Below are 44,721 nucleotides of genomic sequence, written 5' to 3' on the forward strand. Positions count from 1 at the left end.
ACGCCGCGGCGAACGCGCTGGGACTCGGCGCCGACGTGACGATCATCGACATCTCGCTGCAGAAGCTGCGACAGCTGGAGGCGCGCTTCCAGGGCGCGGTGCAGACGCGGGCCTCGACGCGCTACGAGATCGCCGACCAGCTGCTGGGCGCGGACCTGGTCATCGGCTCGGTGCTGATCCCGGGCGCCGCGGCCCCCAAACTCGTCACCGACGACATGGTCGCCGCCATGAAGCCCGGGTCGGTGCTCGTCGACATCGCGATCGACCAGGGCGGCTGCTTCGAAGGGTCGCGTCCGACCACGCACGACGCGCCGACGTTCGCGGTGCACGACTCGCTCTACTACTGCGTCGCGAACATGCCCGGTGCGGTTCCGAGCACCTCGACGCGCGCCCTCGGCAACGCGACGCTGCCCTACGTGGGTGCGATCGCGAACCGGGGATGGGATGCGGCCGCAGAGGCGGACCCCGCGCTCGCCCGGGGGCTGAACGTGCGCGCCGGCGTCATCGAGAACGACGGCGTGAGCGCCGCGTTCGCCGACCGCGGCTGAGCGCGCCCCAAACCAGCACCGACTGCGGGGCCGGCCGCGCCCGCCACGCCCCGTCGACGAAGCGAACACCGGTGTAGTCGAGATGGTGAAGCTCGAGTTGCTCCTTCCGTGCGAGCCGCTCGCACGCGGCGCACGAGAGCGGACCACCGAGCCGCCGCTGCCTGCGGAACCACCGGTCTCGGCGTGCGAACCACGCCGTCGAGCGGAGGAAATCCGATCTGTAGGAGTTCCGGAGTGCGGACTTTCGACGGTTCGTCACTCGTCGCTCACAGCCTCGGCGTCGATTGCATCGGCGGGCGCCGGTGCGGGATCCGTGACGACATGGGACGTGCCATCGATGACCTCCCGCTGCTCGGTCTCGATGTCGCGTTTGCCCGTCTTGATAGCGCGAGCATCACGACGCTCATCCCAGCCGGACAAATCGAGGAGCACGCCGCGGCGCTGGCGTGGTTGATCTGCCCTCCCGAAGGTGGAGGCGATGTCTGGGCCATCCACATCCACCGGCTGGGGCAGCTCACGCGCCGGAACACTACGCGGTGTAGAGGTCGCCAACGAAATGGGCCTGTCATCCTTCGTGGTCGCACACCGCAATGATGGCGAAGGTCCCACAGTGGTTACCGGTCGTTCGACGCTGGCAACGCTTGAGGCGGATGACGTGCGTGAAGCGGTGAGGCATGCGCTCCAGCGCGGCGCGCGTCGCGTAGTGCTGTTCGGCTGGTCGATGGGGGCCGCGATCTCACTACAGCTCGCAGCAGATGCCGAATCAACAGGGTGGTCGACGCGCTCGTGCTCGACTGGTCAGCGACAATCGGGGTCAACCGTGCCCGCGCGGGCTTGCCATCTTGGTTCGGGAGTCTCACAGCCCCATGGCTGAGTAGTCGCCTCCTTGTGGCCTGACGGGTGTGAACGCCCGTGTCCCGCTCAATCGCTTTAACTGGGTCGACGGCGCCGCAGGACTATCGACTCCGACGATGATCCTCCACGGAATGCTGGACACGTCTGCCACGTCCGAAGTGTTTCGCCGACTCGCGGAGCTCAGGCCGGACATCGTCCGGCTCGACGCGTTCCAGGCGGGTCACACGATGAAACTGGAACGCGAACCCGAAGAGGTGACAATCCGTCGATCTCGAATGGCTGGAAGGCCGCATCGCACCCCGCGACTGACACCAATGGCTTCCCGGCGGTCTCAAGCGGCGCACCCGCTCGCTCTATCCGGCCGATGCGTGAGTATGGCCCCGCAGGAGCCGTCGATCCCCGACAGTCACTGCGACGTTCGTTGTCACATCGGTCCATCGGCCGCTCTCCGCCCCGGGCCGCGCTGCCCCCGTCGCGCCCGGATACGTCGTCCCGGATTTGAACGAGGCGCTGCTCGCCGATCAGGAGCGCAACCCGCAGATCTCGGCCCGTATCCCCGCGCACCGGTAGGGCACACCCGACGAAATTGCGGCCGCTCTCGCGTTCCTGGTGTCTCCGGACTCCGGATACATGCACGGGACGGTGGTCGGCGTGGACGGAGGTTGGCTCGGCAGATGGGACCGTTCGCCGCCGTTGCCCCGCCAATGCGCGTCACGCGCCCAGCGGCTTGGGCTGAAGGCCGCGATCTGTGGATCGCAGCAATAAAGGGCGGGTTCCCTGCAGAGATATCCGTCACCCCTGGCTTCACCCGCACGTATGATCTTGGGTCAAGGCCAGGTCGCTCTCCTCGCTTAGAGTAGGCGACGGTGCCATCCATTTTGGAACCGATCAGTGATGATAGGTCAATGTCGGAGGGAACGTCCATGGGCGCTAGGCAGATCCCGACTACGTCGACGCTGGTGGCGTTCGAGGCTGCGGCACGACACGGGGGTTTTTCGCTTGCTGCTCAGGAGTTAGTCGTCACGGAAGGTGCGATCAGTCGGCAGGTTGCGCGTTTGGAAGCGTTCCTGCGAGTGTCGCTGTTTGTTCGGGGCGGGAATCGTGTGGCGCTGACGGAGCATGGGAAGCGGTACGCCGAGGACGTGGGGCGGCTGCTCGCATCGCTGGAGCAGTCGACGCTTCAGGTAATGACAACGCCGTCGCAGCAACGCGTCCTGGAACTGGCGGCGGTCGGCACGTTCGCGACCCGATGGCTCATCCCGCGACTTCCGGCCTTCGCTCGGCGGCATTCGGATGTCGTGGTGAACATCAGCGTGCGAAACGATCCGTTCGTGCTGAGCGGAAGCGGTTTTGATGCGGCGATCGCCTTCGCGCACCCGGCCTGGGCGGGCGCCGAGTGGCGACACCTGTTCCGGAGTTCCCTGATCCCGGTGTGCTTGCCTGACATCGCGCCTTCACGCGATAGGGCAGATGTCGAGGTGCTCGCGGGGCTGCCGTTGCTGCACAAGACGACGACCCCGGAGAGCTGGCGCGACTACTCGCGCGAGTCCGGGATAGAGCTTCGGGATGCCACGGCGGGGAGTCGTTTCGAGCAGTTCTCGATGCTGATCGAGGCGGCACTTGCCGGTCTCGGTGTTGCGCTCGTGCCGTACCTGTACGTGGCAGAAGACCTCCGCGCCGCGGCGCTCGTTGCTGTCGGGCCTCCTGGGCAACAAGTAGGCAAGGACTTCATCCTGGTCCTCAACTCGCGGAGCCCTCGCGCCGACCTGCTAAACGAGTTCGCTGATTGGCTGGTCGATGAGGCAAAGTCGGACACGGACCCTCCCACATCCGAGGCGCGACCTCAGCTCTTGGCCGCGATCGAGTAGCTGCCATTCCGTCGCACAACCCGTGCGAATCCTCGTTCGTTGAGGTGCGCGCCGGCGACAAGCAGATGCTCCGAGCTGACCATCTTGAACACCCGCGTGCGTGCCTCGGCAGCGCTGATCGGGTCGTTGTCCAACGTGACTGACGCATCGGGTCGTTTCACCTGGATCGATGGGAAGTGGACGGTGTCGCCCCAGAACAGCAGACCGGTGCCGGCAGAGCCGATGAGGTACCCGGTGTGTCCTTCCGTGTGCCCGCGCAGCGGCACGGTCGAGATGCCGGGCAAGGCATCGCCTCCGGTGATCCTGCGAAGCCGGTCGGCGTATGCCCCGAGCGCGGCGCGGGCGATCTGGAAGTTCCCGCGGGCACGTTCATTCGCGCGAGCAAGGTTGGCATCGTCCTGCCAGAAGCCGACCTCGCGCTCGTGTACGACAACCTCAGCGTTGGGGAAGAGCGCCCGCCCCGTCGCATCGACGAGGCCGCCGATGTGGTCGGGATGGGCATGCGTGAGGAGGATCGTGTCGACGTCCGAAGGTTGTATTCCTACCAGTGGCAGGCTCGCCTTCAAATTTCCGCCCCACTGCCTGACTCCACCCGCCCCGGAGTCCACGAGCGCGACGTGGCCATTCCCGCGCACCAGGAAGCTGTTGATGTGCATAGGCGAGTGATCGTCCAGGCCACTTCGCTGCTGTATCCCAGATGCCTCGTCGCGCTCGATATTCAGCAACAGGCCCAGGCTTGCCGTGAGGTATCCGTCACTTATGGCGGTGACCGTATAGTCGCCGACCTTCTGACCCGGGAATGAATGGTCTGGCATTCTTGCCTTCTCTGAACGTGCTAGTTGCGGGCTTGGATGTGTTGCTTCGAGAAACTGAAGCAGCGGATACGGGCAGTCAGACCCGTGTGGTCCGCGATCGCATCATCGAGCTGCTTCATGAAACGGTGCATGACTGCTGGCGCGTGGAATGATTCCTCGCGGAGCAGGATTTCTGCGAAGACTGGGTGTCCTCTGCCTCGGAGGACTGGGAGGTAGACGATGTGCACGTTCTCGAGCGCGGCGCGCAGCGTACCTCTGCAGAGCTCGGTGCATTGTTCGGTAAGCCCGTCCAGCGCCTGGGTTGACGGCATGTCCTCCGACGAAATGTAGATCGTGAGGTTCGGCATGTCGGGCTATCTTCCGCGCGCGGGCCCCGACATGGGGGCCGTTTGGAGCTGAGGAGTCATCGGCACATAGACGTGAACACCCTTCGGAAGCGCCGAAAGACGGGGAACATCCGTGCTAGCAGCGCTCGATAGCCAGCGTCGCTCTGGGTTCCTCTCCAATGCAACAGCATGAATGGCACGAGGTGCGAGCCCTAACTGGACGAGTCCTTCGGGACCGGTCGAGCTCAGGACCAGGACCTCGCCGGCCGTAACGTCAGGCGCCCGGTCGATACCGTGATAGAGGTTGCGGTGCCAGTCGGTGATGTCAGGCTGCCAGCGAGCGAAGTTTCCGCCGCCCTTCTCCCGGTACTCGTCGCCCTTCAGTACCTCACCGCCATCGACGGTGTGGACGGCCAGGTAGACGGGGCAACCGGTGCTGATCGCCTTGAAGCGCTGCGACGTATGGAAGCCAGGGACAGAGATCAGGGCAGGCAGCTTGAGATCGCTGTAGAACTCGTTCCATTCGTCCTCACGGGCCGGTTCCGCGAAGCTGCACTCGACGGTATAGATCATCATCTAACTCCTCCTCCATGTGACGTACAGTCACATCGTAGGTGGGAGCTGTGCCTATGGTGAGCGGTCCAATCGGACAGAGCTGCACTCTACGTTTACCAAAGATCATTCTTCAGACGCTGACCAGCCGTCTCTCGTCGCTGGTCCCACACTGACTCGACGTCGGATACCTACCATCGATGCCTGCAGGCAGGTTGCCGCTGTCAAGTTCGAGGCAATCCTGACCACTTGGGCCGCATCGGCGGCCAACGAGACGCGCGACGATGACCCTCTAGAAGTCCGGTTCACTTCACGGCGATGAGGATTGATGGTAGCTTTGACGCGTTAATGCGCAAAGCATCAAATGCCGATCTACTCAAGGGAGAATGGTGCGGCCTGAAGCCATAGGCGGATACGCGGTCGATGATTTCGCTTTCGATCTGCGTCGCAGCGTCGCGCCGGCGAACCATCTCTGGGTGGGGAGCGGCTACGCAACGGTCGCTCCGCGCGACCGGACGGTGATGGGGGTCAGGGGACTCCACTCTCCTCCGTTCACCGCTCCGGATCTCGAGCTCGAAATCGAGATCGAGGCGGACGGCCACCGCATCCTTGATCAGGGCTCGCTGGGCAAGGGCGATGTCGGGGTGCTCCTCTCGGGCAGCACGTGGTTCCCCGATCGGATCGAACGAACGGGCACCTATCACCACATCCACGACGAGGAGCTCCTGTCGTTGACGGTGACGACTCGGCTCGCGCCGCTCACCGGACACCACGGCTTCGTGCTCGCGGTGGTCGTGACCAACAGGTCTGGGCGGGCGATGTCGATCACGATGTCGGCATCGGCGACTCCTGGAGCGCCCGGTCGCGTCGATCTGTCGGAATGGGACTACGGATGGCCCCGGTACGTGGGTGCTCCCGCCACCGAGCTGGGCTCGGGCGGCGCCTGGGAAAACGAGCACGCACGTGTCACGCTCCTCGCGCCAACGGGCGGGCACGCCGCGCTTGAAGCCGGGGGGGAGATCGTCCGTCACTTCGGGGTCGTGCTGACGCCATCCGGCTCTGCCACAGCGATGAAGCACCGCGACCTGCCGGGTGAGATCCTGCGCACGGCGCGGGGCTGGGAGCATCGCGTCTCGGATGCGACGAGGCGCCTTCCGGTGCTCTCTAGCGATGTGCCAGGGCTGGAGGAGTACTATCGGCGCTCGTTGGTCAGCGGTCTCATCTGCCTCTGGGAGAACGCGGAATTCGCGGTCCAGCCGTTTCCGACTGTCTCCGGTATCGAGGGGGCAGGGGTCTGCTGCTATCCATGGGACATCGGCGGCTACGCCGCACGCACAGTGGCGCTCATGCTCGGCGCGGACGTCACCATGGATCTCCTCAGGGTGATGGTCGAGTCCGGTATCGAGCAACACTCCCGGTTCTCGCCGAACGGCACTGGCAATGATGTTCCGTACGCCTACAGTGTGTGGTCCTTCGTCAACTTGGCCTGGGCTGCGGGGGCGGTCCACCGGCCGCACTCGAATCTGCTAGCGGCATCCGCCTCTCTTCTCGACGCTGAGAGCCGCCGCGTCTCGGATTGGCAGGGTCTGATCGACTACGGGCCGCAGCACGAACTGCTGGAGATGCGCGGCGCAGGCTACGAGCACGTGGTCGCGAGCCCGAACGCCGAGCGCGCGTGGGTTATGGATCGGCTGGCCGAACTCGCGACCCTCCTGGACGAGACCGACCGGTATCCGGTTGATTCTTGGCGCCGGGAGGCGCAGCTGATCCGCGAGCGCATCAAGACCTTGCTGTGGGATGAGGACGCCGGCTGGTTCAAAGCCGTCTATCCCAACGGACACGAAGAGATCATCTTCTCCATCCAGTACTTCGACGCCCTGCGATTCGGCGCTTGCACACCGGCGATGACGGAGGCCCTCGTCTCCCACGTGCGAGACGGCGCGTTCCTCGGCGAGTACGGCGTGAGCAGTGTCTCGGCCGAAGATGTCGCGCACTATGAACTCAACGATCCCGACTGGTCGGGTTCCGGCGCCTACACCGGCGACGGGCCGATGCTGGCGCTCACGCTGTGGGAGCAGGGGCGCGCGGAGTCGGCGTGGGACGTGCTCCGCCGGCACCTGTGGATGGGGCATCTGCTCCCGTACTTCCCGCAGGAGCACTACGCCGACCGGCCGGTGATCCCCGAGCACAAGCGAGCGAATGTCATCGCTGGGCTGAGTGGGGTTGAAGCGATCCTCTTCGGAATGCTCGGAATCGACGCACGTCCGGATGGGTCACTGGTGATTGCTCCCCACCCAGCCCCCGGAGAGGTTCTCATCAGAGGGCTGGAAATACGGGGACACGTGATCGATGTGCGGCTACGACCGGACTCGCTCGTGATCTGGCTCGATGGCGACATCTGTCACGACGGTGAGATCCGCGCGGTCACCGTGCTGGCCCCCTGACGACGCGACGTCGCCGAAGTTCGGAAACCTCGTGCGACCACGACCACGACCACGACCACGACTACGACTACGACTACGACTACGACTACGACAGACGATCTCAACGATGAGGAGTTTCCATGAAACGCGCCACCCACACGATCGCTTCGCGGCTGGCGGCGGCAGTCGCCGTCACGGCCCTGCTCCTGGCCGGTGCCCAGCCGGCGTCGGCAGCGAGCGGGAGCTGGACGGAGGGGAAGGGCTCGTTCGGCACAGAGAACTACCTCCCCGCGTTCCGAGCGCCGAGTGGACTGTCGATAGACGGCGACCTGTCGGAGTGGGGAGACACGGCGTCGATCGCCGTCCCGCAGCGAGACGATCAGGTGCAGCTCCCGGGCTGGTCCGGGGCATCCGACCTGTCCGTCGTCGCCCACACGGCCTATGACGACGACACCCTCTACCTGTCGTTCGAGATCACCGACGACGTGCACTCCACCCAGACTGGGAGCTCCATGTGGCGGGGGGACTCGATCCAGCTCGCCTTCTCGCCCGGCGGCGCGTACGGGCCGGAGTACACCGTCGCGGTGATCGATGGCACCGCCGAGGTGATTCGCGGAGCGGCCGGCTCCGCCACTGCCGACGCCGATCTCGTGACGGCCGTCGGCAGTACCGTGGGAACTACGACGACGCTCGAGATCGCGATGCCGTGGGCGACGGTCGCCGCCGCGATCCCATCCGACGGTGCGGTTCCCTTCACCTTCCTCGTGAACGACAACGACGGCAGCGGGCGGCGCGGCTGGGTCGAGTGGACCGCGGGTATCGGCAAGGCGAAGACACCGGCACTCCACGGCGAGATCGAACTCCTGCCGGAGTCGAGGGACTGGAGCGGATGGCTGACCGGGCCGACCGAGGCGACGACTGGCTCGGCGGAGACCTACAGTCTGTCGACCTTCAATGCCGGAAGCGTCGACCAGGAGCTTGTCGTGCACTCCGACGCGCTCGGAATCGACGAGTCGATTGTCGTCCCCGCGGGATCCATCGTCACGTCAGAGGCGCCGGTCACCTTCGGCACACCGGGCAGCGCGGTTGTCGACGTCACGTGGAGTTCGTCCGGTGGAGGCGTGCGGCGCGACACTGTCACCGTGCAGGTGGCCGACTCGGCCGCCGATATCACCGATGCCCTCCAGAGCGTCGAGAGTCGTCTCCCTTCGATCGAATCCCTCCTCGAGCAGGCCGAGACGCAGCAGATCGCGACCGACTACGCCCGGGTACAGTACTCGGTTCTGAAACGCTTCGTGCAGTATGGCCGCGACGACCTGGAGAACGGCCGGGTAGCGCGGGCGTCGTATGTGGCGACCGAGTTGACCTCGATGGCCGATCAGGTGACATCCGATCTCGAGTCGTACCTGGCGGGCGAGGCCGAACCGCTGGCCGTACCGCGCTACTCGACGGGTAGCCTGACCGTCGACGGCCGGTCGATCATCGGCGATACCGTCACCCGGAGCACAGGCGAGGAGGCGACCGGACCGGTATTCCTCACCGGCTACGGGCATTTCGACCAGGTGCGGAAGGACGTGCCGGGCTTCCAGGATCTCGGTGCGAACATCATCCAGATCGAGATCGGTCCGAAAGACGTCGTCGTCCCGGCATCGGCCGCGGTCGAGCAATTCAACGTGAACCGGTCGGGAAACGTCGACGCGACCGTCGAACAGGTCACCGGCACGGCGCACGGCGGGACGACCTCATTGAAGATCGACAACCGCTCCGCCTACGCATCCAATGTCTTCGTCAACGTCGTACAGAACATCGCCGTGCAGCCGAACACGACCTACACCTTCGACGCTTGGGTGAAGGGGACCGAGGTCAAGAACGCATGGTTCCCAGGCGGTACTGGCTGGACTCAGCGGATTCGATTCCCGAACGGCACCTACGACTGGACGAAGGTCACCGCCACCTACACGACCGGCGCCAGCGAGACGACCTTTCCGCTGACCATCTTCTCCGAGAACACCGGCACCACGTGGATCGACGACGTCTCTGTCACCGCCGCCGGCAGCACGACGAACCTCGTGAAGAACGGCGACTTCGAGGTGGCCTCGGCGCCGGGCAGCAACCCGGAGTGGCGCCTTTCCAGCAGCAAGCTGCAGTCGAGCGTGGTGGACGTGCTGAACAACGCCGCCGCGTCCGACGTGGCGGTCAACCTGTTGCTGTCGCCGCACTACTTCCCTGCCTGGGCTCTGGCAAAATGGCCCGATCTCGCGACGACCAACACCGGCTCGATCAAGTACTCGATCGATGCGCCGATCGCCCGGCAGATCGTCGAGGACTACGTGCGCACCGTCGTGCGTGCGGTGAAGGATTCGCCGGCTCTGCAGAGCATCACTCTCACGAACGAACCGGTCTATCAAGCCAACCAGGACCCGGATGCGGTGCCCGATTGGCACGCGTATCTTGCGGCGCAATATGCGAACGTCGCCACGCTCAACAGCGCCTACGGCACCGGCTACGCAGCTTTCGACGAGGTGCCGATGCCCACCGCCGTGCGCGGCGACGTGCCGTCGTACGACTACGTGCTCTTCAACAACGATCGATTCGCCGCGTGGCACGAATGGCTCGCCGACATCGTGGACGAGGAGGCCCCGGGGTTGCTTGTCCACGCCAAGATGATGGCCGACGCCATCGGAAGCCTGTCCTGGGGCGTCGATGTCGAGCGGATGTCGCGGCTGAGCGACCTCATCGGCGACGACAACTGGAATTACATCGACGAGGGGGCGAAGGGGTTCTACGAGGAACTCGCGTTCTACGACCTGCAGCAGTCGTTCGGATCGGGACCGGTGTTCAACTCCGAACAGCACGTCATCGCCGATGGCGACCAGTACTACGGCCCGGAGCAAGCGGATCACGTCCGCTCGGTGCTCTGGCAGTCGGCGGTGCACGGACGGTCGGCGTCGACGATGTGGATCTGGGAGCGCACCTATGACGCGAACTCCTCCCGAGAGGGCAGTATCCTCCATCGGCCCGATGTCGTCGAGGCGATCGGGGAGACGAATCTGGATCTGAACCGACTGGCGAACGAGGTCACCGCATTCCAGGAGGCCGCGCCTCGCGTGGCGATCCTCTCCTCGCTGTCGTCGTCGCTGCTGTCGAGCGAATCTGTGGGCGTCTCACAGCGCGCGTACGAGGCCATCTCCACGGCCGGAGTCGAGGTGGGCTTCATCTCCGAGGCCCAAGTGCAGCAGGGAGGTCTCGACGGCTACGACCTCGTCGTGGTGCCCGCATCCGGCCGTGTCGCCGCGACGACGCTGAGTGGGCTCAACAGCTACACGGCTGCCGGCGGCGAGGCAGTCGTCATCGGCACGCACGCCCTTGAGAAGTCTCCGCTCGGAACCGTGCTCTCGCCGGTCGAGCGTCAGGCGGTCATCGACCGTTCCACCTACATCCCCGCCGCGGCGACGGTGGCGGCGGACTTGCGTACGGCCATCGCTCCGATCCTCGATCAACTGATGCCGGACCGGGTCGTGATGACGGATTCGGTGGGTGATCCGCTCGAGAGCGTCGAATGGCGCAGCGTACAGGTCGACGGCAAGACGTTCGTGAACGTGGTGAACTACGGGGCAGATCCGGTTCAGGTACGGATGTCGCAGGGCGGCAGCCCCCTCGAACCGGCGCGTGAAATGATCTCCGACCAGGACGGCCCTGGTCTCGTCTCGGAACTCATCCCCCTCACGCCGTATCTCTTCGAAGTGCAGCCTGTCACGCCGCCAGGCGCCCCGGAAGCGGTCGGCGTCGTGACCGGGAACGGTGTCGCCAAAGTCAGCTGGACGGCACCAGGCGACGACGGCGGCGCGCCGGTCACAGGGTACGCGGTGACGGAAAAGTCCTCGAGCTCCGGTTGCCTCACCACCACGGAGACCTCGTGCCGGATCACCGGGCTGGTCGCGGGAAGGAGCTACACCTTCTCGGTCGTGGCCGTGAGTGAAGGGGGAACGTCGCAGCCGACCACGGCGCAGCCCGTGACACCGTCGCCGCCTCCCGGCACGACGGGGAACATCTCCTTGTCGGTATCGGCCGCGATTCAATGCCAGGTCTCCGGCCCCGCCGTGGCCGTGCACGTTTTGAACAAGGAGGGTTTCGCCGTGCGCGTCCTCGTGCACGGCGGGGACTCTGACATCGATGTGGGCGACGTCGGCGCCGGGCAGACGGTCTACCAGGTGATCGGCGCGCTCGATGTGGAAGCCGGCACCGCGCAGATCACCGGATCCGGCAACGGCAACTCCACCACGTACGACGTCGGCTGGGCCGCGCGCTCGTGCGCGTAAGGACAAGCGTTTGTTTTGTCGACTGTCTACGCCTCTGGTTCCCGCTTCATATGCGCGTAGGCCTGGCGATGTACATCCAAAGGTGTTCGGAGCGCCCTGATGGTTTGCTAAAGTCATTCACATTAGAACAAGCGCTTGTCCTCGATGGAGATATACATGCACGATGATCGTCGAACTGTCGAAGGCAGGCTCACCCGATTCGTCCGAACCTGGCTGGAACCCGCAACGTATCGAGCCTTCCAGCCGCTCGAAATCACTCGCTGGGTGGCGCCCGGGGAACCTGTCCCGTTCGCTACGGCGACGGCGCAGGAGTTTTCGCCCGTGGAGCAGGGCGCGTTCTGGGGCGCGGCGTGGGGCACCACGTGGTTCCGAGTGCAGGGCAGCGTGCCCGTCGATTGGGCGGCGGACGACGACGTCGCGGTGGAGCTCCTGCTCGATCTCGGTTTCACCGCCGACCGGCCAGGATTTCAGTGCGAGGGACTCGTCTATCACCCCGACGGCACGATACTGAAAGGCCTGAATCCGCTCAGCGCCTACGTGCCGTGGGACCCGGCGCGGCGAGGGGCCGGCATCGACATCTTCATCGAAGGCGCGTCGAATCCGGATGTCGCAGGAAGCTACGACTTCCACCCGACGGACCTCGGATTGAAGGACACAGCCGGCGACGTGGAGCTCTATTCGCTGGGCCGGATGGGTGTCGCGCTTCGCGACGTAACCATCTGGGAGCTGCGTCAGGACATCGGAGTGCTCGCCGGGCTGATGGAGCAGCTCCCTCTGGACTCACCGCGGCGGCACCGCATTCTGCGGGGCATCGAGCGCATGCTCGACACCCTCGATCCAGATGCGGTCTCCAGCACCGCAGGCGAGGCCAGGGCTATCCTCGCTCCGTTGCTCGCGGATCGCGCCGTAGCGTCCAGCCACAGGGTGACGGCGACCGGGCACGCTCACATTGACTCCGCCTGGCTGTGGCCAGCGCGGGAGACCGAGCGTAAGTGCGCTCGGACGTTCTCGAATGCGATCGCCCTGCTCGACGAGAATCCGGACTTCGTCTTCGCCGCATCGTCGGCGCAGCAGTATGCCTGGGTGAAGCGCTCCCAGCCGGAACTGTTCGAGCGCATCAAAGAGCGGGTGACCTCCGGTCGATTCGTTCCGGTGGGCGGAATGTGGGTCGAATCCGACACCATGATGCCGAGCGGCGAGTCCCTTGTGCGGCAGTTCGTGTTCGGCAAGCGGTTCTTCCTGCAGGAATTCGGCGTGGAGACCGAAGAGGTGTGGCTGCCCGATTCCTTCGGCTACTCGGCCGCACTGCCGCAGATCGCAAAAGCGGCAGGCAACAGGTGGCTGCTCACCCAAAAGCTGTCGTGGAATCGCACGAACCCGATGCCTCATCACACCTTCCAGTGGGAGGGCATCGATGGCAGCCGCATCTTCACCCACTTCCCGCCGGTCGACACCTACATCTCAGAGCTGTCTCCGGCCGAACTTCTGCATGCCGAGCGCAATTTCCGTGAGTCGGGTGTGGCGGACAGGTCGCTCGTGCCTTTCGGCTGGGGTGACGGCGGGGGTGGCCCGACCCGCGAGATCCTCGCCGCGGGGGAGCGGGCCCGTGATCTCGACGGCCTGCCTCGCGTGAGTTTCGGATCGCCCCGCGAGTTCTTCGAGGCGGCAGAGGCGGACTATCCCGACGCGCCATCCTGGCACGGCGAGATGTACTTGGAACTGCACCGGGGCATCTTCACCTCGCAGCTGCGCGCCAAACAGGGCAACCGGCGGAGCGAAGGACTGCTCCGCGAGGCCGAGCTCTGGGCGGCTACCGCTGCGGTGCGCGTCAACGCCGACTATCCGGCCGACGCCCTTCGTGATGCCTGGGAGCAGGTTCTTCTTCTCCAATTCCACGACATCCTTCCCGGAAGCTCGATTGCGTGGGTCTACAGCGACGCCGCGGAGTCGTATGCGCGCGTCAGGGAAAGTCTCGAAGGGATCATCCGGGACAGCCTGCGTGCGCTTGCGGGCGAAGGGAGCACTCCGCTCGTCGCGAATGCGTCCCCGAGCGCAGTCGGCGATGTCGCGGCGCTCAGCGTCGCCGAGCGGCCGGAGGTACTGGCGCCCGTCGGCCTCGTCGAGGATGGCGCCGGTGGGATCACGATGGATAACGGGCTGATCAAGGCTAGACTTGACCCGGACGGAAGTCTCACGTCGCTGATCGGAGACGGGGGTGGCCGCAATGCGATAACCCCAGGCGGCTCCGGAAACCGCCTCGTGCTACATCGCGACACGCCCAACGAGTGGGACGCCTGGGACATCGACGAGCACTACCGGCGAAACGCGGAAGTTCTCCGGCCGGCGCCCGGGTCGGTGTCGTGGGGCGTGAGGGAGGATGGCGTCGCCTTCGTCGGAACTCGAATCGCCTTCGGCGGGTCGACCATCGTGCAGACTCACGAGCTGGCTCCAGGCGCGGTCCGCTTGGATATCGTCTACGACATCGAGTGGCGTGAGCGCCAGAAGCTCCTGAAGCTCTACATGGATCTGGACGTGCACGCCGAGAGGTTCGCCGCGGAATCGCAGTTTGGCCATGTCTATCGGCCAACGTTCGTGAACACCTCGTGGGAGGCGGCGCGCTTCGAGGTTTGCGCGCATCGCTGGGTTCATGTGCAGGAGCCCGGCTACGGAGTGGCCGTGGTCAATGACTCGACCTACGGCCACAGCGTCGTGACGGAGGAGCGGGCAGGAGGGGGCCGCGCCACGGTCATCGGCCTGTCGCTCGTGCGTGCACCGCTGTTCCCGGACCCCGAAGCGGATCAGGGACGGCACCGGTTGCGCGTCGCCATCGTGCCAGATGCCACCATCGACGACGCGGTGGATCAGGCCTACGAGGTGACTTTGCCTCCTCGGCCGCTGCTCGGCGATCACGGGGTCGAGCCGCTGATCGACGTCGGGCGAGGCGCGGTGATCGACGCCGTGAAGCTGGCGGAGGACGGCTCGGGTGATGTCGTGGTGCGCATCCACGAGCATCGTGGCAGCCGGGCGACAGTGGAACTCCGCCCGCGCTTCGCGTCGACGCCTGCAGTGGCTGTCGACCTCCTCGAACGGCCGCTCTCCGAAGGGGAGTGCATGATCGAGGACGGCCGCATCGAATTGCGGCCGTTCCAGCTCGTCACGCTCCGGTTTCGGCGGACCGGGGCAGACCACGCCACGCGCCCCTCGCTTTAGAGGAGCATCTCCAGCAGGTCGTAAGCACGGCGTGCCTGAGCGTCGGAATTCGGCGTGGTCGTGAGCCCTACAACAAGCGTCGGCGCAACCATCTGCAGGCCCTGCGGAAGGGCTCCGCCGGTCATCGCGCGCACCAGGGTCGTCGCCGCGCGTGCTCCGAGTTCTGAGCGGTTCGGGTCGATAGTGCTGAGCACCTTCGATTCCTCGCTCGGACGCTCGCGCACGAAGTGGTCGTGGCCCAGCACCGCGACGTCAGCGGGAATGCGCAAACCTGCTTCCCGCAGTCGCGCGAAGGCGCCGAGAGCGATGAGGTCGTTGCCACAGAATATCGCGTCGAACGGAGTGTCCTGGTCGATGAGCTGACCCACGGCCGTCGCTCCCCAGCGGGCGCTCCAGTCGCCCAGTAGCGGCCTCCCGGCGAGGGCCCGTCCGGCGGCCTCCAGTACGCTCATGAGTCCTGCGGCGCGATTCTGTGCGCCCGTGTCCTCGGCCGCCGTGATATGGGCGACGTGCCGCGAGCCGAGACCGAGCAGATGCTCGCCAGCCATCCGCCCGACGGCAAAGTCGTCGGGCACGAACGATGTGTCCAGCGCGCTGCTAGAGACGCCGAAGGCATACACGACGGGAACCTGGAAGCGGTCACTGATCGAAGTGTAGGGTGCGGCCGAACCCCGTCCGATGACGAGCACGCCGTCCACTCTCCGCGCCTGGAGTTTGCGGATCAGCTCGGCGCGTCGTCCGGGGCTCTCCTGAGCGTCGTACACGAGTGTGGCGAGGTCGGATGCCGCAAATACGCTCTCCGCCCCGCGCAGAACGAGTGCGCTGAAGATGTCGCTGACGTCCTCGACCAGTACGCCGATCACCTTGCTCTCGCCGCGGGCCAGTGACTGCGCGAGCGCGTTGGGCCGGAAATCAAGTCGTTCGGCTGCTTCGACGATGCGTGTGCGCGTCTCGTCCGACACCTTGCCGCCCCCGCGGAGCACCCGGGAGACAGTGGATTCGTCGACGCCCGCTATCGCGGCCACGTCCTTCAGCGTCACCGCCTTTGCTGACAACGTTCTCTCCCATCGTGTGGATGTGCGAAGAGAGAGTATCAAACGCTAGACCCGTCGATGCGGGAGTCCTAGAGCATGCGCTTGCCCAACCATAGAAGCATCCGCATCACAGATGGATAACAACCCAGACGTCATAGATATAGGCCATTTGACATTGCAGGGCTCGACCCTTCAGTATCGTGAGAGCAAGCGCATGTCCAACACTGAGACGCGCACGAGTCTACGAGGAAGTACGACATGACCCACCAGAAGTTGGGCCGGGGCGCGGCGATCGCTGCAATTGGCCTGAGTACCGTGTTCGTCGCGGCGGGATGCTCCGCTAGTACGCCCAGTGACGATGTCGCACCGTCCGTGAACCCGACGGCCGCCGTGACGATTACCGTCGGCAACATGCCGACAGCAGACCAGGCAGAGAACCTGAAAGCGTTCAAAGACCAGGTCGCCGCGTTCGAGGAGCTCCACCCGAACATCACCGTCGAGGGCGACGAGACGCGTTTCGACGTGTCGACGTTCAACTCGCTGCTCGTCGGCGACACTCTCCCCACCACTATGATCGTGCCGCGCACGAACATCCAGCAGCTCGTCCAGAATGAGCAGGTCAAGGACATCACGCCCTTCATCCAGGACGACGAGCTGCTCTCGCAGCAGAACCCGGTCCTCACCGAGGCGACGACGGGCACGGATGGCGACGTCTACGGCGTGACGACCAGCGCCTACACGATGGGCCTGGTCTACAACCGGGCCATCTATGAGGCGGCGGGCCTCGACCCCGACAACCCGCCCACGACGTGGGAAGAGGTGCGGCAAAACGCCGTCACAATCGCTCAGGCGACTGGCGACACCGGATTCATCATCCCCACGAGCAACAACGGTGGTGGATGGGTGACGACGGCGATCAGCAACGCCTTCGGCGGCACAGTGGAGACCGTCGACGGCGACGACGTGACGGTGACGGCCGACAACGATGGCACGCAGAGCGCATTGGGCTTCCTGAACGACATCCGCTGGACCGACAACGCTGCGGGCTCGACGTTCCTCCTCAAGTACGGCGACGTGCTCCAGGCGATGGGCGCCGGCACTATCGGGCAGACGGTCGTCGGTGCCGACCAGTACTACAACCTGGTCGTCGTCACCGGAATGGACCCCGATGACGTGGGTATCGCTCCGATGCCCCAGTCCGACGACGGACTCGGCGCACTCGGTGGTGGAAACATCAACATCGTGAACCCGAACGCGACAGCAGATGAGACGGCCGCCGCTCTCGAGTGGATCAAGTTCTACTACCTGAACCGCTACATCGACGAGGACTCCGCAGTTGCCTTCGCGAAGGCGAATGCCGCGGACGACCTTCCGGTCGGCGTTCCCGAGGTTCCCCTGTTCGACGATAAGACCTACGACCAGTACCTGTCCTGGATCGATCCCTACATCAACGTGCCGCGCGACCACTTCACGGCGTATCTCGACAGCCTCGGCAAGCTTCCCATCGTCAACGAGCCCCAGATAGGCGCGCAGTCGATCTACGGAGCACTCGACGCAGTGGTCCAGCAGGTCCTCACGGAAGAGGGCACCGACATTGATGCCGCACTGAAGACCGCGTCGTCGAACGCTCAGGCGACGATCGACGCCAGCTGAGAACGACGAACTAGACCGCTGCGCCTGCTGCGGCCGCCATGACGACTCTGTCGGGGCGGCCGCAACAGCGTGGCTCCGATGAGCGAGGGTGCGGCAGGACACGACATATGGCCATCGAGCAAGTTAGCGCTGAGAGCAGTTCCGGAAGCAGGGTCGGCCGCTGGTGGCGCAACGGAGGGTTGACGACGCTGCTGTTCGCTCTTCCCACCATCGTCATATTCGGATACTTCAGCTGGTGGCCGATCGTCAGCAGCCTGGCGCTGAGCCTGCAGAAGACCAACCTCATCACGCCCGGGACGTTCGTCGGGCTTCAGAACTTCGAGCGTGTTCTGGCCGATCCTCTTCTGTCAACGGCGGTCGGGAACACCATCGCGTTCACGCTCATATCGGTGCTCATTGGCTTTCCCGTGCCGCTGCTGCTCGCCGTCTTCATAAATGAGCTCCGCACACTGCGGGGCCTCGGGAGCGCGCTGGCGTACCTGCCAGTCATCGTTCCGCCGGTGGTGGCGGTGCTGCTCTGGAAGATCATGTACGACCCCTCTCCCCATGGTCTGCTGAACACGATTCTGGGGTGGGTCGGGCTCGGGCCCCTTCCGTGGCTGCAGAGCGCGACTCTGGCATTGCCAAGCATCGTCATCCAGGCGACCTGGGCTGGCTTTGGGACGACGACGATCATCTATCTCGCGGCGCTCCGCTCGGTTCCCGGTGAACTCTACGAGGCCGCCGAATGCGACGGAGCCGGCGCCGGGCGTCGCTTCTGGCACATCACCCTGCCCCAACTGCGCGGGATCATGCTCCTCATGCTGCTTCTGCAGATCATCGGAGTGTTTCAAATCTTCACGGAGCCGTTCGTCATGACGGGCGGGGGCCCCAACAACAGCACCCTCACCGTGCTGATGCTGATCTATAACTACGCGTTCGTCATCGGCGACTACGGAAAGGCCACCGCATTGAGCGTGCTCCTCGCGATGGGCCTGTCCGTCGTGTCGGTCGTCTACCTCTGGGCGACGCGGAAGTGGAGCCGGTAATGGCGCGTCGACAGGCCGAAGCAGTGAACGAGCGAGGAGTGCTCTCGGATCTCGATCGCGGTCGCTGGCGCGTGCGTCTTCCTTTCGGCTTCGTGACGATCGTCGTTGTCGGGGGTCTCTTCTTCGCGGCCGTGGGCCCGCTGCTGTGGCTGGCGAAGTCGGCGGTATCGACGAGTCAGGACATCCTCGCGCACCCTCTGGAATGGTGGCCGAGTGGAATTCAGTTGGAGAACCTGGCCACCGCCTGGAACGACCTGCAGGTCGGCCAGTACCTGCTCAACACCGTGTGGGTGGCCGCCGGAGCGTGGTTCTTCGGTCTCCTGGTAGCGCTCACCGGTGGGTACGTCATCTCCATCCTGAGACCGAAGTACGCAAAGCTGCTGAGTGGGGCGGTGCTTGCGACCCTTTTCATCCCCGCAGTGATCTCGTTGATCTCGCTCTACGTGACGATCCTCGACGTGCCGCTCATCCGGGTGAACCTCCTGAACACCTACTGGGCGGTGTGGCTCCCCGCGGCCGCCCATGCATTCAACGTGCTCGTCGTCACCAGATTCTTCGACACGCTTCCCCGCGACATTTTCGAAGCGGCCCGCATCGACGGTGCAGGACAGTTCACGATCTTCTGGAGGATCGTTCTGCCGATGTCGCGCCCTGTGATCGGGGTCGTCTCCCTCCTCACGATCATCGCCTCCTGGAAGGACTTCCTCTGGCCGCTGCTGGTCTTGCGCAATCCGGCCCTGCAACCGCTGTCGGTGGGTCTCTACAAGCTCGAACAGAGCGCCGACACCGCACTTCTGCTGGCGGCCATGTTCATCTCAGTGATCATTCCCGTGGTGCTCTTCCTGCTCTTCAAGAAGCAGTTCCTGGAAGGGGCGGGGCAGGCCGGTGCGATCAAGGGTTAGCCGCGGCCCGGGTGGCTACGAGAACGGACGGCGAGGTAGGCATCAGCATGATCGTGGCTCTCGATCACAGCAGGAACGACGATCTGCGCAGGGATCGATTTCGGCGCCCGGGCGCGTGTCAGCGCCGCGGTGACGGCGTGAACGCCAATCGCCGCGGCGTCGACGCGGGCCGAGAAGCGCGCCAGTGGAAGAACGTCGTACGGCCCCATCGAATCCATCGACGCGAGATCGACGTCGTCGGGAACGCCAATGCCGAGTTCGGCGAGGTCGGCGGCGGCCTGCGCGGCTACGTACGCGTTCGAGCACAAGAATGCGGTGACCGGGTCGGTCCGCTCCAGGAAGCCCTTGAGGATGCGTATCCGCTCGGGCTTCGGGAGTGTGAAGTAGGGCCGGAGGACGAACAGGTCGGGATGCTGCCCTCGACCGTAATCGGCGAGCGCGTCGCGATGACCCGCCTGCCGATCGCGAACGCTCGTGCAGTCGACCTCCTGCCAAAGGCAGGCGATGTTCTCGTGCCCCGCCGACAACAGCAGCGTGGTGAGACTCCGGCCGATGCCGAAGTTGTCGGCAACGACCGCGTCGGTGGGAATCGTCGGGAAGAAGCGGTCGACCACCACGAGCGGCGCGTCGCCATGGCGCAGGAGAGTGCGCGCCAAGGTCTCGTCCGGCGGCCCGTCCACGGGGTAGAGGATAATGCCGGCGGCACCGCTCTCGGCGGCCTCGGCGAGGACCTGCGCCTGCTCGGCCGCGGTCTGCCCCGCGCGCGCCAGTTCGAGCGTCATAGAGCGGGCGGTGGCCGCCGACCGGATGCCGTCGAGCAGGGCGGCATGGAAGGTGCCCTGAGCGTGGCCGACGTAGATGACGGTCTGCCGTGTCGTGCCGGCCGGTCTCCGCGCATCCTCCGGCGTGCGCACGAAACTGCCGAGGCCCCGGCGGCGTTCGAGGTAGCCCTCGGCGGCCATCGTGGTGAGCACCCGGATCGCCGTTGTGCTGCTGACCTTGTATTTTTCGCGAAGGCTGCGCTGGGTCACGAACGGCTCATTGGGCGTGAACTCCCCGCGCTGGATCTGCGCGAGCAAGTCGGTCCTGATGCGCTCGTAGAGCGGCGACTCCGACAATGTCCTGTTCCTCGTGGTCCGGGTGAGATCTCAGCGTACCCACTCGACGTGTCGCCGGTCCGGACATCCCTCATCGAAACCAAGGAGTGCTCATGGCACGCTTCGACCTGCCCGTGCACGAGCTCGAGCAATACCGGCCGGCAGTCCGGGCGCCGCGAGACTTCGACGAGTTCTGGAAGGAGAGTCTCGTCGAGGCTCGCCGTTACGACACAGAGATGAAGTGCGAGCGCATCGCATCTCCGCTCGAGACGGTCGACGTCTTCGACGTACGTTTCCCCGGATTCGACGGAGAGCCGATCGCCGGCTGGCTCCTGGTACCCACCACCGCGTCCGGACCGCGGCCGGCAATGGTGGAATACCTCGGCTACGGCGCCGGGCGCGGACTTGCGCATGAGCGGCTTCTCTGGGCATCCACTGGCTTCGTGTATCTGGTGATGGACACCCGCGGGCAGGGGGCGGAGTCAGGCACGGGCGGAGTCACCCCCGATCCGCATGGCTCCGACCCAGCGCACCCGGGCTTCGTGACACGCGGGTTACGGAACCCGCACGAGCATTACTACCGCCGATTGATCGTCGACGCCGTTCGGGCCGTGGATGCGGTCACAGCTCTCGATGCTGTCGACGCCGAACGCGTGCACGTCACCGGTGTCAGTCAGGGCGGGGGGCTGGCGCTCGCGACGGCGGGTCTGCACCCGGGACTCGCGGGAGTGCTCGCCGACGTGCCGTTCCTCTGCCACTTCGAGAGAGCAGTCGGCTTCACCGATCGAGGTCCCTACGCCGAAGTCGCCAAGTATCTCGCGGTTCACCGAGGTGTCGAAGACGATGTCTTCGACACCTTGTCGTACGTCGACGCAGTGAACTTCGCCGAAAGGATCTCGGCGCCGACCATCATCTCCGTCGGATTGCAGGACGCGATCTGCCCACCGTCGACGGTCTTCGCCGCCTACAACCGGATCGGCTCCGAGAAGCGGATCTGCATGTATCCCTTCAACGAGCACGAAGGTGGTCAGGCCTACCAATGGCGCGAGCAGATGGCGTTCCTCCGTGGCCGGAACGAAAGGGCGTCGTGGTGATGCCTGCGGCGGAGTCGGATGCCACAGGGACGGATGCGGCGGGAGCGGGCGGGCGGTCAGACTCGAGCGGCTCCGAGTCGCCTTCGCGGAACCGCGGCGACATCATTGCAACTGTCGAGCAACGATGCGGTGAGCTGGCTGCTCGACGGCGCGCGGTCACCGTTCCCGCGGTCCGCATCCCATCGACACCGGCACTCGCATTGCCTTCGTCGTGTGGGTCCTCCGCAATGAACATGAATGCGCGCGGAGCGTCCGCTTTCACCAACTCTTGCCCGCGTCGGTCCGGGCGCACGAAAGGAAAGACACAGTGACGGCACTGACGAGATACGGACTGATCGGCACGGGTTGGCGCGCTCAGATGTATGTGAACGCGCTGATCGGAGACCACGCGAGTGAGGCGGAGCTGGTTGCCTGGGCCGATGCCAACGAGGGTCGCCTCGACTGGTATCAGCGTCACGTCGAGGCCGCGGGATTCCCCGCGCCGGCACGCTTCGATCCCGAACGGATCGCCGACGCGATCTCCACCCATGGCATCGAGCGCATGATCCTCACGACTCCCGATTCAACCCACGCCGACCTCGTCGCGGCCACGCTCGATGCCGGCGCGGACGCGGTGGTGGAAAAGCCCCTCACCGTCGACGAGACCGGGGTGAAGAAGATCGCCGAAGCGGTGGAGCGGACCGGGCGATCGGTGATCGTCACATTCAACTACCGCTATTCCCCGCGTAACAGCGCGCTTCGGCAGGTCATCGCCTCGGGTGCGATCGGTGAGGTCACATCAGTGCACTTCGAGTGGGTGCTCGACACCGTGCACGGCGCCGATTACTTCCGCCGGTGGCATAGGGAGAAGCAGAATTCCGGCGGCCTACTGATCCACAAGGCATCGCATCACTTCGATCTAGTGAACTGGTGGATCGACGACATCCCGACGCGGGTGTTCGCGAGCGGCGGGCTTCGCTTCTACGGAGCCGAGAAGGCGCGCCAGCGCGGGCTGGCGCCGAGGCCGCAACGAGGGTCGATCGATTCGCCGCTGCGCGATGCGTTCAGCTTCGACCTTCGCGAAGATCCGATGCAGCGGGCACTGTACTTCGAACAGGAACACTTCGACGGATACATTCGGGACCGGGATCCGTTCGGCGAGGGAATCACGATCGAAGACAATCTCTCCCTCGTCGTCGATTACGGACGTGGCGCGACGATGTCCTACTCCCTCAATGCGCACTCTCCGTGGGAGGGATATCGCGTCGCCGTGAACGGAACCGCGGGGCGGGCGGAACTCGAGGTCGTCGAGCGCGGCGCGATCCTCATGAACGACAGCGCACAGCCTGTCGTCGATCCGAGCGCCCGCCCCGAAGAAGTCGGTGTGGAGAGCGGCCGCCCCGTCGCGGAAACCCTCACGGTGCAGCGCCATTTCGGTGCCGCGCGGGTGGTGCCGATCGACGGCGGAACGGGCGCCCACGGCGGCGGCGACGAGCAGCTCCTGCGCGATGTGTTCGGCAGGGCGGCCGAGGATCCTCTGCGCCGCTCGGCCTCCTGGCTCGACGGGGTGCGCTCGGTCGTTGTCGGACTGGCGGGCAATCGATCCCTCATCACCGGTCAGGCCGTGAATACGGCCGACCTCGATCTGGGCCATGCAGGCGCCGCACTGCGCAGACGCCCCGCATGAGCAGGGGCGGCAGATCGCCCGTTTGATGGATGGGCATCCGCGCGGTGAGCGGCCGGCATCGTCGGCGGCGCAGTGGCGCGGGACAACGCTGGGCCGCCGTCGTGGCGGCCCAGCGTTTGACTGGGAACTGGATCTGGGATGTCGCGGGGGTGACGGCGAACTCGAATCGTCACGGCACCATGAAGGTCACCTCGTTGGAGAGAGTGTCACCGGCGCTGTTGCTCATCACTGCCTGAGCGCGATGCTCGCCGGCTGGCAAGGCGGGCAGTGCTGTCGCCACGCTCTGGGCCGCAGGAGTCGATGGCGTCAGCTCGCGTTGGTCGACGACCGTCCCGTCGACGATGAGGCGGAAGGAGGACGCGTTGGTGCCCCACCATACGTCGGTGTATGCGATGAGGGTGCCGGCGGTGGCTTCCACGCGGAGCGCGGGCTTGGCCGGCTTCGCATCCGTCACGCGCACGGTCGTGGAACTTGTCGCTGTGATCCCGGCGGTGTTGCGCAATTCGCCGGTGTAGACGTAAGCCCCGTTCGCTCTTCCCTCCAGAGGAACGGACAGCCTCTGTGCTTGAGCGCCGTCGGGAGTCAAGGGCACGGTCTCGATCAGGACGCCGTTCTCGAAGAGCCGGAATTCGCGTGCGTTCTGGCCCCACCAGAGATCCATGCGCACCTCGTACCGCCCGTCATGAAGCCCGTAGGCCCAGCCGCTCGTGTTCGACAGAACTCCGCGCGCGGGGGCTGCGGGGTCGATCGGCTCGTCGTAGACGACGGTGACATCGTGATCGATACGGCGACCGCCGAGCGATGTCGCCGTCACTCGGATAGCCTGCCCGTCGGCGACCGAGACCTCGATGCCGTTTCCCGCTTCGACGGCGGTCCCGTCGACCGTCATCACTGTGCCGCTGTGCTTCGCGGTCGGCGTTAGCTCGACTTCGGTGGTGGCACCGGGCACGTGGAGGGCGTAGTCCTCCACCTCGGGCGAGAACACGGGGGACAGGGTTCCGATGTTCGTGCCGATCCCCGAGAGTTCCGCGCGTTCACGCGGCTCTTCGGCCGAGGTCGACGTTGACGCGTTGCCGTCGCCGTCCACCGTGACGACCTCATACGTGTCGCCGATCTGGCCGCCCACGTCGAAGAAGTACTTGCCTTTGCTGACCTTCGTCAGCGGTTCGCCGTTCTTCGAGATCGCGTAGTGCGACAGCCAGCGATCGTCGGTACCCGCTTCCCACGTCACCTCGACACCTGATTGCCCCAGGCGAGTGGCCGGGGACTTGGCTGCGGAGGCCGCGGCAGTCGGCTTGGTGGTGTCGGTACCGCCGCCCGGGCGGTCTTCGAGATTGAAGTAGACAACCTCGCCTTCGACGTACGAGTCGATGGTGATGCCGTCCGCCATCCACTCGGCCCCGGTCTTGGTGGCGCGCGCGACGGACGATTCCTGTCCGGCCACCCCGTACGCGCGATCCGCATCCAGGCCCTTGGGGAACAGCGTCACCGACGAGCCGAGCGTGAACGCGTCCTTCGGGAAGGTGATGTACCCGCGCTCGCCATCCCCGCTCATCTTCTGCAGGATGCCCACTGTCGAGCCGCTGTCTGCGGTCGGTCGATATACCTGTACCCACCGCCCCATGACGCCCTTGCTGTTGAGGTAGCGGTAAAGCTCCGCATCGACGCGGAGCGGTTCGAGCGCCTCGTCCGCGGCAGTGGTGTCACCGGCGATCGTGAAGTGGAAGCTCAGCAGGTGCCGGTTGCTCTTGGAGTAGTCGCCGATGTTGCCACGACCGTACGACGCGATGAGCTTCTCGGTGGGGTACAGCATCGACGTCCAGTAGCCGTCTTCCCGGCCAGGCGTGCCGTCGCGCTGGAGGGCGAGATCCGAGAGCGCTACAGTGCGCAGGCTCATCAATCCGCCGCCATCACTACAGAGCTGCAGGCTTGCCTGCGGGTTGTTCTCGACGAAGTTCTCGAGGATGCGCCGGGTGGCGTCGGCCTTCAGCATGTTCCCGGAGTCGGCGCCGAAGTCTGTCTTGAGCATGAACGGCCCGTACTGCGCCTGGCGCTCCTGGATCATCTGGTCGATGTGCTCGACGACGCCGGGAAGGGTCGTGTTCAGTCCGGCTTTGCGGTCAGCCGGATTGAGCATCCATTCCGGATGCTGCTGCGCGACCTGCGACGTACCCTCTGCGCCCCATGGGACCAGCCAGTAGCCGACGTGCTGATCGTGCAGGGCCGCGAAGTCCCGGTATTCCTCGAGCGGTTCGCCGTCTTTCGCGTGCCAGTCGCCCATGGCGTTCTGCCAGCCGTCGTCCATCCACACCATGTCGCCGCCGATGTAGGACAGCTGGCGGATCTTGTCGGCGATGATGTCGGGGCTGCTGCCGTACCCGCCGTACCGGATCAACGGGAAGAACTCGTCGTTGGTGTGCTCCCAGAGATAGCGATAGGTGAAGTCGAGCACCGTGTTGCCCATGTCGTCGAGGTCGCCGGAGTAGAACGCGGTGCGTCCGACCGGGCCGGTGATGGTGGTACCCGCGGCGAGGGGAGTGGCGATGGTCGCCCGAGGCTCGACGAGTATCTTGCCGAAGGAGTCTCCGACGTTCATCACCCAGTTGCCGGTGTAGTCCCACGTCGCCACGATGCCCTCGGCGTCCACCCGATCGCGAAGGGTCACGAATTGCTGATGGACGTTGCCGCCGCGTCCACCCGGATTCTGCAGCCCGCTCGCCATCGGGATCGGGCCCTTGAGCGTCTGGTACTGCGCAGTCGAAGACTTGTCGCCATTCATGGCATACATGTCCACGTCCGCCGCGTCATCACCGAGGACCCGCATCGAGATCGCAGAGTAGTCCGTGATGGACTTGTCGGCCGGTCCGGTGTTCGTCACGTCGGTGCGCTCTTCGATGAAGGACGTCTCCGGGTACACCCAGTAGTGACGGTCCACGGTCAGGCCGGGGCGTTCCAGCCGGATCGACAGATGGATCGCGCCGTTGGACTCGGTGCGCGCGGTGTGCTCTCCAAGAGCCCAGCCGCCGCTGGAGCCGCGCACGTCGGTGCCGTCCACGCGCACGCGGAATTCTGCCGACCTGCCGCTCTGCTGGTAGTCGCGCCCGGTCTCCTTGTTGACCAGGGACGTCTGCAGCAGGTTGCCGTCGCCGAAGTCGATGACGCGACGGACGGCGTCGGTTTCGAGTGTCCAGGTCTCCGTCGCGGTGTCGAAGCTGACGGCGGCGTCGCCCGAGATCGTAGCGGCGGCCATTGCCCCGGACGCGGGAAGGACGACCCCGGCCGCGACGAGCGCGGGAGTGAGAGTGAGCGCCAGAGGCGCCCTCCACAAGCGTGTGCGTTTCATCGTTCTCCTCGTCGTTGAGTGTGCTGGTACGAATCAGCAAGAGGTGATCCCAGAACTTATACGTATGAGCGGGCCGAGTGCAAGGATCGATTTCTCTCGCATTCGCGTTTGACAGATCTGCTGACGCAGTCCATGCTGGTACGAATTAGCGACGGAGGATGTCATGGGCAGAGGTGCCAGGCCGAGTCAGCGGATGATCGCTGAGCTCGCGCAGGTGTCCCAGTCGGCCGTGTCTCTCGTCGTGAGCGGGCAAGCCGAGATGAACCGCATCCCGCTCGCCACTCGCGAACGCATCGAACGCGTGATGGCGGAAGTGGGCTACGTTCCGAACGTGGCTGCCCGTTCGCTCAAAGGCCGGCGCAATGGTCTCGTCGGCGTGTACACCTACGAGCGCGTGTTTCCGGTCCGTGAGGACAACTACTATCACGAGTTCCTCGTGGGCATCGAGGAATCGGCCGTCGATCTGGGCCTCGATCTCGTGCTCTTCACCTCGACGCTCGGGACGGGCGGCTCTCGCAACGTCTACGAGCGCGGAATGAACCGGCTGCGGCTGGCTGATGGTGCGATCTTCTTCGGTCTCGCCCGTGACGACAACGAGCTGGAAAGGCTCGCGACAGACGGATATCCGTTCGTCTTCATCGGTCGACGCACGATCGGGGGAGCCGAGATCCCGCACGTGACCGCGGACTACGCCGGCGGAATCGGTGCCGTGGTCAGCGCGCTTGTCGGAGCCGGCCACCGGCGCATCCGGTACGTCGCCGGCATGCAGCCGGACGGTCCGCAAGCTGAACGCCGCGCGGCGTATCTCGCGCACTCCCGAGAGGCGGACCTGGAGCCGTCCCTGATCGAGATCGCCCCCGACGAGGTCGAGTCCTCCTGGTCGACGCTTCAGAGCGACGGTGCGAGCGCGCTGATGGTTGAGACGGTCGAACTCGCCGAAGCGATCGCGCATGCCGCAGCCCAGCGGTCGCTCTCCATCCCGCGCGATCTCTCCGTCGTCCTCTTGGATGTGCCGGCCCGTGGCGCCGCCGCCGGAGCATGGAGCCATATGGCGCTTCCCCGGCGAGCGATGGGCGGCGCGGCTCTTCGGCTCCTGCTCGCGCGACTGGATGACCCGGATGCCGTCGCGCCCGTGGTCCTGCCCGTGAGCGCGCCCGACCAGAACACGATCGGTCCGCCCGCGAGCTGACGCCCGCATCTGGGAGCGGTCGCCATCCTGGGCGGCGGCCTCACCGCTCATACGAACCAGCACGGCTCAACTTCAACGTATACGCCCGAATCCATCCAATGAAGGAAAGAGAACAATCATGAAGACCATTCGTTCGACTCGACGGGCGACGATGCCCGTCGCGCTGGTTGTCGGCGCCCTCGCCGTGACGGGATGTGCGGGGGGCGCGTCCCCCGGCACCGACGAGGGAGACGCTTCGGACACTCTCACGGTGTGGTTTCCGGGGTCGAGTCAGCCCGAGATCGAGCTCGTCACCGAGACGCTTGTGCCGCAGTTCGAGGAGGAGACCGGAATCGACGTCGAGGTGACGTTCGTCGACTGGGGCGATCTGGCGCCGAAGCTCAACTCGGCTTTCGCGGCGGGCACCGCTCCCGACGTCTTCGGTCACGGCCCCGCGGCCGCGGCCGACCTCGCCGCGAACGACCGGGTGATGAGTCTCGATGACTTCGTCGCGGAGATGCCGCAGGAAGAACAGGCCGATCTGAGCGCCGCGCTCACCGGCGGTCAAGTCGACGGCACGCAGTACCTCATGCCGCTCTCGATCAGCGGGCAGCTCATCGCCTACCGCGCGGACCTTCTCGCCGAAGCCGGCGTCGACCCCGAGGGCATCGCTTCGTGGGACGATCTGTACGCGGCGGCCGAGGCGCTCACCGTCCGTGAGGGGGATCGCATCACGCGTGCGGGTGTGCTCCTCGGCACGGCGGCGATCCAGCGCAGCCTCACGTTCAACGCCCTCATCAGCGCGGCGGGTGGCGAACTGATGTCGGCGGATGGGTCCACATCGGAATTCGCCGGCCCGGAGGGGGTTGAAGCCCTCACCTATTTCACTGACCTGTACAACGGCGAGGACGCCGTCGCCGACAACCTCGGCAACGACTATCTCAACAGCGCTCCCGCCGAGCAGCCGTTGACGACCGGCGCTGCGGCGATGACGCTCCTCACCTCGCAGGCAGTGTCTCAGATCGTGGCGGCGAACCCGGATCTGGAGATCGGAGTCCTCCCGGCACTGGAGTTCAGCCAGCCTGCGGCGTTCGGCGGCGCGGGAGCCGGCCTTTTCATTAACGCCGACACCGCAGCGCCGGACGCGGCCTGGGACTTCATCGAGTTCATGACCTCGAGCGAGATCAGCACGGCTTATGCCGAGGGGACGGGCACCATCCCGATCCGTGCGTCGGCGGCCGACTCGGAGTACGTGCAGAGCAGCCCGATCGTGCAGGCGTTCCTCGGGCAGGTGGAGAACTTCGTGCCCAACCCCAACGTGGTGTCCTGGACGCAGATCCGCGACGTCCTCGACACGTACCTCGAGCAGGCGCTCGCCGGAGTAGCCACTCCGCAGGAGGCCCTGGACGGCGCGGCCGAGCAGGTCGCCGGCATCGTGGGTTGATTCAGAGAACATGACCGTCACCAGCACGCCGGTCGGGGGGCTCGTCTCGGGCTCCCCGGCCGCGGCCCCGGACCCGCGCCGGCGCCGAAAGTCCCGCCGGCTCGCCTGGGCCGGGTTCCTCTTCGTTCTCCCGGCCGCCGTCTACATCATCGGATTCCAGCTCATCCCGGTGGTGTACGGACTGGTCCTGAGCTTCACCGACTACAGCCCATTGTCGCGGTCCGGCCCCGAGTTCGTCGGCGGCGCCAACTTCGCGAAAGTGCTCACCGACCCGCGGTTCCTGAACTCGCTTCTGGTGACCGGGCAGTACGTGCTGCTCGTGCTTCCCGCGCTGCTGGTGCTGGCACTCGTGCTCGCCATGGTCGTCAACCGCCCCTTCCGAGGCGTGGGTATCTTCCGATCCGCTCTCTACATCCCCCACATCGTGTCGCTCACCGCTGTGAGCATGGTGTGGCTGTGGCTGTACTCCGACAACGGCGCGATCAACAGCCTTCTCGCCACATTCGGCATGGACCCTCAAGCGTGGCTGCTGGACCCGAACACCGCTCTGCCGGCTGTCGCCGCCATGCGGATATGGAAGGCCCTCGGCAGCAACATGGTGCTGCTGCTGGCAGGCCTTCAGACGATCCCCGCAGAGTTGTATGAGGCCGCGCGCATGGACGGGGCGGGCGCCTGGGCCCGATTCCGGTACGTGACCTTGCCCGGGCTTCGCCCCATCCTGATCTACGTCGTCGCGATGGACATCATCTTCCTCGCCCAGTCGTTCTCGGAGATCTTCGTCCTCACCAAGGGCGGTCCGCTCTCGAGCACCACGGTGACGAACTACCTCGTCTACACCGAGGCATTCCAGTACAACGCAATGGGCAGCGCATCCGCGATGGCATTCGTCCTCTTCGCCTTCATCGCGGGCTTCTCCCTGCTGTCCATTCGCAGTTTCGCCCGGAGGTCTTCATGAGCGCCCCCGCTGCACCCCGCACCCATCGCCGCTGGGCTCGGCGATTCCGCCCTGGATCGTTTCTGCTCCTCTTCACCACCACCCTGCTGGTGCTGCTGCCCTTCCTATGGATGGTCAGCATCGCCTTCACCCCGCCCGAGCAGGCGTTCGGTGACGCCAGCCTCATCCCCAGCGAGCCGACCCTCGACAACTTCGTCCGAGCGCTCGAGGAGGCGAACCTGCTCCCCGCGCTCGCCAACTCGCTGGCCGTCGGACTAATCGCCGTCATCACCAACTGCGTGATCGCCATCGCCGCCGGCTACGGTTTTGCGATGCTGCCGTTCCGCGGCAGCACCGCGCTGTTCTTCACACTGATCGCGACCGCGGCGATTCCGATCTCGGTCACCTTGATCCCGCTCTTCCTCATCGCCCGCGGGTTCCCGCTGCTAGGCGGCAACGACATCGTCGGGCAGGGGGGCATCGGCATCCTGGACTCCCTGGCGGGAATCGTGCTGCCGTTCATCGTCCTGCCGCTCAACATCTTCCTGGCGCGGCAGTACTTCTCCTCGTCCGCCCCGGATCTCGCCGAGGCTGCGCGCATCGACGGTGCGGGGGAGTTCCGGGTGTTCTGGAAGATCTACCTTCCGATCGCCCGACCGCTCGTCGCCGTCATCGCGATCTTCTCCTTCACCGCCGTGTGGGACGACTTCCTCTGGCCGCTCGTCATCGTCACCTCCCCAGAGATGCAAACGGTGCAACTGGCCCTCACCCGCTTCCTCGGCTCGGGCAACATCCAGTACGGCCCGATGATGGCCGGTGCCGTGCTGGCCACCCTCCCCGTACTTCTCGTCTTCCTGTTCAATCAGCGCCACTTCATCTCGGGCCTCGCCGACGGAAGTGTCAAGGGCTGATGCACCGACCCACCGAAAGAGAAACCTTGTCCCTCACTGCACTTCCTCGTCGCGCCGACCTGCTCGTGATCGGCGGTGGGCTAGGTGGCGTGGCGGCCGCGCTGACCGCCGTTCGCCTCGGTCGCTCCGTCATCCTCGTCGAACGCGGCGACTGGCTCGGTGGCCAGTGGACGACCCAGGCCGTCCCGCCAGACGAGAGCCCCTGGGTCGAAGAGGTCGCGTCCGACAGCTATCGCCGCCTGCGCGAGACCGTGCGCTCGCTCTATCGCTCCCAGTACCCGCTGACCGCACATGCCCACAGCCAGGATCGGCTCAACCCGGGACTCGGCAGCGTCTCGCGTCTGACTCACGAACCGCGCGTCGGCGCTCTCGCCATCGAGTCGCTGCTTTCACCGGCCATCGCCACCGGCCGACTGACCGTGCTCCGCCAGCGCGAGCCGATCGCCGTCCACCGAGACGACAGGCGCATTCTCGCCGTGGACGTGCGCGATCGCCGATCGGGCGAGATCGTCTCGCTCGAAGGCGGCGTGGTGGTCGATGCGACGGAACTCGGAGACCTGCTCGAACTGGGCGCATTCGACTTCGTCACCGGCGCCGAGAGTCGCACGCAGACCGGCGAGCTCCATGCCATCGACAACGCGGATCCCCTCGACCAGCAGGCGATCTCCTGGTGCTTCGCGGTTGAGCACCGGCCGGGTGAGAACCACGTCATCGACCGGCCGACGTCCTACAGCTACTGGCGTGACACGCACGATCCCCGCTGGCCGGGGTCGCAACTGTCGTGGGTGGATGTTGTCCCGTACACACTGGACGAGCGGTATCACTCGATTTTCGCGGGAGATCCCGCCAAGGCCGACTCCCTCGACGGAGACGACTTCTGGCACTTCCGTCGCGTGATCGGAACACGCAACTTCGGCCCTGATTACCCAGATGTGACTCTGGTCAACTGGCCCCAGATCGACTACTGGGAGAAGCCGCTCGTCGGGCCGGGTGTGGACGAGCCGGCGCGACAGGCAGCGCTGGCGGGCGCGCGGGGCCTCTCAGAGTCCTTCCTGTACTGGATGCAAACGGAGGCGCCGCGAGCGGACGGCGGCACCGGATACCCCGGCCTCAGGCTTCGCCCCGACGTCGTCGGCACCGACGACGGCTTCGCGATGGAGGCGTACATCCGCGAGTCACGGCGGATCCGGGCGCTGTTCACCGTGACGGAGGCCCACATCGGACGAGAGATGCGCGGCGATGCCGCCGCCGAGACGTTCGCCGACACTGTCGGGATCGGCTCGTACCGCATCGACCTGCACCCCTCCACATCCGGTCGCACCTACGTCGACATCGGGTGCCACCCATTTCAGATCCCCCTCGGTGCGCTCATCCCTCGCGACGCGGACAACCTCATCCCGGCCAACAAGAACATCGGCACGACGCACATCACCAATGGCGCCTACCGGCTGCACCCCGTGGAGTGGTCCGTCGGCGAGGCGGCGGGCGTGCTGGCCGTCGAGGCGCTGGGGACAGGGCTGACCACGGCTGCGGTGCATGACACGCGGACGGGCGACGTGCAGGACGTTCTGCGCAGACTCGGTGCGCCGCTGAAGTGGCCGGAGCACATCCGCACCAGCGGACTCGAGCACGACAGCATCCGCAACGAGACCGTATCCGTCTGACTCCGCCCGCGTGTCGGGAACCGGACTGACGCGCCGCAGGTTGCCCGGTTGCGGGACGGTGAGCAGCCGCGGGCCTCTCAATGGTGACTTTGTACGCTGGTACTCGCACCGCCACATCTCCGTCAACTCTCGATCTGCAACACTGGGTTACCCGCCGTTCGATGGCCGCGGGGCTTGCGTCGTCTTTTGGCCTCGGGGGTGGCCGTTCCGAATGAGCACGTTGAAGTTGAGCCTCGAGCATGGGTGGAGTTTTGAGAACCAGCCCGACCTCTACGAGTACGACGTGATGGGTAACTCTCAGTTCGGGTTCGCGCGGTTGTGGAGTGGCGGGATGCGGACAGCGCTGTCGAGCCGAGAAGGAATCGTCCACGTGGTCGCCCTTGTCGAAGGGGCTGCCGAGATGGCGGTGGAGGGCAAGCCCGCGGCGATTGAAGCTGGCCAAATCTTGCTGGTTCGCGGGGATGCGGCGCTGGAGGGAGTCTCATTGCGTCCTTTCGCCAGGTATGGCTGGTTCTTCAGCGAGAGCTTCTTGGAAGGGCGCGAATACCGGCATCTGATGGGCGAGCCACGGTCGATCCCGCGGGAATCTCTATTGGCGATGACATCCGTGGCGAACGCCTCGCTCGGCGCAGGCGCGGCCGCTCGGATGAGGCCCTCGATCCACACCCGGATAGCAATGGAGCATTTGGTCGCCGCGGCTGCCGTTGAAGCTTCCGTTTCGGCCCGCGTCGACGCCGTCCACCGAGATCGCCTCTTCCTGACAGCGCAGGCCGTTATCGCAGAGCGGTTCCGAGACCCCGGATTCACGATTGATCTCCTGTGCAAGGCTCTCTCGGTGAGCCACAGTTCGCTCTACCGCGCGCATGAATCTATGGGCAGCACACCCCGTCGAGCGATCGAACGACTTCGAGTCTCAGAGGCAACGAGTCGGCTCGCGTCGATTGAGCAGATGAACACGAAGTCGCTCACAGAGGTCGCATCTGAGGCTGGGTTCACCTCGGTCGTGCAGATGCGACGAGCCTTTGCGCGCGCGGGAATTCGCCAACCGCAGGTTCGTCGTCGACCCCCGGGTTAGACCTGCTAAACAGCGGGACTGTCGCGCGCTAAGACGCCGAGAGTGTAGCTGCACTGGAGCTTCTGGAAGGGCGTCGGTGAGGTCGGCCGGGCGCAGTCGAGGCGTGCGACAAATACCTGATGCCAGGGGCAGAGGGTGCTCGTCCGGGTGAAGCGCTGAGACAATTCCTGTCTGCAGTGACCACTTTCTCCCAGATTTTCCTGAGTCTGTCCGGCAGCGGGTGGCGTTTTAGCAAACTCTCATCGTGCTCCTCATCTTGACGGCCAGTGGCCCGGTGCGGGGCGGTTCGACGTGTGTAAAGACAGCGAAGCACGGCCTCCGGGAGACGAATTGATGACAACGCCTGCGAATCGACGTGTGCAACTACACAGCGCACCCAATCTCCGCGACCTCGGCGGTCTGGCCGCGGGGGGCGAGCGCATCGTGCGCCCCGGTGCCATCTACCGATCGGCGACCCTCGCGCGTCTTGCCGGCACCGACCTCGACGCGTTCGCTGGTCTCGGCATCACCACCGTCTACGACCTGCGCACCGCGGGCGAACGCGCCACCGAACCCGACAGCCTACCCGCCGGCGTCCGCACGGTCGGTCTCGATGTTCTCGCAGACAGTACAGAGGACGTCGCGGCGAGTGTCGGTCAGCTCGTCACCGACCCGGCAGCGCTCGCGGCCACGCTCGGTGACGGTCGAGCGACAGCGCTCATGGAGGAGTCATATCGCAACATCGTCAGCCTGCCGTCCGCTCTCTCCGCCTACCGGGCGTTCTACCTCGACCTGATCGACCCGACTCGCACTGGTGCGGCACTGTTCCACTGCACGACCGGTAAGGATCGCACAGGGTGGGCTGCGGCATCTCTCCTCCTCCTCCTCGGGGTCGACGAGGACGACGTCCGGGCTGACTACCTTCAGACGAACTCGGATCTTCTTCCTGCGCTGCGCCCGATCATCGACGCCGCGGCGGCCAAGGGCGTCGACACCTCGCTGCTCATGCCGGTGCTGGGGGTGAGCGGCGAGTACCTCGACGCGGCCATCGATGAAGCAACCAGCCGCTTCGGCGACATAGACGGATACGCACGAAAGGGGCTGGGACTCACCCACTCCGATCTCACCGCGCTCCGCCAGCGGTTCGTCGGCCTCCCCAGCTGATATGACGAACATCGCTATGCCCGCCGATTCGTCCGTTGGCGGCGACCTTGCGGCTCGAATTGTTGAATTGGAGGCCGAGAACTCACGACTCCGCGCGCGCGAACCCCGTAGACATCAGTTCTCTTGGCGCACATTCGGCGCGATCCTGTGCATCGTCGTCGCTGCCGTGCTTGTTCCGGTGTCGGTGGTCAGCGCGTGGACGCGGGGGGAGCTCATCGATGAGAGTCGTTTCGTGGAGACCTTCGCGCCGTTGGCGGGCGACCCTGCGGTGCAAGCGGCAGTTACGGATGCCGTGGTCACGCTCATCGACGAACAGGTCGGCATCGATGCGACCACCGACGCCTTGTTCGACGGTGTCGAGGACCTGGGGCTCGGCGATCGGGCGATCGCGGCGCTGGACATGCTTCGGGCCCCTGCCGCCGCAGGCGTTCACACCCTGATTCAGTCCGGCGTCACGGCGTTCGTCTCATCCGATCTGTTTGCTGATGTGTGGACCGCGGCGCTCCGCGAGAGCCACCGTGCGCTCACCGCCGCTGTCACGCCCGGTGCCCCCGATACAGCGCTGGTCATCGACGGCAGCGGTCACCTCAGCATCCAGCTCGCACCGATCATCGAGCAGGTGAAGGACCACCTGCTCGCAAATGGCTTGACCATCGCGTCGCAGATTCCCGCAGTCGATGCCACGTTCGTCGTCGCACAGTCCGACGCGCTCGCACTGATCTCGCCCCTCTATGCGCTCGCGACGACCGCCGGATATGTTATTCCGCTGCTGTCGGTCGTCCTGTTCGTCGTTGGGATCGCACTCGCCCGAAAGCGGCGACGCGCAGTGATAGGGGTGGGCGTCGGTCTCGCTGTTCCCGCCGCGATCCTGCTCGCCGCGCTTGGCGTCGGGTCGTCGGTCTTCATCGCGAGCGCGGCCAGCATGGATATTCCCGCGGACGCTGTGGCGGCGGTGTACGAGCAGACGATCAGCCGGGTGCGGCAGAGCACGGCCGCAGTGCTCCTCGTGGGCGTCTTCACAGCGTTGCTTGCGGGGCTGGTCTCGAGCGCTCGGATCCGTCGCGCGATGATCGCGTTGAACGTCCGTGTCCGGTCGGTCGCGCGCGTAGAGCAATGGGCTCATCAACGGTGGCGTGGGGTTCTGCGGCAGCAGAGGGTCGTGTTGCGGGGCGCCATCATTGCTCTCGCTGTGGCCGTGATCGTTCTCGGCTCGCTCCACGCTGGCGGCATCACGCTGACCGTGGTGCTCTCCCTGGTCGCCTGGTGGGTGCTGGCCATCCTTGAAGCGCAACCGGGCGACATTGAGCGGGCGCCGGCGGAACCGACAACAACGTGACCCAGGCTGCCGCGCGGCAGCAGCACCTTCCCGTAAGCGATGCCCCACCACCCCTCAAAACCATCACGATCAGGAAACTCATGTCCGCAACGACAGTCAACGTTCTCAACTTCGCACGCGCAGAAACCGACCTCATGTTCTCGCGGTTGGCTGCGAGCGTCGGCCTTGGCCGCTGGAACCACACCCGTGGGCTGAAGGCTCTCGGTGATCAGCCGATCATTCGACAGAACCGCGACACGCTCTACAGCAGCGCTGTCGTCGATGTGCGTGAAGGCGTGACGCTCACGTTGCCGGACACCGGCACGCGGTACATCTCCGTCCATGTCATCAACCAGGACCACTACACCCAGTGCATCCTTCGTGACCCCGGCGAGCACACGCTCACCAGCGAGCTAGCCGGCACCGACTACGCCGCAGTTCTGGTGCGCATCCTCGCCGACCCGAACGATCCGCACGACGTCGCCGAGGTGAACCGATTGCAGGATGCGCTCGGCCTTGCCGGTGGAGGAACCGGAGACTTCCCGCTCCCCGACTACGACTCGCCCTCCCAGGCGGCGACCCGCGACGCGATCCTCGCGCTGGGACGCGGAGTCTCCACGTTCGACCACGCATTCGGCACACACGCAGAGGTCGACCCCATCATGCATCTACTCGGCACGGCCGGCGGCTGGGGCGGCTTGCCCGAGTACGAGGCCACCTACATCAGTGTCGACGAGGGACTGCCGGTCGCGGATTACCGGCTCCGGCTCAAGGACATCCCTGTCGACGCGTTCTGGTCGGTATCGGTGTACAACGCCGCCGGCTACTTCGACCCGAACGCGCTCGGCGTGAACAGCATCAACAGCCTCACCGCCGCACCCGATGCAGACGGCACTGTCACCGTGCATTTCGGCGAGGACCCGACCGGCATCCCGAACTCACTGCCCATCATGCCGGGATGGAACTACACGCTCCGGCTCTACCGGCCCCACTCGTCCGTGCTCGACGGCACCTGGGTGCCCCCACGCCCCCAGGCGATATAGCGGTGCCCGCGCTGCACGTACTGGCTCCCAGCTGCCCGGGACTGTCGATCCGCGGTCTCTGACATATTCGCGCCCGCCCGCCGCGCGACCCGCGTACCGTCCTCCGACTGTGTCGGGGGCTCCGAATTCGTCTCAATTTCTATCGAAGGTGGCTCCGTCGTGAACCCGCAAGATGTTCTTCCCTTCCCTCCCACCGCCTCCGCGAGCATCGCGGGCCGCACCATGCAGGAGTCGGTGTACGGTCAGCGCGTCACACCGTCGAGGCTGCCGGAGGATGCCCCGAATATCGTCATCGTTCTCATCGACGATGCAGGGCCGGGGCTTCCGGATACCTTCGGCGGCGAGGTGCGGACCGATACCCTGTCACGCGTCATCGGCGAAGGGATCGGGTTCAACCGGTTCCACACGACCGCGATGTGTTCGCCCACCCGAGCGTCACTGCTCTCGGGCCGCAACCATCACCGCATCGGCAACGGTCAGATCGCCGAACTCGCGAACGACTGGGACGGGTACGCCGGTGAGATCCCGCGGTCCAGTGCGCTCGCGGCCGAGGTGCTGAAGGACTATGGGTACTCGACATCCGCGTTCGGCAAATGGCACAACACGCCCGCGATCGAGACCGGCGTGACAGGTCCGTTCCACAACTGGCCGACGAGCATCGGATTCGAGTACTTCTATGGTTTCCTCGCCGGCGAGGCGTCGCAGTACGAGCCCAACCTGGTACGCAACACCACCAGCGTGCTGCCGCCCAAGACAGCTGAAGAGGGCTACCACCTCAGCGAGGACCTCGCCGACGACGCGATCGGCTGGCTGCGCGATCACAAGGCGCTCGAACCCGAGAAGCCGTTCTTCATTTACTGGGCGCCTGGAGCAGTCCACGGGCCGCACCACATCATGAAGGAGTGGGCCGACAAGTACGCCGGGCGATTCGACGGGGGCTGGGACGAGTACCGGGAGCGCGTCTTCGCGCGGGCGAAGGCTAAAGGCTGGATTCCGGGCGACGCGGAACTGACCGCCCGGGATGAGCGTATGGCTGCCTGGGACGACATCCCCGAAGACGAGCGCGCCTTCCAGGCCCGTCTGATGGAGGTCGCCGCGGGATTCGCCGAGCATGCCGATGTGCAGGCGGGCCGGGTGATCGACGAGTTCGAGCGTCTCGGCTACGGGGACAACACGCTCATCATGTACATCTGGGGCGACAACGGCTCCTCAGGGGAGGGCCAGAACGGCACGATCAGCGAGCTGCTCGCCCAGAACGGCATCCCCTCGACCGTCCAGATGCACATCGAGGCCATGAACGAGATGGGCGGCCTGGATGTTCTCGGCTCCTCCAAGGTCGACAACATCTACCACGCTGGCTGGGCCTGGGCGGGAAGCACGCCCTATAAGGGCATGAAGCTGCTCGCCTCCCACCTCGGCGGCACCCGCAACCCCATGGCGGTGCGCTGGCCGGCGAAGATCATCCCGGATCCGACGCCGCGCTCTCAGTTCTTGCACTGCACCGACATCGTGCCCACCCTCTACGACCTCATCGGCATCACCCCGCCACGTGAAGTCAACGGTGTCCACCAGGACCCGATCAATGGGTCGAGCTTCGCTGCGGCGTTGACGGATGCGGAGGCGAAAGAGACGCACCTCACGCAGTACTTCGAGATCCTCGGGAGCCGCGCCATCTACCACGACGGCTGGATGGCGTCGGCCTTCGGTCCGCGTGCTCCGTGGGTTCCCGGTCTGCCGGAGGGGATTGCCGAGTGGACCCCAGACCACGACGCGTGGGAGCTGTACCACCTCGCCCAGGATTGGACGCAGGCTCACGACCTCGCCCAGGCCAACCCCGAGAAGCTCGCACAGCTCAAAGAGCTGTTCGCGATCGAGGCCGCGAAGAATAGCGTCTACCCGATCGGCGGCGGCCTCTGGGTGCCGATCTACCACCCGGAGTTCCGGATCTCGACCCCGTACCGCAGCTGGAGCTTCACCGGCAGCCTGCGCCGCATGCCCGAAGTCATCGCACCCGCACTCGGCAACCGCGCCAACACGGTGACCATCGACGCCGTCCTGCCCGAGAACGCGAACGGCGTGCTCTACGCACTCGGTGGCGCAGGCGGTGGGCTCACGTGCTACATGGACGACGGGTACCTCTGCTACGAGTACAACATGTTCATCATCCAGCGCACCAAGATACGTTCCAACGAACGCCTGGCAGCGGGAAGGGTCAAGATCGTCGTCGAGACCCGCTACATCGAGCCCCGGCCAGCCGGCCCGTTGAGCATCGTCATCACTGTCGACGGCTACGAAGCTGCAACCGGTACCGTGCCGATCAGTGTGCCTCTGTTGTTCACCGCCAACGACTGCCTCGACATCGGCGTCTGCCTCGGTGGAGCGGTCTCACTCGACTACTTCGACCGAACTCCATTCCCCTTCACCGGCGAGATCAACAGCGTCGACGTCATCTACACCAACTGACCAGAACGACACGTCGGCCCTCCTGCCGGTGATGACGCCGGAGATCGGCGCAAGTTCGGCGCTTGGGCGATGATGGCCGTCGCGACGCTATGGAAGCACCCGGGTACTTTATGGCTGTGACGGAATGTCTGACGGATCACAGCCCGGCGCACGCATCGACCCCGACGGTGGCGATCGTCGGTCCAGGGGCGATCGGCGCGGTGATCGCCGCGGCCCTCCATGAAGCGGGTCGTTCGCCCGGCCTGTATGGCCGCACCGCGCGCCATAGCCTTGAGGTCATCGCCGGGGACGAACGTATCGTCGTGCCCGGCCCGGTGCGCACCGACCCAGACAATGTTCCGGGTCCGGCCGATGTGGTGTTTCTCGCAGTCAAGGCCACCCAGATCGACGCGGCGGCCCCATGGCTCGCAACGCTGTGCGGACCCGACACCGTGGTGTGTGTCCTGCAGAACGGTGTGGAGCAGATCGCCATGATCTCGCCGTACCTTTCGGAAAGAACAACGGTCCTTCCCTCGGTCGTCTGGTTCCCTGCCCAGGCGGAGGTCGACGGGTCCGTGCGTTTACGCGGGGAGGCCCGACTGACTCTCCCGAAGGCGCCCGGCGCGAAGCGAATCGTCGAAACACTGCGTGGGACACGCTGCACAGTCGAACTGGCCACCGACTTCCCCTCCGTCGCCTGGCGCAAGCTACTCCAGAACACCGCCGCCGGGCTGATGGCCCTCACGGGCCGCCGGTCCGCCATGTTCTCCCGTCGCGACGTCGCCGACCTAACGCGGGCATATCTGCACGAGTGTCTGAACGTCGCCCGCGCCGAAGGAGCGCGACTCGGCGACCAAGTTCCCGAAGAGATCCTCACAGGCTTCCAGTCCGGCCCCGCCGACATGAGCACCTCAATCCTTACCGACCGCCAAGCTGCACGGCCCCTGGAATGGGATGTCCGCAACGGCGTCATCTCCCGCCTCGGCCGCGCTCACAGCATCCCCACGCCAATCGGCGACGTCGTCACCACGCTCCTCGCGGCGACGAGTGACGGCCCGGGTTGAGGTGCACCCGCACCAACGCCGACGGAACCTTCGGCGCTAGCCTGCTCTCGAGGCCAGTCATGCAGGTTGAGTCAGGGCGTGCCCGCTCCCCCTGGGTGAGTGACGTCGATCGCGAGAATAGGCTCGGTGGCGTGACCGGAAGCGTGATGACGATGGCCGATGAGCTGTAGTCCGATGGAGTTCAGATCCCTCCGCCTCCGTCACCGCCACTGTGCCTTGACCGACCAGGCGAATGTGTGCCCGGATGTGTGTGTCGACGAAGGCTCGAGATCCGCGGCTTCAATGGAGAGTTCCCGGCACATTCCCGGCACAAAGGGGCAAGCCGAGGCCCCCATCCGGCCAATCTCGCGGCGTCAGCGACGATGAGGAGCGCAAGCCATCCGGTCGCGAAAAACGCCACTGACCAGGAGAATTGAAGAAACGCCCGTGAGTAGAAGCCTCACGAGGGTTTCAGTGGCTCCGACGGGCGTCGATCCCGTGACCTCACGATTTTCAGTTGATTGAGCCAAGCCCTAGTTGGAGTCGACCCAGGCGGCCAGTGTCTCGACCGCCTTCCGGCCTTCAGCAGAGAGCACGTGACGGTATGGGTCTGATGCCTCCGGGCTGCCGTGACCGCTGACACCAGCCGACGCTGCCCACGGGATTCCAGCGTGCTCGGACAGGGTGACGTACGAGTGGCGGAACCAGTGCGTGGTCGCGTCCGGTCGGTCGATTCCCGCGCGGGCCAGTGCAGTGCGGAGGTCGGCGTTGTCGTCGGTGTTGGTCTTCGGTGATCCGTTCGCACGATGCCAAATCAGCCCATGTGGGTTCGGGCCGAGATCGGCGTCGCGATGAGCGCGCAGTTGCTTGATTGCTGAGTCGGTGAGGGGAATCTCGCGGGGCTGCATGTTCTTCGGGCGCACCAGCACGTGCCGATCCTCGAGTGCTACCCACTCGAGGTCTGCGGCCAGATCGATGTGGCGTTGGGGGCAGTTGCCTGCACGCTTCCTGCCGCAGTCGCCATCACAACCGTGCGCGAATGTTGCGTCAGTCAGCGACCACGACAAGCTCGCTACGCCCCGGTCAAGCTCGACGTCCTCCCAGCGGAGCGCACGTGCCTCGCCGCTGCGCAATCCGGTGAGTAGAGCGAGCGTCCAACGCGGATCGCCCGCTCCGAGCAGCGTGCGAGCCTCCTCGCGTGTGAGCGAGGATCGGGCCTTCCCTGGGCGAGTGCGTCGGGGAGGGGTGAGTGCGGCGACGTTCTCGGCAATGATGCGTTCCGCCCTCGCATGCTCGAGCAGGCTCACCAGTGTGCGATGCGCGCTCGCGACCGTGGAGTCTCCGGCGCCGCGTTTTCGCACGGTGGCGTGCATGCGTCGCACGTCGGCGGGGGTGAGGTCGGCGGCGATGCGATGACCGAGGACCGGGAGGATGCTTGCCTTGAGGTTGGATCGATACCCAGTCAGCGTCTTCGGCTTCGTGCGGCCGGCGACGTCATCGAGCCAGGCCTGAGCCAGGTCGCTGACGCGCGTGGAGCGATCAAGGACCAGGCCCATCGAGTCGCGCTCCCGCAGCATGAGGTTGAGCTTCTTGACGGCCCCGTCCTTGGTCTTGGACATCCGCGCTTTCTGCAGTCGCGCGCCGCTCTCCGGGTCGAATCCGACGTCCACGACTGCGCGCCACATCTTTCGGCTCTCGACCCAGTAGAGGGCTCCTTGGCCGTGCTCACGCGACTTCGGCATGCCGGCATCGTAGCAATAGGTATACACATAGGTGTACACATAGCCATGGCGTGCTGTGGTGAGGTGTGCCGCGAGAAGGCCGGAAATCCGCGGAAGTTTATCCGCACGATACCCCATCAGCGGGGTGATCTCCGATTGGGAAGCAGAAGTTCTGCCATTGAACTACAGCCCCGGACGCCGGATCCCGGCGCGTGGCAAGGATAACAGAGCGGATGCCGTGGGCACGAAGTCACGGCATCCGTCGGCGTCGATCAGAGCGATGCCTCGATGATGCGCGCGCCGGCGACGGCCGTGCTCGCCGGCATCCGTCGTCGTCACGAGCGTACGGCCTGTCACGTTCGGTCAGCGAGGATGCCGCCCGGATAGGCTGGCTGCGTGCTGCTCAGTGACCGCGACATCCGGCTCGAGATCGACGCGGGACGCATCGGGCTCGATCCGTGGGACCCAGCCATGGTGCAGCCCTCGAGCGTCGACGTGCGGCTCGACCGGTACTTCCGTCTCTTCGACAACCACAAGTACCCGTTCATCGATCCGGCCGAGGATCAGCCCGAGCTGACGCGGCTCATCGAGGTCGACCCCTCCGAGCCGTTCATCCTGCATCCCGGCGAGTTCGCGCTGGGGTCCACGTTCGAGCAGATCTCGCTGCCCGACGACATCGCGGCGCGCCTCGAGGGCAAGTCGTCGCTCGGTCGCCTCGGCCTGCTGACGCACTCGACCGCCGGCTTCATCGACCCGGGGTTCACGGGTCACGTCACGCTCGAGCTGTCGAACGTCGCGACGCTCCCGATCAAGCTGTGGCCGGGCATGAAGATCGGGCAGGTCTGCTACTTCCGGCTCACCTCGCCCGCCGAGAACCCCTACGGATCCGGCCCGTACGGCAACCGGTATCAGGGTCAGCGCGGGCCGACGGCATCGCGCTCGTTCCAGAACTTCCACCGCACGAGCGTGGGGGACACGGATGCCGGGAGCCGCGGCGCCTGAACGCTCAGGGCGTCTGCTCCACGATGCTCGGCTCGCGCGCGTAGACCTGCACGGTCGAGTCCTCGAGCACGAACTGCAGAGACGTACCCAGCGGGAAGCGATCGCGCAGCGCTTCGGGCGACGAACTGACGACCTCCATGGATGCCGACGCCGGATACGACCCCGCGGCACAGCTGCCGGCGCCGAACCCGTCCGGCGGGGTCAGGATGTAGAGACAGGTCTGCGCACTCCCTTGTGCGACCGACTGCGGGAACGACAGCACGGTGAGGCCGTGGAAGCCGTCGAAGACCAGGCCGTCGGCGGGCCGCGCCCCGAAGAACATGTCCGGCCACTCGGCATCGGAATCCTCGCGCAGGACGGCGACCCTGCCTTCCTCGAGGTTCTGGATCCAGGCCGACACCCCCGCGCCGATGAGAAGGGCTGCGACGACCGAGGCCGCCCACAGCACGGGGATGCGGCGCCACCACGGCCGGGCCGGAGTCTGCGCAGACACCTCTGAGGTCGGCGTGTCGACACCCGCGACGGGCTCGGCCGCCGCCGACCCGGAGCCGGTACCGGCAGGTTCAGCAACGTCGCCCGGCGTTCCGGCACCGGGCAGCGTCGTCGCGCCGGTCACCGGAGCGGACGCATCGGACCCCGGCGCGGGTTCGCCCGAACTTCGGGTCGTGATGCCGCCGCTCACACCGGCTGCGGCATCCGTCCCGACGCGGTCCCCGCCCGAGACCGCCTGGTGACGGTCAGCGGTCTCCGGCAGGCCCTCCTGCGCGGCCGGCGCCGCCGGCTGCGCAGGAGCGGCATCCGCTGTGGGCACGGTCGACCCCGTTCGCGCCGCCGAAGCCCGGGCCTCCAGCTCGTGCAGGCGCGCCAGCGCTGCGGGATCGGACTGGATGTCGGCATCGCGCCCATAGGCGCGCGCCTGGAGGGCGCGGAGCTCATCCAGCGGCAGGTCGGTCGGCGTTGACATCGAGGCCATCCTCCCTCACGCCGGGAGCGAAGGCGATCGTGCGCCCGATCAGCCGGGGCATCGTGTCGGGCACCACGCTGACCGGGGAGCTGCGGCGGGCGATCCCCGGATCGCCCGCC

General features: G+C 65.8%; 31 protein-coding genes and 2 pseudogenes. 23 read left to right on the forward strand and 10 right to left on the reverse strand.

All coding sequences use genetic code 11. The features are described 5' to 3' along the window. A pseudogene (locus VIP82_RS05145) lies at nt 1-548 on the forward strand (alanine dehydrogenase); the annotation flags it as partial. A 255-nt stretch (nt 549-803) separates the two neighbouring features. Here the strand turns inward: VIP82_RS05145 and VIP82_RS05150 are convergent. Then, complete coding sequence (locus tag VIP82_RS05150; protein WP_331906327.1) at nt 804-1,049, reverse strand: hypothetical protein; 246 nt, start codon at nt 1,047-1,049, stop codon at nt 804-806. A gap of 936 nt (nt 1,050-1,985) precedes the next feature. Between VIP82_RS05150 and VIP82_RS05155 the strand changes: the two are divergent. Further along, nucleotides 1,986-2,168: pseudogene (locus VIP82_RS05155) on the forward strand (hypothetical protein); the annotation flags it as partial. 158 nt (nt 2,169-2,326) lie between these two features. Beyond that, nucleotides 2,327-3,271, forward strand: coding sequence for a LysR substrate-binding domain-containing protein (locus VIP82_RS05160; protein WP_331906329.1), 945 nt, complete (start codon nt 2,327-2,329; stop codon nt 3,269-3,271). Here VIP82_RS05160 and VIP82_RS05165 read toward each other — a convergent pair. The 4 genes from VIP82_RS05165 to VIP82_RS05180 all read right to left on the reverse strand — a co-directional run bounded on the left by VIP82_RS05165 (nt 3,247) and on the right by VIP82_RS05180 (nt 5,737). Continuing rightward, on the reverse strand, nt 3,247-4,086 hold the full coding sequence (locus tag VIP82_RS05165) for an MBL fold metallo-hydrolase (RefSeq protein WP_331906331.1): 840 nt from the start codon (nt 4,084-4,086) through the stop codon (nt 3,247-3,249). The genes VIP82_RS05160 and VIP82_RS05165 overlap by 25 nt on opposite strands. 20 nt (nt 4,087-4,106) lie before the next feature. Continuing rightward, complete coding sequence (locus VIP82_RS05170) at nt 4,107-4,433, reverse strand: hypothetical protein (protein ID WP_331906333.1); 327 nt, start codon at nt 4,431-4,433, stop codon at nt 4,107-4,109. A 6-nt stretch (nt 4,434-4,439) separates the two neighbouring features. Next, nucleotides 4,440-4,988, reverse strand: coding sequence for a hypothetical protein (locus VIP82_RS05175; protein WP_331906335.1), 549 nt, complete (start codon nt 4,986-4,988; stop codon nt 4,440-4,442). A 281-nt stretch (nt 4,989-5,269) separates the two neighbouring features. Continuing rightward, entirely contained in the window at nt 5,270-5,737 is a 468-nt protein-coding gene (locus VIP82_RS05180) for a hypothetical protein (protein WP_331906337.1), read from the reverse strand. Between the two features lie 6 nt (nt 5,738-5,743). Here VIP82_RS05180 and VIP82_RS05185 point away from each other — a divergent pair, with 6 nt between their 5' ends. The 3 genes from VIP82_RS05185 (at nt 5,744) to VIP82_RS05195 (ending at nt 14,916) form a co-directional block, all read left to right on the forward strand. Beyond that, complete coding sequence (locus VIP82_RS05185; protein ID WP_331906339.1) at nt 5,744-7,408, forward strand: MGH1-like glycoside hydrolase domain-containing protein; 1,665 nt, start codon at nt 5,744-5,746, stop codon at nt 7,406-7,408. Nucleotides 7,409-7,527: 119 nt separating this feature from the next. Next, nucleotides 7,528-11,706, forward strand: a complete 4,179-nt coding sequence (locus VIP82_RS05190; protein WP_331906341.1) for a fibronectin type III domain-containing protein — start codon at nt 7,528-7,530, stop codon at nt 11,704-11,706. A 156-nt stretch (nt 11,707-11,862) separates the two neighbouring features. Next, complete coding sequence (locus tag VIP82_RS05195) at nt 11,863-14,916, forward strand: alpha-mannosidase (protein ID WP_331906343.1); 3,054 nt, start codon at nt 11,863-11,865, stop codon at nt 14,914-14,916. Here the strand turns inward: VIP82_RS05195 and VIP82_RS05200 are convergent. Continuing rightward, nucleotides 14,913-15,956 (reverse strand): LacI family DNA-binding transcriptional regulator, encoded by a 1,044-nt coding sequence (locus VIP82_RS05200; protein ID WP_331906345.1) that lies wholly within the window; start codon nt 15,954-15,956, stop codon nt 14,913-14,915. The two genes, VIP82_RS05195 and VIP82_RS05200, sit on opposite strands and share 4 nt — an antisense overlap. Before the next feature lie 405 nt (nt 15,957-16,361). Between VIP82_RS05200 and VIP82_RS05205 the strand changes: the two genes are divergently transcribed. The 3 genes from VIP82_RS05205 to VIP82_RS05215 all read left to right on the forward strand — a co-directional run bounded on the left by VIP82_RS05205 (nt 16,362) and on the right by VIP82_RS05215 (nt 19,533). Next, on the forward strand, nt 16,362-17,603 hold the full coding sequence (locus VIP82_RS05205; protein ID WP_331906347.1) for an ABC transporter substrate-binding protein: 1,242 nt from the start codon (nt 16,362-16,364) through the stop codon (nt 17,601-17,603). Between the two features lie 107 nt (nt 17,604-17,710). Then, nucleotides 17,711-18,631 (forward strand): carbohydrate ABC transporter permease, encoded by a 921-nt coding sequence (locus VIP82_RS05210; RefSeq protein WP_331906349.1) that lies wholly within the window; start codon nt 17,711-17,713, stop codon nt 18,629-18,631. After that, nucleotides 18,631-19,533: a carbohydrate ABC transporter permease gene (locus tag VIP82_RS05215; protein ID WP_331906351.1), complete on the forward strand. Its 903-nt coding sequence runs from the start codon at nt 18,631-18,633 to the stop codon at nt 19,531-19,533. Before VIP82_RS05210 ends, VIP82_RS05215 begins: the two co-directional genes overlap by 1 nt. Here VIP82_RS05215 and VIP82_RS05220 read toward each other — a convergent pair. After that, a complete protein-coding gene (locus VIP82_RS05220) occupies nt 19,530-20,651 on the reverse strand; it encodes a substrate-binding domain-containing protein (protein WP_331906353.1) in 1,122 nt (373 codons plus the stop codon). The genes VIP82_RS05215 and VIP82_RS05220 overlap by 4 nt on opposite strands. Before the next feature lie 92 nt (nt 20,652-20,743). Between VIP82_RS05220 and VIP82_RS05225 the strand changes: the two genes are divergently transcribed. Continuing rightward, nucleotides 20,744-21,724, forward strand: a complete 981-nt coding sequence (locus VIP82_RS05225) for an acetylxylan esterase (RefSeq protein ID WP_331906355.1) — start codon at nt 20,744-20,746, stop codon at nt 21,722-21,724. Between the two features lie 307 nt (nt 21,725-22,031). Beyond that, a complete protein-coding gene (locus tag VIP82_RS05230; RefSeq protein WP_331906357.1) occupies nt 22,032-23,390 on the forward strand; it encodes a Gfo/Idh/MocA family protein in 1,359 nt (452 codons plus the stop codon). A gap of 169 nt (nt 23,391-23,559) precedes the next feature. On the opposite strand, the gene VIP82_RS05235 is transcribed toward VIP82_RS05230, so the two are convergent. Next, nucleotides 23,560-26,733: a cadherin-like beta sandwich domain-containing protein gene (locus VIP82_RS05235; protein WP_331906359.1), complete on the reverse strand. Its 3,174-nt coding sequence runs from the start codon at nt 26,731-26,733 to the stop codon at nt 23,560-23,562. 193 nt (nt 26,734-26,926) lie between these two features. On the opposite strand from VIP82_RS05235, the gene VIP82_RS05240 reads away from it, so the two are divergent. From VIP82_RS05240 to VIP82_RS05290, 11 genes are all read left to right on the forward strand, one after another. Then, nucleotides 26,927-27,922: a LacI family DNA-binding transcriptional regulator gene (locus VIP82_RS05240; protein ID WP_331906361.1), complete on the forward strand. Its 996-nt coding sequence runs from the start codon at nt 26,927-26,929 to the stop codon at nt 27,920-27,922. Between the two features lie 118 nt (nt 27,923-28,040). Further along, nucleotides 28,041-29,345, forward strand: coding sequence for an ABC transporter substrate-binding protein (locus VIP82_RS05245; RefSeq protein WP_331906363.1), 1,305 nt, complete (start codon nt 28,041-28,043; stop codon nt 29,343-29,345). 10 nt (nt 29,346-29,355) lie between these two features. Beyond that, entirely contained in the window at nt 29,356-30,300 is a 945-nt protein-coding gene (locus tag VIP82_RS05250) for a carbohydrate ABC transporter permease (RefSeq protein WP_331906365.1), read from the forward strand. Beyond that, complete coding sequence (locus VIP82_RS05255; protein ID WP_331906367.1) at nt 30,297-31,190, forward strand: carbohydrate ABC transporter permease; 894 nt, start codon at nt 30,297-30,299, stop codon at nt 31,188-31,190. The genes VIP82_RS05250 and VIP82_RS05255 overlap by 4 nt, the downstream gene beginning before the upstream one ends. A gap of 26 nt (nt 31,191-31,216) precedes the next feature. Further along, nucleotides 31,217-32,854 carry an FAD-dependent oxidoreductase gene (locus VIP82_RS05260; RefSeq protein WP_331906369.1) on the forward strand — a complete coding sequence of 546 codons (1,638 nt, stop codon included), beginning with the start codon at nt 31,217-31,219 and terminating at the stop codon, nt 32,852-32,854. Between the two features lie 211 nt (nt 32,855-33,065). Beyond that, nucleotides 33,066-33,929, forward strand: coding sequence for an AraC family transcriptional regulator (locus VIP82_RS05265; protein WP_331906371.1), 864 nt, complete (start codon nt 33,066-33,068; stop codon nt 33,927-33,929). 333 nt (nt 33,930-34,262) lie between these two features. Beyond that, nucleotides 34,263-35,072 (forward strand): tyrosine-protein phosphatase, encoded by an 810-nt coding sequence (locus tag VIP82_RS05270; RefSeq protein ID WP_331906373.1) that lies wholly within the window; start codon nt 34,263-34,265, stop codon nt 35,070-35,072. A gap of 1 nt (nt 35,073) precedes the next feature. Beyond that, entirely contained in the window at nt 35,074-36,408 is a 1,335-nt protein-coding gene (locus VIP82_RS05275; RefSeq protein WP_331906375.1) for a hypothetical protein, read from the forward strand. 80 nt (nt 36,409-36,488) lie between these two features. Beyond that, entirely contained in the window at nt 36,489-37,430 is a 942-nt protein-coding gene (locus VIP82_RS05280; protein WP_331906377.1) for a DUF1214 domain-containing protein, read from the forward strand. 159 nt (nt 37,431-37,589) lie between these two features. Beyond that, the gene (locus VIP82_RS05285) at nt 37,590-39,893 is read left to right on the forward strand and encodes an arylsulfatase (RefSeq protein WP_331906379.1); all 2,304 of its coding nucleotides are present in this window, start codon (nt 37,590-37,592) and stop codon (nt 39,891-39,893) included. Between the two features lie 116 nt (nt 39,894-40,009). Beyond that, a complete protein-coding gene (locus tag VIP82_RS05290) occupies nt 40,010-40,936 on the forward strand; it encodes an oxidoreductase (RefSeq protein WP_331906381.1) in 927 nt (308 codons plus the stop codon). A gap of 512 nt (nt 40,937-41,448) precedes the next feature. On the opposite strand, the gene VIP82_RS05295 is transcribed toward VIP82_RS05290, so the two are convergent. Further along, nucleotides 41,449-42,774, reverse strand: a complete 1,326-nt coding sequence (locus VIP82_RS05295; protein ID WP_331906383.1) for a tyrosine-type recombinase/integrase — start codon at nt 42,772-42,774, stop codon at nt 41,449-41,451. 258 nt (nt 42,775-43,032) lie between these two features. On the opposite strand from VIP82_RS05295, the gene dcd reads away from it, so the two are divergent. Further along, on the forward strand, nt 43,033-43,638 hold the full coding sequence (gene dcd / locus VIP82_RS05300; protein ID WP_331906385.1) for a dCTP deaminase: 606 nt from the start codon (nt 43,033-43,035) through the stop codon (nt 43,636-43,638). A gap of 4 nt (nt 43,639-43,642) precedes the next feature. Here the strand turns inward: dcd and VIP82_RS05305 are convergent, their stop codons facing one another. Beyond that, on the reverse strand, nt 43,643-44,602 hold the full coding sequence (locus VIP82_RS05305) for a hypothetical protein (protein ID WP_331906388.1): 960 nt from the start codon (nt 44,600-44,602) through the stop codon (nt 43,643-43,645). Between the last annotated feature and the right edge of the window lie 119 nt (nt 44,603-44,721).

It is taken from the genome of Microbacterium sp., from assembly GCF_036566905.1.
Taxonomy (GTDB): Bacteria; Actinomycetota; Actinomycetes; order Actinomycetales; family Microbacteriaceae; genus Microbacterium.

What these genes read in the sequence shown, in the direction of transcription:
- VIP82_RS05270 (WP_331906373.1), top strand. Translation starts at nt 34,263, where the DNA reads ATGACAACGCCTGCGAATCGACGTGTGCAACTACACAGCGCACCCAAT.
- VIP82_RS05170 (WP_331906333.1), bottom strand. Translation starts at nt 4,433, where the DNA reads ATGCCGAACCTCACGATCTACATTTCGTCGGAGGACATGCCGTCAACC.
- VIP82_RS05190 (WP_331906341.1), top strand. Translation starts at nt 7,528, where the DNA reads ATGAAACGCGCCACCCACACGATCGCTTCGCGGCTGGCGGCGGCAGTC.
- VIP82_RS05215 (WP_331906351.1), top strand. Translation starts at nt 18,631, where the DNA reads ATGGCGCGTCGACAGGCCGAAGCAGTGAACGAGCGAGGAGTGCTCTCG.
- VIP82_RS05235 (WP_331906359.1), bottom strand. Translation starts at nt 26,733, where the DNA reads ATGAAACGCACACGCTTGTGGAGGGCGCCTCTGGCGCTCACTCTCACT.
- VIP82_RS05210 (WP_331906349.1), top strand. Translation starts at nt 17,711, where the DNA reads ATGGCCATCGAGCAAGTTAGCGCTGAGAGCAGTTCCGGAAGCAGGGTC.
- VIP82_RS05250 (WP_331906365.1), top strand. Translation starts at nt 29,356, where the DNA reads ATGACCGTCACCAGCACGCCGGTCGGGGGGCTCGTCTCGGGCTCCCCG.
- VIP82_RS05280 (WP_331906377.1), top strand. Translation starts at nt 36,489, where the DNA reads ATGTCCGCAACGACAGTCAACGTTCTCAACTTCGCACGCGCAGAAACC.
- VIP82_RS05255 (WP_331906367.1), top strand. Translation starts at nt 30,297, where the DNA reads ATGAGCGCCCCCGCTGCACCCCGCACCCATCGCCGCTGGGCTCGGCGA.
- VIP82_RS05240 (WP_331906361.1), top strand. Translation starts at nt 26,927, where the DNA reads ATGATCGCTGAGCTCGCGCAGGTGTCCCAGTCGGCCGTGTCTCTCGTC.
- VIP82_RS05160 (WP_331906329.1), top strand. Translation starts at nt 2,327, where the DNA reads ATGGGCGCTAGGCAGATCCCGACTACGTCGACGCTGGTGGCGTTCGAG.
- VIP82_RS05165 (WP_331906331.1), bottom strand. Translation starts at nt 4,086, where the DNA reads ATGCCAGACCATTCATTCCCGGGTCAGAAGGTCGGCGACTATACGGTC.
- VIP82_RS05225 (WP_331906355.1), top strand. Translation starts at nt 20,744, where the DNA reads ATGGCACGCTTCGACCTGCCCGTGCACGAGCTCGAGCAATACCGGCCG.
- VIP82_RS05295 (WP_331906383.1), bottom strand. Translation starts at nt 42,774, where the DNA reads ATGGGGTATCGTGCGGATAAACTTCCGCGGATTTCCGGCCTTCTCGCG.
- VIP82_RS05265 (WP_331906371.1), top strand. Translation starts at nt 33,066, where the DNA reads ATGAGCACGTTGAAGTTGAGCCTCGAGCATGGGTGGAGTTTTGAGAAC.
- VIP82_RS05245 (WP_331906363.1), top strand. Translation starts at nt 28,041, where the DNA reads ATGAAGACCATTCGTTCGACTCGACGGGCGACGATGCCCGTCGCGCTG.
- VIP82_RS05195 (WP_331906343.1), top strand. Translation starts at nt 11,863, where the DNA reads ATGCACGATGATCGTCGAACTGTCGAAGGCAGGCTCACCCGATTCGTC.
- VIP82_RS05175 (WP_331906335.1), bottom strand. Translation starts at nt 4,988, where the DNA reads ATGATGATCTATACCGTCGAGTGCAGCTTCGCGGAACCGGCCCGTGAG.
- VIP82_RS05205 (WP_331906347.1), top strand. Translation starts at nt 16,362, where the DNA reads ATGCCGACAGCAGACCAGGCAGAGAACCTGAAAGCGTTCAAAGACCAG.
- VIP82_RS05275 (WP_331906375.1), top strand. Translation starts at nt 35,074, where the DNA reads ATGACGAACATCGCTATGCCCGCCGATTCGTCCGTTGGCGGCGACCTT.
- VIP82_RS05305 (WP_331906388.1), bottom strand. Translation starts at nt 44,602, where the DNA reads ATGTCAACGCCGACCGACCTGCCGCTGGATGAGCTCCGCGCCCTCCAG.